We start from the raw sequence: 57,671 nt of genomic DNA, 5'->3' as shown, positions 1-57,671 counted from the left end.
AGCGTATCGCCCGATAGTTGTTCAATGCGCGCCGCATTGCGCTCGCCGATCTTCGCGATGTCCTGGCGCGCAGCCCAGCCTTGCGAGCCCGGCGGCGGCGACGCCTCGCCGCCCAGCAGAGCGCCCAGCCACGCCTCCAGCGTGCCCGTGCGTTGCGCCGCGATCGCAGCGCGCTCGTGCAGCGCGATGTCCTCGGGTGTGGCCTGCGGGCCGTGGCGAATCTCGGTCACCGCGCCCGTCCTGCCGTCGGCCACGATCCGCACGGCATCGCCGGGCAGGGACGCATCGGCGACCACCGGCGGGCGATAGGCGTCCAGCAGGCCGTTGCGGATAGCCACGGGGTTGAACATGTCGCCGGGATGGGTGCCGCTGCTGCGGAGCCCGGCGCCGGTGGTCGCTCCCCAGAAAGCCATTTGCAGCAGGCCCTGAGCGCGCTGCTCGCCGCTCATCACCTCCCAGTTCTGGAACATTTCGACGCCCTGGTTGGCCATGGCCGTCACGTCGGTCACGCCCGCCGCCGCCTGGGTCCAGCCGAGCATTGAGGCCTCCATCGGCGCGATGGCTGCGCCGCTGCGGGCGACCTGCGACAGCCGCGCCGCGCTGCCGAAGGCACCGACGCCGGCCGCGTTGGCGCCGAGCGAGAGCCACAACCCGCGCGCTTCGGGGTCGGTGAGGCTGAGCGACTGCTGGTGATCGGCCCGGTCCAACAGATCGGCCCCCGCGCGCCCGGCGCCATAGGCGGCGGCCGCTCCGCCGATCATTAGCGCGCCTGTGCCGCCGGTGCCGATGATGAAGGCGCCTGCCGCAATGACCCCACCCACCAGCGCGGCCTTGTCGAGTACCGACAGTGCGACCTCCCCGAAGCTGTCCACCGTCTCCGGCGTCGCGCCCTGACCGAGTTGGGCCCTGCCGTCAACGCCCGCGACGAGATGCCCGCCTTTGGGATAGGTCATCTGCCCGGGCGGCAGGTCGTTCGTCTCACGCCAGTGGGCGAAGTCGCGATACACAGCGCCCTGGTTGTCGACGAAGCTTTCGCGCCCGTCCTGGCCGGTCACGCGGAACAGCGGCACGGTGACCGGCCCGGTCTCGCCCGAGGAGTAGGTGACGGGCAACACCGCGACATCCGCCGCATCGCCCCTGGCCGCGGCACGGATGCCGTCCGCGACCTTGGTGACCGCCTCGGCGTTCGGCCCAGCCGCGAAGGCGTTCACCCCGCCCGCCAGCGCCTGCTCAGCGTCCTCGGGCGAGAGGCCGGGCAGGCTGGGCGCGAAGCCCATGGCGGTGCCGACGGTGTTCTCGATATCCGTGCCGGCCAGGTGCTGCGCCGCGTCGCCGCGGGCGAGGAAGGGGGCGGCATTGGCCTGGGCAATCGGGCCGGTGATGGCGGGGTTGGTCCAGGCGTCGCCTGTGGCCGAGAGCGTCTCGCCGGTGATGCCGCGGTCCGCGCGGAACACGGCCAGCGCGTTCACCCGCGCCTCCAGCGGCACCTGCTCATCGGCGCCGAGCAGGGCGGCGCCCTGATGCGTCTCCAGGATGCCTGCCAGCCGCTCGCGATCGGCGGTTGGGGCCTCGGGGTTCCACTCGCGGGAGAGGGCGAAGGCCAACTCCCGCCGCAGGTCGGGCACGCCCTCCTCACCACGCGGCGTCATGCCGCCCTCGCGCGGAGTGAGGCTGACCGTGAGGGCGCCCTCGGTCGTGACCGCGAAAGCGTTTTGCACGAAGGCGCCGGTTGCCTCCGAGCCCGGGCCGGCATTCAGGGCGGCGAGGCTGCGGGATAGCAACTCGGCCTGCCGGTCACGGGTGGTGAAGTCGGGGCTGCTCTCCAGGGCGGGGGTGGCCAGGTCGGCGCGTTCGGGGGCGAGCGCGCGAGCCAGATTGGCCGCGCCATCGGGGCCGAGGGAGCGAATCATTTCGCCCAGCGCTTCCGAATCTTTCACTGGGCCGTCCAGCAGACCGCCGACGCCGGTGATGGCGGTCTCGGCCAGACTTTGAATGGTGGTGCGGCGCTGCAGCTTCTCGGGGTCGGAAAGTCCGTTCGTCGGCTCGCTGGCCAGCTCTCCGGCCTGCAAGGCGGTACGCTGTGCAAGGATGGCGCGTCGGTCCGGATCGCCCTCCAGCCGCTCCATCAGGTTGGCGGCGCCGCGTGCGCCCTCGCCATCCTGAGCCGCCCAGCGGTCCAGCAGGCGGTCCATGAGCAGCTCCTGCTCGGGGGCGGTCATCGCCCCGAGATCGGAGCTGCCTTCCAGAGCGGCCTGCGCCTTTTCAGCGGTGCCGTGATGATCTAGCCAGAGGAGACGATTGTTATAAGGATCCGACTTCGCGTCAACCCAGTGCTCAATCTCTTGCCGGCGCGGCTCGGCGATGGGCTCGCGTGCCGGGGTGGCGGGAAGCTGGGCCAAGGGTTCGGAGGGTTTGCCGTTCCGTGGCTCCGGCGGTTGGGCGGGGTGGGGTAGCGACTTCTCCACCTGCGCGGAAAAGGCTTTGTCAAAGCGCTGCCCGTCGGCCGGAGCTGCCCTGGTGGGGATGGAGCTGCTGCGCTCCTGGTGAGTTCTGGCCGTTGCGGATGAGAACGACATGTGCGGCTCCTCCGTCACCTCCGCCCGGGGCGGTGGCGCTTCTGTTAGGAGCCAAGGACAATGTTTGCCGAAACGCGACGACAGGAGGGTGACAGTTCGGCTACGGTCCGCGGGCGGAACGTCCGACTTGGGATCTGTTCTACGAGCAAGAAGTCCAGTGATGATCGGGCGACGATCCGCTCACGCGGCAAGCATTCCCGACAGTCTCTCTTGCTCCAATGACGCATGAGGATCCCTTGGTCGGGGAGGCCTGCTTCAGTTTGTCCTATGCGTTTCAGAGTTCGGAAAGTCGACCAAATGCCTCATCGGCCTGCCCGTGCTCGGTGCTTCCTCCTGACCTCGCCACCCAAGGTCCCGGCCCGCGTCGGACAGACCGACATCAGGGAGACGCACTCGGCATGGTTGCTGTATCCAGACAGAGCTTCCTAGGAGAGCTCAGTTGATCCCTGGACTTGTTGCCCTCGTCTTTGCGACCCTCTTCGCTGGGGCCGCACTCTACATCAGCCTAGTTGAGCATCCCGCCAGGATGGTCCTCGAAGATCCGCCGCTGCTCGCCCAGTGGCAGCTGAGCTACAAGCGCGCCCTGCCCATCCAGGCGGGCCTGGCCATGTTGGGCGGGGCGGTAGGGCTGCTGGCCTGGCATCACCTTCGCGGGCTGCAGTGGATGGCAGGCAGTCTGGTCCTGCTCGCGAACTGGCCTTTCACGGTGCTGGTCATCATGCCAGTTAACAAGCGCCTGATGGCGATGACACGACAGGCAGCAGGCCTGGAAAGTCGCGAACTTCTGCAGCGCTGGGGCAGACTGCACAACGTGCGGAGTATGCTTGGTTCCGCGGCCTCTCTCCTGTTTGCCTGGGGCTTCCTGGCGAGCCATTAAGTCTTGCTGCCACCACCGCCACGCTTCCTTCGCAAACGCAGACTTGGAGAAAAGCGATGGGCCAGCTAGCCCGACGCGATCCGTCACTTTCGTCCAAGACTTCGGAACGTCCAGTGCGCAAGCTCTCGAGGCCTGCGGAGAAGTTCTCGATCTCATTACAGTAGCATCGCCGCAGCAAACTTCCTAAGCAATCAGCTTGACGGCTTTGGCTCAGTACATGGCAGCCTGCCTTTGCTCGCTATGACCGAGGGAAGACTTACCCATTCCTGACGGACCGAGACACCATGCATCCCGAACAGGTTTTTGAGCTGATCGTCGGCATGTTCCTGGTCGTGCTGGCACTCCAGTACGCCGCGCTGCGCTTGCGTCTTCCGCCATCAGTAGCGCTTCTGGTTGGCGGAGGTTTGCTGGCCTTCGTTCCGGGCCTGCCCGCCGTCGATCTTGATCCAGAACTGGTGCTGGTCATCTTTCTGCCGCCGCTCTTGATGGACGGGGCCTGGTTCACGGCCGTGGCTCCCTTTCGTCGTCATCTCGGCGGCATCACTTCGCTTGCTGTCGGAGCGGTGCTGTTCACGGCGGCCGTGGTGGCAGTCGTGGCGAAGCTCATCCTGCCCGAACTGCCCTGGGCGGCATGCATCGCGCTGGGCGCCATTGTTTCCCCGCCCGATGCAGTGTCGGCGAGGGCCGTCCTGCAACGCGTGAAGCTGCCACGCCGACTGAGCACTTTGCTGGAAGGCGAAAGCCTTCTCAACGATGCAACAGGGCTCGTGCTCTTCCGCTTCGCCGTAGCGGCAGCGGCGACCGGAACCTTCAGCCTCGGCGAGGCCGTGGGCAGCTTTGCCCTGCTCGTCGGTGGCGGGATCGCCGTTGGCGGGTGCATCGGCGCGCTCTGGGTTTTGCTCCTGCGGCGCCTCGGGGACGACCACCTGATGATCGCGGCCTCGGTACTCGTGTGCTGGGCGAGCTATATTGCGGGTGAGTTGCTGCACGTCTCGGGGGTGATCGCGACTGTCACGGCCGGGCTCGTGTGCGGCTGGTACCAGCACGTCATCCTGACGGCGAGCGTTCGTATTCGCGCCCTCTCGTTCTGGCAGGTGATGATCTCGCTCCTCGAGGCGACTGTCTTCGTGTTGATCGGCCTGTCTCTGCGCAGCGTCATCGACCGCGTCGGCGGTATCGGTGTTGTGCTGCAGGATATGGCTTGGTCGGTTGCGGCCATTATCCTGGCCATCACCGTGGCGCGCTTCGCATGGGTCTTCGGCACCGACGCCCTTCTCGGGGCCATGCATCGGGCTGGATTGCGAGGAGTGGAGCCCCTCGGCGTACGGGCGGCGAGCGTGATGAGTTGGGCGGGCATGCGCGGCGTCGTCACCCTTGCAGTGGCGCTAACCCTGCCCGAGGCCATGCCCGGCCGTGACCTGATGCTGGTCACAGCATTCGCTGTCATCCTGGTGACAGTGCTCGTGCAGGGCACGACGCTCGGTCTCGTCATCCGCCTCGCAGGGCTGCAGGAGGACGACCGTAGCAGGCCGCCGCTGGACCTGCATTCCGCCGAGAACGCTATGTTCAAAGCACAGCTCGCTGAAGTCGAACGGCTGGCTTTCACTCCCGATGGCAGACTTCTCCATCCCCGCCTGCTCGACAGCTATCGGCGGCGGGCCACAATCGCGACCGAGTTCTCTGGCAGTGAGGAGGAACGCGACCTCGATATCGCCGCGCATTACGGTGTTGTCCTTGCGGCGGTAACGGCAGGGCGGGCCGAGCTGGTTCGCCTACACCGGGCGAGACAGATCGACGACGAAACGCTTCATGACCTTGAGCATGACCTGGATCTTGAGGAACTCGTGGCGATAGCCGCAAAGGGATGAACTGCTGCCGCCGATAGCCAGCGGCAACACTGGCGGCCAGTTCTCCGGCGCGCGGACCGCTTCTGCGGCGGGCACCAGAGGATCTAGCAAGAGTCGAGAGCTCGGCTAGTCGGGGCGTCTCTAGCAGCAGCTTATTCTCGAGCTGCCGGAAGCTTCGAGAGAAGTGAGTAGCCAGGGTGCCGCAGGAAGTGGCAATCCTGACGGCCTCCTGGAACGCGGGCGTTTCCTTCAAGAAGGCGCATATCGAGGGAGCCCGTCGATGCGGGCAGGGTTCCCCCGGGAGCCACAGGTGGGATCGGCCCTATGGGGGAGGTCTGGGTTACGCAGATGTCTTCCGCTTCAGAGGCCGAGATGCCGTGCAGCGGCGAGGGATGCCTCGCGGGCTTGCCCGTCCATCCAGACACGGCCGGCGCGTACACGCGCCATCGCCTCTGGGCCGACGAGCTCTGGCGTGCCCTTATGGAACGGCAGCACGGGCTCGTACTCTAAGACGAGCTGAACCCGCTCAGCTGCCTCCTGCCCGCGCAGCAGAACCGCGAGGTTCAGCCCGAAATCAAGGCCCGCCGTCGCACCCGCGCCGGTCAGCCGGTTTCGATCCTGGACGACGCGCGCATCGACCTTCCTGGCGCCGAGGAGCGGCAGGAGGTCGACCACGCCCCAGTGGGCTGTCGCCTGATAGCCGCGCAGAAGACCGGCGGCGCCGAGCACCAAGCCACCCGTGCAGACACTCGTGACGTAACGGGCAGTGCTCCCCCGGTCCGCAAGGAAGTCCAAAACCGCACGGCTCCTCATGCAGGCGATGGATCCCATCAGGCCGCCCGGAACGAAAAGGACATCGAGGTCGCGCGGGCATTCGTCCAGCGTGCAGGTCGGTGTGATCGGAACACTGATGTCGGTAAGGACCGGCTCCCTCGTCTCACCGACCAGGTGGATGTCGGAGCCGAGGATGTTCAGGATTGTCTGGGGGCCGACCAGGTCGAGCATGATCATCTGCGGGTGGACCAGCATGGCCACCTTAATCGGTGTCGGAGCGTTCGGGCCTTGCAGCATGCGGGGCCGCGGGAGTGGCTGGGGCGACGGCTGGGCCAGGCCACCGGGCGCGCTTGCTGCCAGCAGACCTCCGGCAATCGCCGTTGCCGCGAAATGCCGGCGCGCTACGCCAGCCGCCGCCGGAGTAATGGTGTTCTCGGACATCGCGTCCTCCTCAGAATTGAGCTGTCATCGAGGCGAGCACGGTAAAGGGCACGTTCACTCGAAGGGTGTTTGCGCCGTCCGTGTCGTAGATGCGTTGCCGGTTGATATTCTGGATGTTGACCTGGGCGCGCAGGGGCGTGCGGGCCACCTCGAAGCGGTACCAGGCCGCGGCATCGAGCCGGGCATAGGCCGGCAGCGCGAAGGTGTTGGGCAGGGTCGCTTCGCGCCGGCTTTCGGCCCGTACGCCGCCGCCGATTCCGACGCCACGAAGCGGCGATCCGTCCTCGAACTCGTAAGTGGTCCAGATCTGGCCCGCATGCCGGGCTGCACCTGCGAGGGTGTTCCCGACCGGAAGTCGGTTGTCGCGGGTCACCTCGGCCTGGGTGAAGGCGTAGTTCGCCACCGCGATCCATCCGGGGAGGATCTCACCCGCGAGATCGACCTCCACACCTCGGCTGCGCTGCTCACCGGATGCGATGGAGAAGGCTGGGTTCGCAGGGTCGGTTGTCGGCACGTTCGTGCGGGTGATCTGGAAGAGAGCGACCGTCGCCTGCGCCCGGCCACCGAGGACCGCTTGTTTGACCCCAAGCTCGAACTGCTCGGAGGTACTGGGCGAGAGGGCGGCACCGCTCGCCGTGGTCGCGGTGGTTGGGACGAAGGAGTTGGCCCAGTTCGCGAAAAGGTTCGTGTCCGTGATCGGCTCGTAGGAGATGCCGATACGTGGCGAGAAACGCCCGGCCGTGTTCTCGGCCTCGACATTTGTGATGCGGTTCCGGCTGGAGGTCTCGGTCGCGTCGTAGCGCCCTCCCAGCAGGACCCGCATTCCGGGGGAGACGGTGAGGAAATCCTGCACGTAGCCCGCATTGTTGACGAAGCTGCTGTGCGTGCTGGAGGCCAGGCGGGCGGGACCGGGCGTCACGCCATAAGCGGGGTTCCGCAGGTCCAGATTGGGCCATGCGATCTGCGAGCTGATCGCGCTGCTGGAGGTCCAGTAAGTCTCGACCCCAACAAGCCAGTCGTGCCGGACGGGGCCGGTCTTGAAGGTGCCGGCGAGCTCGTTCTGCAGGTCGTAGTCTCGGAGGTGCTGGGGACCGAAGATCGCTGTCCGCTGGACGGTTCGGTTGTCGGCCAGGATACGAAGGCTTGAGAAGCGGTCTGTCCCGAGGTCGTAATCTACCCCGGACGCGTTGAAGCCTGACCGGAAGCGGAGGCCCTCGCCAAAGCTATGGACCCAGTCATAGCTCGCCCGGGCGGTCTCTCGGCGGGAGGATCCCTGGCGAGGGTCGTCGAAGTTTAAGGACAGCGGCAGTGAGAGCGTGTGCCGAGAGAGGGGCGACTGGCTTGGTCCGTAGCTGAAGGTGCTCCTGAGGTACTGCGCCCTGATCACCACCTCGTCCTGGGCCGTGGGGCGCCATCGGAGCGAGGGGTTGATGAACTGGGTGTCGGACCCGCCGAAATTCCGGAACGAGCCGCTCCGGTCCAGCGCGGCATTCAGCCGGATGCCGAGGGTGCCGTCCCCTGTGGCATCGCCCTCATTGATGTCGAAGGTGGAGCGGAAGAGGCCGTAATTGCCAACTGTTCCGCCCACGCTCCCGAAGCGGCTGGCCATTGGTGCGCGCGTGACGATGTTGGCGACCCCGCCCGAGGAGAGATTGCCGCCATAGAGGACGGAGGCGGGACCCTTCAGGACATCGATCCGCTCGATCCCCTGCACGTCCTGTTGATTGCTCGTCTCGCGGAACCCGTCCCGGAGGTTCGCGCTGCCGTCGTTGAAGCCACGGATGCGGAGCGCGACCGAGCCTGGAATGGCGTTGCTGCTCGTCACCCCGCTGACGGTCTCGACCGCCTGCCGCACCGAGAGAGCTCCGCGGTCCTGGATGAGGGTGTCCGGCACGACTTGCAGCGAGACGGGAACGTCCTGGATCGGTGCTGCAAGGCGGAGCGCCGTGGTCGAATCCGGGGCCAGATAGCCGCGGATTGTGGATGCCGCGGCGGTTACCGAGACTTCCGGCACCGCGATCGGATCGCCGCCTATTGAGACCGGCGTGGGAGCCTGCTGGGCCAGGGCCGGACCAATCAGGCTGGTCGAGGCGAGGAGCGCAAGGCCCAGGTGGAGGAGGGGACGGGAATGACAGAGCGCGCGCGTCTGGCGCGAGGTAGAGGTCGTTGGGCGCATCATGCGCTTTCCTGAACAGCGGCAAGACGCCTGGGCGATGCCCAGGCGACAAGGACCGGGCGCGACGCGAAGCGTCCGCCCGGTGATCAACCGGTGTCAGAAAGCGGGTGGTGCTCTGGGCTGCTGGGGCGGGGCGCGTGGCGGGGTGGTCGGCAGCCCCTCCGCGCCGAAGAGTTCGACGACCAGCACGTAGCCGGCAGGTTGCGGCAGGATGGGCGGCTCCGATGGCGATGCCGCCATCGGGCCCTGGCACAGGGTGCAGCAGTCATTCGCCTGCACAGGCTTCAGGGGCTTGCCATCCTCCCCGAGGAGGATCTGACGCGTGCCCTGATGTGTGCAGAGTTCGACCAGCTGTGCCGAGGCCAGCTGGGCCATGGCCCTGGCATGCGGCAGCACGGACCCCGCCCACTGCAAGAGCAGCAGGAGGGCGATAAGGCGGGCAAGGCCTGTCCGCGGGCGGCGCATGCCGGAGGACTTACCCGACCCGTGGCCCCTTCGTCACGCCCTCAACTCGGTGCCGCAGCAGAACGGGCCAGCCCAGTTCGGTACGGTCGTGGCGCTCCAACATGCTGGAAACGCTGTCCGAGACAGGGGTGCTTACAGGCGAGGAGCGCTGACGCCCCTCCTGTCTAGGATTCGTCAAGGAAGCTTCGCAGCTGCCTGGCCCGGGTCGGGTGCTTCATCTTGCGGAGAGCTTTAGCTTCGATCTGGCGGATGCGCTCGCGGGTGACGTTGAACTGCTGCCCGACCTCCTCGAGCGTGTGGTCGGAATTCATGCCGATGCCGAACCGCATCCGCAGCACCCGCTCCTCGCGCGGCGTCAGACCCGAAAGCGCCTTGCTGGTCGCATCGCGCAAACCTGCATGCAGGGCGACGTCGAGCGGCATGACCGCGTTCTCATCCCGGATGAAGTCGCCGAGATGGCTGTCCTCCTCATCGCCCACCGGCGTCTCGAGGCTGATCGGCTCGCGGGCGATCTTCTGCGCCTTGATCACCTTCTCCAGCGGCATGCCCATCTTGGCCGCGAGCTCGGCCGGGGTCGGCTCGCGCCCGAGCTCATGCATCATCTGCCGCGAGGTGCGGTTCAGCTTGTTGACCGTCTCCGTCATATGGACCGGGACGCGGATGGTACGGGCCTGGTCGGCGATGGCGCGGGTGACGGACTGGCGGATCCACCAGGTGGCATAGGTCGAGAACTTGAAGCCGCGGCGGTACTCGAACTTATCGACCGCCTTCATCAGCCCGATGTTGCCCTCCTGGATCAGGTCCAGGAACTGCAGGCCACGGTTGGTGTACTTCTTGGCGATGGAGATCACGAGGCGGAGGTTGGCCTCGATCATCTCCTTCTTCGCCCGGTTCATGTCGCGCTCGCCCTTGGCCACGACGGCCTGCACGCGGCGGAGCTCCGTGATCGGCAGTCCCGCTTCCTCGGCCACGGCGAAGACGGCGGAGCGCGCCGCCTCGGCCTCGGCCGCATAGGTGGTCGCCAGCGCCGTCCACCCCTTGCCCTTGCGGGAAGCGAGGCTGGCCACCCATCCCGGCTTCGAGGCGGAACTGCGATAAACGGAGAGGAAGTCGTCCCGCTTCACGCCTGCCGTCTCGGCAATGCGGAGGAGCCGCCCCTCGGCGCCCGTAAGGCGCCTGTTCACCTCACGCATCCGCTCGACCAGCTCCGAGACGCGGTTGGCGTGCAGATGGACCCGCCCGATGAGCGCGACGAGTTCGCCGCGCAGCCGGGCGAACTCGGCTTCGTCCGCGGTGGTGAGGGCGCCGCCTTCCGCATAGGCGGCCATTCGGCGGGCCTGAAGGCCCCGCATGGAGGCCTGGGCAGCACCGATGGCCTCGAAGGCCGCCAGGGCCTCCGGCTTGAGCTGCTGCTCCAGGGCCGAGGGCGAGATCATCACGCCCGCTTCGCTCTCCTCGCCCGCCTCCTCATCGTCCTGCTGGGACCCGCCCTCGGGCGGGCCTTCCCCGGCGCCTGCGGTCGCCTCAAGGTCGAGGACGTCACGCAGGAGCATGCTCCCGTCCTGGACGGCGCGATGCCAGCCCATGATCGCGTCCAGCACCAGAGGGGCCTCGCAGAGCCCCTCGATCATCATGTTGCGGCCAGCCTCGATGCGCTTGGCGATGGCGATCTCGCCCTCGCGGCTCAGCAGCATCACCGTGCCCATGTCCCGCAGGTACATGCGGACGGGGTCTACGTTGCGCCCGGCATCGTCCTTGACGTTGCCGACCGCTTCTTCGTCGCCCTCGGCCGCCGCACGCGGCTCGGCGGCAGGATCGCCCTCCTCCGCTTCGGCGTCGTCCTCAGCTACTTCGACGCCCAAGGCAGAGAGCACGCCCAGCGCATCCTCGATCCGGTCCGAGGATAGTTGCTCAGAGGGCAGGGCTGCCGCGACCTCGGCATGGGTGACATGGCCGCGGCTGCGCGCGAGCTCCGTCAGGCGCCGGAGCGCCTGGCCTTCCATTTGCGGCAGTGAAGAGAGAAGGGCCTCCTCCCGCTCGTCCAGCACCAGCTCGCTCTCCTCGTCGATCGCCGCCACGCCTAATCCTACTCCTACTCAAATTTTCGATTGAGCGGCCGTTCTATGGTCGCTTTCACAGTTCGGGCTAGCCCGTCGGTAGAGCCTTATGTGGGTGCCGTGGACCTCTGGGCAAAGTGATGATCGCGGCCAGCGTGGCACCGACGCTGAACAAAATGGTAAATAGGTGACATGACCGAGGGCGGCTGAGGCCTAAGGACGTGGTGCGAACGACGGTCTCCGGCCGGCAGGAAGACGCCTCACGGTCCTAAGGCGCCTGCGCCTCGAGGCGCCGCCGAGTCACCGGCGGCGCGCTTCTGGCATCAGTCGGCTTGCAGGCCCAGCTCGCGGGAGACAGCCTGCCACCGCACGGCGCTCTCTTCCGTCCAGCGGACCAGATCAGCCTCGGGCACCGCCAGCGGATCGACGAAGGCGCCCTTCAACTTTTCCTCGAACTCGGGCGTGCGCCCTCTCGCCATGGCCTGACGGAGCGTTGCGATCACCGGGGCCGGCGTGCCCTTTCGTACAAAGAAGCCGGTCCACAGCCCCACGTCGTAACCGGGCAGCCCGGCTTCCGCGAAGGTGGGGACTTCCGGCAAAGCTGAGGCGCGGCGGGTAGTTGAAGCGGCAAGGGCACGGAAAGCGCCGGAGCGGATATGCGGCGTAGAGGTGGCCGTGGTGTCGAAGCCAAAGTCGATTTCGCCGGACAGCATCGCAGTCACCAGGGGAGCGGACCCGCGATACGGCACATGGGTCGCCTCAATGCCCGCCATTTTCAGGAAGGTAGCGGCTGCCAGGTGGGAGGAACTGCCATTACCCACCGAGCCGTACATCAGCGGCTTATGTTTCGCGTCGGCAATGAAATCCCGCAAATTGGTCGCCCTGACCTTTCCGGGGAGAACGGAGAGGATGTTCGCGACTTCCCCGATCGTGCCCACCGGCACGAAGTCCCGGGAAGCATCGACCCCGCCTCGTGGGTAGAGCACGGGGTTTACCCCCAGGATCGCCATGCTACCCAGCAGGAGGGTGTAGCCATCGGCTTCGGCATTGAGTGCGGCCAGGGTGCCAACATTGCCACCCGCGCCCGCCCGGTTTTCAACGACGACAGGCTGGCCCAGCATGTGGCCTAGCAGTTCAGCTCCCAGGCGGCCGGAGATGTCCATCACCCCGCCGGGGGGGAAGGTCACAACAACACGCAATGGCCGGTCAGGTCGCCAGCCCGTTTCCTGCGCTGCTGCCCGTCGAACTGCGGCGATCGCAAGTGCACCTCCGAGGGCCGAGATGGCTCCTCGTCTGCTTCTCATTTCCAAATTCTGCTTCCTCGTACCCGGGCCTGCCTGTCACATGGGAGGGCTAGCAGGCTCATGTACAGTACGGCACTCTCGCAGCCAGGAGATCAGGCCCGAATAGAGTGTCGGTCCTGAGTAGGTTTAACACTGTAGAACGGGGCTGGCGTGGGCCGCTGGTTTCAGCGTTGTGCTATACCAGTGCGTATCACTGTTCCGGGTGGGCGGGAGCAGCAGCTTCGGCTTTGAGAAGAAGAAGCATTTGCCGGAGTGGCTCGGGAACCTGAACTCCCAACCTGGTCAACGACATGCTTTCTCAATTCAGCACCTTCGGCGCTGTGCCTCGAGCCTTCGTCTAGCATTTCTGTGTGACAGGTCTAGAGGGTCGGAACAGCCGTCTGCGGCAGGGTTGAACGGGCCCCTTACCGCGTTCCCGTCATCATCCCGGGTGGGTGGTGCTGAGATCGCGGGCTCTCCGCACGAGCGTTGCGCCGACTGGTCGGGGGGTTAGACGTGAAGGCCCGGTGGGGGTCGCGCCGCCGGAAGCTGCCGCCGTGTCGAAGGTTCACCTTGCCGGGAACGTCGCAGAGGGGATGATGCCCCCGTAGGGCGCAGGTCTTACGCCATCCGGTCCTTCATGAGCGCGGCGTGCGCTGTCATCTTAGTTCCTGTTCCGACTGCCTGGGTGGGAACGCAGGCGCCATGACGGATCTGAGGGCCGCGGGGAATGTCGACCTATCGTGGGACGGACTATCCCCTGTGGGACCGCACTGCGGCGGAGGATGCTTCGGCCGCGCTCGGCTACAGTCCTGTGTGGACCCTCCCCAAAGGAAGCAGCGTCAATCCTTTGATCCAAGATCAGTAGATTACAGGACTGCGCTGCAGTAGCAGGGTTCTAAAGAGTGAAACGCCTCGCGGGTCCCTCGCTGCTTAAATAGTCAGCGCCAAACCAGCTGCATCTTTGCTGACTTGGCGCTCGACAATCCTCTCAGCGCTTCTCGATGTTCCAGAACACGGGAACGGGCGAGGGCAGCACCCCCGAGAGGCTGGTGCGGTGGGCAACCATCGTGAAGGACTGGCCCAGGAGGCGGTAGGGATGAACTTCCGCAAGGCGCCGGTGCAGACGGTCCAGGAGAGCTGGCCGGTCGGCGTCGGAGGCGTTGATGTACTCGCGACGCAGCGCCTCCGCCGCTTCGTCGCAGGGCCAGCCCGCGAAGTTGCTGCGATCACAGGCGGTGTTCACGCCAATGTTCGTCATCGGGCTCCACATCAGCGGGCCGGGAGCCCCGGTTACATAGATGTTCCACCCGCCCTGATCTGGCGCAGCCTGGCTGGACGTGCGGGTGATGACACTGGGCCAGTCCATCCATTGTAGATCGACGTTCATCCCGGCCTGACGCATTGCCGCGGCCGTCACCTCCGCCATGCGGCCGAAGAATGGGATCTCGGTCGTTGTTGGGAAGACGATCCGCTCGCCCCTGTAGCCGGCCTCGATCAGGAGCTGGCGGGCACGGGCGAGGTCACGACCGAAGTCTTCGGCCCCTGCCTCGGTTCCGTTGGGAGAGCCGCAGACGAAGTAGGCGTTGCAGCGGCTCCAATACGCCTCGTCGCCGTAACCGGCTGCCAGGGTCTCCGCCTGATCGACGATGTAGGCGAGGGCCGCACGGGCGCGAACATCGTTGAACGGCGGGTGCAGGGTGTTGGGGCGGAGCATTGCCTGGCCTGCGAGGTCGGTCAGGCGCGTCACCCGGATGGCGCGGCTGCGCGACAGAACGGGGAGAAGGTCGAGTGAAGGGCGTTCAATGAAATCGACCTCCCCGGCCTGGAGGGCGGCGGCAGCGGTGGCGGGATCGGGGAGGATACGGAACTCCACGCGGTCCACCTTCACCACCCGGCCACCGGCGAGACCGTCCGGCGGCTCGGCGCGGGGCACGTAGTCCGGGTTGCGGTCGTACACGACCCGGTCGCCGCTGACCCGCGCGGCGGCGTTGAAACGAAATGGGCCGGAGCCGATGAGTGTGGTCGCGGGGCGGCCACGTTCCGGGATGTCGGCCGCACGCATGATAGCGGCGAAGCGCGACGGCGCTGCGGCGAGGGCAGAGACCATCGCAGGGAAGGGCTCACGCAGGGTCCAGGCGAAGGTGCGGGCATCCACTGCTTCCATGCCCGCGGTGACGGCGGCGATGCGGGTCGCCGTCGCGTCGATCGTCATCCAGCGGCGGAGGGATGCGATGACATCGGCGGTGGTGACGGGAGAGCCGTCATGGAAGCGCAGTCCCTCGCGCAGGGTGAAATGCCAGCGCAGCCCGTCCTCCGACACGCCCCAATCCGAAACCATTTGGGGCCGCGGCTGCATCCTCGAATCCCAAGCGAAGAGGGATTCCCAGACCATCGTGCCGTGGATGGTTGAGATCCAGGCCGTGCCGAAGACGGGGTCGGTCACGGCCACGTCGGCCTGCGGGACGACGCGCAGTACGCTTCTCGGTTCCTGCGCCAAGGCCGGTGCCGTGAGCAGGGCCGTCGCCAGGGCGGCGGCATGGATGACGCGGGCGGTCATGCGGAGGTCTCCTCGTTGTTTTTTTCTGCTTCATCGTGGCCGAAGGCGCGTTCCAGAACCTGGCCGGCCCGGAGCACCGTCTCCTCGTCGAAGGGTCGGCCGACGATCTGCACGGCAAGCGGCATCCCACCCCCGCCGAAGCCGGCCGGCACGCTCATCGCGGGGTGGCCTGTGACGTTGAAGGGGCTCGCCTGGAGCGGCCAGGCGCTGGGTTCCGCGCCTACGGCCGCAAGTGGCGCCACGTCGAGCGAAATGGCGGTGAGGAGGAGGTCGAAGCCCTGCAGAACGCCGTCGAGGGCCGCGGTCAGGCCGCGGCGGTGGCGTAGCGCGTCGAGGTAGTCGGTAGCGCCGATCGCTACGCCGGCCGCGAAGCGCCGCGCGGTGATCGGGGCAAACCCGCGCGGATCGCGCCGCAGGGCGGACGCGTGGATCGCCAGAGCTTCCGCCGTCATGATCACGCGGTTGACGGCGAGGAAGAGGTCGTAGTCCGGAAGGGTTACGTCCGTCACCGTCGCGCCGGCCGCGTGCAGGTGGCCAATCGCGGCGTCGATGGCGTCGCGCGCCTCGGGGGCGAGGAGGGGGGAGGTGGCGAAGAAATGGCGGGGTACTCCGACCCGCAACCCCGCAACGCCGTCCTTCAGGCAGATACGGTAGTCAGGGACGGGGCGGTCGACGCTCGCGGGGTCTCGGGGATCGTGGCCGGCCATAACGCCGAGGGCGATCGCGGCGTCCTCCACGCTGCGGGCCAGGGGGCCGAGGTGGTCGAGGGTGGGCGCGAGGGGAAAGGCGCCACGGCAGGAGATGCGGCCGAAGGTCGGCTTCAGCCCGACGACGCCGCACCAAGCGGCCGGACCGCGGATTGACCCGGCCGTGCAGGATCCCGGGGCCATCCGGATCATCCCCGCGGCCACAGCTGCGGCCGAGCCGGATGAGGAGCCGCCCGGGATACGGGCTGGATCCCATGGATTGCGGGCCGGTGGGAAGCGTGCCTCCTCCGTCGGGCCGCCGAGGGCGAATTCGTAGGTCTCCAGCTTGCCGAGGATGACGGCACCGCCAGCGCGAAGGCGCTCCACGACCGCGGCATCCTCCTCCGCCGGCGTGTCTGGGCGGGTGCGTGAATTGCAGGTGGTAGGCCATCCCGCGACGTCGAGGATGTCCTTGATCGCAGTCGGAATACCGTGAAGGGGGCCGCGGTCGAGGCCGCGCGATAGCTCAGCATCGGCGCGCGCAGCGTCGGCCAGGGCTGCCGCCGGCTCCAGGCGCACAAAGGCGCGGACGACCGGATCGGTCGTGGCGATCCGGGCCAGGGCGTCCCGCGCGAGGGAGACGGCGGTGAGGGTGCCGCCGCGCAGCCCGCGTGCCGCGGCCGAGAGGGACGGCGTGCCCTCGACCATGGCGGCAGGGCGGGGATAGGCTTCGGACCTCATCGCGCCTCGCCCCCAGGCACGGGGCGGCCGGATGGAACAGGCAATGGAGGCGACATGCCGGAGCGACAGGACCGGGAGCCAGCGATTGCGGTAACACCTGAGAGCGATGAGGCAGGCTTGGTCGCGGGGCTGGCGCGAACGGGAATCGCCCTGCCAAGAGAGTGGATTGTCGCGACGGCCGTGGAGTACCGCGACCTCCGGGCGAAGATCGCGAGGCTGCGCGGGTAGGGGAGCCGCTCCGCTTTTACCCAGACAATGCGCTGCTGCCCCAGGTGGCGGGCAGCAGAGGTCATTGCCGGGAGCGGAGGAGGGTGCATGTCTGACCGCGCCTTCCAGGGCGGATCAGGCCGGGGTGTCCAGAACTGCGGTCTGCACGGAGCCGCTGCGGTTGTGGCCGGTGCGGAAGGCCGCGGCGCGGCGGTGTCCTTCCAGGCCTTCGCGCCCGCTCTGCCGGATGGCGGGAGGCGCCACGGCGGCCACGCCGCGCGGGTCCAACCACTGGTGGGTGCAGACCTTGACGTAGGAGCCGACCCATAGGCCGCCCGTGTAGCGGCCGGCGCCGAGTGTCGGCAGCGTGTGGTTCGTGCCGCAGCACTTGTCGGAATAGACCACGCTGGCGAGTGGGCCGATGAAGAGGGAGCCGTAGTTGCGAAGGCGCGCTGCGGTTGCGTGCGGGTCGGCGGTGTGGACCTGCAGGTGCTCGGCGGCGATGCGGTCGGAGTAGGTGATCATAGCAGCCTCGTCGGCGCAAAGGACGACCTCGCCGTAGTCGCGCCAGGCGGGGCCGGCGACATCGGCCGTGGGAAGGTCCGCGAGCTGGCGCTCGACCTCCGCGACCGTCGCCTCCGCGAGGGCGCGGCTGGTGGTAATGAGGCCGACGCGGGTCATCACGTCGTGCTCGGCCTGGGCCAGGAGGTCGGTGGCGATCATCTCCGGGTCGCCGGTCTCGTCCGCTACGACGTAGATCTCGCTCGGGCCCGCGAGCTGATCGATGCCGACCTTGCCGAAGACCTGACGCTTGGCCTCGTTCACATAGGCATTGCCAGGCCCGAAAATCTTGTCCACGGCGGGAACACTCTCCGTTCCGAAGGCCATGGCGGCGATCGCCTGGGCACCGCCGATCCGGAAGATCCGGTCGGCGCCGGAGAGATGGCAGACGGCGATCATATCCGGGTGGGCGCCGGGAGGAAGGCAGGCGATCACCTCCTCGCATCCGGCGACACGGGCGGGAACGATCGTCATCACAGGTGCGGAGAGAAGAGGGTAGCGTCCGCCTGGAACGTAGGCGCCGACGCGCTGGATGGGGATGATCCGATGGCCGAGATGCAGGCCGGGCAGGGGCTCCACATCCAGCGGGAGCATCGTGCGGAGCTGTGCCTGCGCAAAATCCCGCACGCGGGCGATGGCGAACTCGGCATCCTCTCGGGCCGCAGGATCCAACCGCGCCACTGCGCTGGCTCGCTCAGCCGGGCTGACCTCGAAAGAGTCGAGGTCCGACTTGTCGAAAGCGGCCGCGTACTTCCGAACGGCGGCGTCACCACGGGTCCGGACATCGTCGACCACATCCTTCACGGTGGCAGCCAATGCGTCGTTGTCGCGGAAAGAGTCGCGGCTGACCGGCTTGATGAAGGCGAGACCGGCATCGGGATGTTCTTGGACGGACATGTCGAGCTTCCCGGGAGAGGCGAGGCGGCGAAGGGATACGCCGCTGGTGCGGCGAGAGTGACCCCGGCGCGCCGGCACCTGGAAGTAGGCAAGTGCATGGCTGTTTATTATCCTCAACACTCTTGCCAGGAAGGAGGTTCGGTATGGCGATGGTCGGCTCGGAGCTGAAGGCTCTTCGGACGCGGCGCGGACTAGGATTGCGGGAACTGGCCGCCCGGTCCGGCGTGTCTCACTCGGCCATTTCGCTCATCGAGCGGGAGCGGATGAGCCCGTCCGTGGACACGCTCGGTGCCATTCTCGGCGCCCTCGGCACGACCCTCTCATCGTTTTTCGCGGAGCTGGAAAGCGGTCAACCCGACCATCCGTTCTACCGCGCGGACGAACTGGTGGAGATCGGGCGGCCTGACAAGGTCTCCTACCGCCTCGTCGGAATGGACTATCCAAACCGGAGAATGCTCATGCTCACCGAGCGCTACGCCCCAGGTGCCGCAACGGAGGCGCGGGTGGCGCACCGGGCGGAGGAGGCGGGGATCGTCACCCGTGGAGCCGTTGAGGTGACGGTGGGCGACCGAACGACGGTCCTGCAAGCCGGGGACGCCTACTACTTCGATAGTCGACAGCCACACCGCTTCCGGAACGTCGATCCGGGAGTGAGCGAGATCGTAAGCGCCATCACTCCGCCGACGTACTGAAGCGGCCACTATTCTTTCCGCCGCTGCCGCGATGCTTGCGCGGGCCGGCCCGGGCGGGCTGTGCTTCCGGCCGTAGCGGGAGACCTTTCATGGCGAAGAGGCGGATCCTTGCCGGCGGCATCGCGCAGGAATCCCATAGCTTCAACCCCGTGCCGATGGGGCGGTCCTGGTTCAACATCCGGTCCGGGACGGAAGCGGTAGAAGCGGCGCGGGGGAGCAACTCCGTGCTCGGCGGCATTGTGGACGCCGCGCAGGCGGCGGGGGCCGAGGTCATCGTGCCGACGATCTTCCGCGCCCAGTCCGGCGGGCCGGTGGAAGAGGCCGTTTTCGCAGAGATGCGCGACAGGATGTGCGATGCGGCGCGGCGCGGCGATTTCGATGCGATCGTGCTGCCGCTGCACGGGGGCATGCTGACGCCAAGCCTGGAGGACCCCGAGGGCACGCTGATGGCGGCGCTGCGCGGGATCGTCGGGGCGGACGTGCCGCTGACGGCGGGCTTCGACTTGCACGCCCACGTCACGCCGGAGATCCTCGACTGCTGCGACCTGCTGGCGGGTTACCTGACCAACCCGCACGGAGACCAGGGCCGGACGGGCCGGCGCGCCTTCCGGGCCGCGTCGGACATGCTGGAGGGACGGCTGCGGCCGGCCCTTGCGGCGGTGCACCTGCCTATGCTCACCCTCGGCAATGACCGCACGGATGAGGAGCCGCTGCTGTCCCTTCACGCGCGCGCCCAGGCGGCGGTGGAGAGCGGGCAGGCCTACGATGTCTCGATCTTCAACGCGCAGCAGTTCCTCGACGTGCGCGGCCTCGGGCAGTGGGTGCTGGCCTATGGGAACGGCGAGACGCCTGACGACCTGGCCCTCGGGCTCGCGCGCGAGCTGTGGGATCGGCGGCGGGAGCTGATCGGGACCTATCCTTCGCTGGACGAGTACCTGGACAAGGCGGCCCGAGGGACAGATCGGCCGCTGATCCTGGGCGACCAGGGGGATCGGGTGGCCGGCGGGAGCCCGGGCGACGGGACCTACGTGTTGCGCGCCCTGCTGGCGAGGGACGACCTCCCGGCCTCGGCCGTGCCGATCGCCGATGCCGACGCTGTGGCGGCCTGCCGAGCCGCCGGGGTGGGCGCGACCGTCACGGTGACGGTGGGCGGGCGGTACTCGACTGTCGCGCCGCCGCTGGAGGTCACGGGGGAGGTGGTGTCCGCCGGGGCCTCCGCGCAGGTGGTGTATGACGGTCCCGCGGATGCCGGTTACCGGGCCACGCTCGGGGCCTACTCCGTGCTGCGAGTCGGCACCGTGAACCTCGTGCTGACGGATCAGCCCTATTCCTATCTCGATCCCGACTACTATCGCGCCATGGGCGTCGATCCAGCGCGGATGGGGATCGTGGTCACCCGGTCCGGCTACCACTTCACCCTCAACTACGCGGCGATCGGCGAGTGCGTCACGGTGGATACGCCGGGCATGACCTCGTACCGCGTGGCGGAACTGCCCTTTGTGAAGGCGCGCCCCTTCTTCCCGCTGGACGAGATTGACCTGACGCCGCGGCTACATGTGCGGGGCGAGGCGGTGGGCTGAGAAGCATTCCTTGCATCGAGGGCACGACCCTTGCTGCACTGGCGCAGGCGACCCAGCCGGCGGGCGGATCCGGCGTGACCCGAGGAGGTACCGATGCACCGTCGCTCATTACTCAAGGGGGCTGCGGCCGGGAGCCTCGCCCTGACCACCCCGGCGTTCGCACAGGCGCAGGGACGGACGCTGCGCTTCATCCCGCAGATTGACCTCGCCTTCCTCGACCCGCACTGGACCACGGCGAACGTCACCCGCAACCACGGCTACATGGTCTTCGACACCCTGTACGGGTTGGACGAGAACGACGTGGCGCATCCGCAGATGGCCGAAGGCCACGCGGTGGAGGAGGACGGGCGTCGCTGGACCATCCGCCTGCGCGAGGGGCTGCTGTTCCATGACGGCACGCCGGTGCTGGCGCGGGACTGCGTGGCGAGCCTTCGCCGCTGGGGTGCGCGGGACGCCTTCGGCGGTGCCCTGATGCGGGCAACCGACGAGATCCTCGCCTCCGACGACCGCACGATTATCTTTCGCCTGAAGAAGCCTTTTCCTCTCCTGCCGGACGCCTTGGCGAAGAGCACGGCAATGATGCCCGCGATCATGCCCGCGCGGGTCGCAGCCACCGATCCTGGCACGCAGATCACCGAGATCATCGGCAGCGGCCCGTTCCGCTACGTCGCTGATGAGCGGCTGCAAGGGGCGCGCAATGTCTATGCGAAGTTCGACCGCTACCGGCCGCGGGGTAGTGGGCCGGCGATCGGCAGTGCGGGCCCGAAGGTCGCCTACTACGACCGCGTCGTCTGGAACACCATCCCCGACGCCTCCACCGCCGCCGGCGCCATGGTCTCCGGCGAACAGGACTGGTGGGAGCAGGTGGCGCATGACCTGAGGCCGATAATGGCCCGCAGCCGTGGCCTCCAGATGCGCGTGCAGGAGGAGACGGGCACGGTCGGAATGCTGCGGCCGAACACGACCCAGGCCCCCTTCAACAATCCGGCCATCCGCCGAGCGGTGATGGGGGCGATCGACCAAGCGTCCTACATGCAGGCGATCGTCGGCGACGATCGCGCCTCCTACCACGTGCCGACCGGGTTCTTCACGCCGGGCTCGCCGATGGCGAACGAGGCGGGGATCGATCCCCTGCGGAAGCCGAAGGACGACGCGGCGGTGCGGCGCGACCTGGAGGCCGCGGGCTACAAGGGCGAGAAGGTCGTACTGTTGGTCCCGACGGACTACGTGACGATCAAGGCGCTTGGCGACGTGGCAGCGGACATGCTGCGGCGGATCGGGATAAACGTGGACTACGTGGCGACGGATTGGGGCACCATGCTCCAGCGCCGCAACAATCGCGGCCCCGTGGAGAGCGGCGGCTGGAGCCTCTTCGCGACGAGCTGGACGGGGACCGACCTGCTGAACCCCGCCACCCATGTCGGTGTGCGCGGTAACGGGGCCGCCGGCTATGCCGGCTGGTACGAGAGCGCGCGGCTGGAGGGGCTGTACAACGCCTGGTTCGACGCGCCGGAGTTGGCGGGGCGGCAGGCCGTGTGCCGCGACATCCAGCTGGCCTGCATGGAGGAGGTTCCCTATTACCCGCTCGGCCAGTTCAAGCAGCAGACCGCGACGCGGGGCATTCAGGGGCTGCAGACAGGCTTCACGAAGTTCTGGGGCATCCGGCCGGGCTGAGGCAGCTAGGGCGGCGGGCTCAGTCCGCCGTCCACCCTCCATCCACGAGAAGGGAGGTCCCGGTGATCAGCGCGGCGGCGTCGGAGGCGAGGAAGACCACAGCGCCCATGATGTCCTCCACCTGCCCGACCCGGCCCAGCTTAATTTTCGACAGCACGGTTCGACGGAACTCCGGTTGCGCTAGGAAGGGGCGTGTCATCGGTGTTTCGACGAAGGTCGGGCCGATGGTGTTCACGCGGATGCCATGGGGGGCGAGATCGATTGCCATCGCCTTCGTCATGCCCTCAAGCCCGTGCTTCGTGGCGCAGTAGACGGTGCGGGATGCGCCGCCGACATGACCCATCTGGGAGGACATCTGGATGATGGTTCCCCCGCGCCCCGCCTCGATCAGGCCTCGGGCGACGGCCTGAGCCACGAAGAAGGCCGCGCGGAGGTTGAGGGAGGCCACGGCGTCGAAATCCTCGACCGTTACCTCGGTGAAGGGCGCAGGGCGGTTGGTGCCGGCGTTGTTGACGAGGATGTCGTAGGGCGCGGCGCTCGCCAGTGCGGCCGTGACACCGTGCGGGTCGGAGACGTCGAGGCACAGCGCCTCCGCCTGGCCGCCCTCGGCGCGTATGGCCGCCGCCGCCGCCTCGATCTCGCCGCCGCTTCGCGCCGCCAGCGTAACTGCCGCGCCGGACTGGGCGAGGGCGGCCGCGGCGGCGAGGCCGATGCCCCGCCCGGCCCCGGTCACGAGCGCGCGCCGGCCGTCGAGCCGCGACGAGGGAAGGCGGGGCAGGGGGGCGATGGGCACTCCGGTCATTCCCGCTCGTCCACCGCCGCCCCGTAGGGAACGTTGCGGCCGCCGTAGCGGCGTACCCGCAGGTTCGCCTGCTCACCGTGGCCGGTGAAGCCTTCGAGCGCGCAGAGGCGGGAGGTGTAGGCGCCGACCAGGGCGGAAGCCTCATCCGTCAGCACGCGCTGGTAAGTGCAGGTCTTGAGGAACTTGCCGACCCAGAGGCCGCCTGTGTAGCGCGCGGCCTTCTTCGTCGGCAGGGTGTGGTTGGTGCCGATCGCCTTGTCGCCGTAGGCGACGTTGGTGCGCGGGCCGAGGAACAACGCGCCGTAGTTCGTCATGCCCCGCAGGAAGACGTCGGGATCACGTGTCATGACCTGGACGTGCTCAGAGGCGATCTCGTCGGCGACGCGGATCATTTCCTCCTCGTCTTCGGCGACGATCACCTCGCCGTGGCTCTCCCAAGCGCGGCCGGCAATGGGGGAGGTGGGCAGGATAGTGAGCAGCCGCTCGACCTCGCGCATCGTGTCGCGTGCCAGGGCCTCGCTATTGGTCAGAAGGATCGCCGGGGAGTCAGGACCGTGCTCTGCCTGGCCGAGAAGGTCCGTCGCGCACATCTCGCCGTCCACGGTCTCGTCGGCGATGACGAGGGTCTCGGTCGGACCGGCGAAAAGGTCGATGCCCACGCGCCCGAAGAGTTGCCGCTTGGCCTCCGCGACAAAGGCGTTGCCCGGGCCGACGAGCATGTCCACGGCCCGGATGGAGCCTGTGCCGAGCGCCATGGCCGCGACGGCCTGAATGCCGCCGAGGCAGAAGATCTCGTCAGCTCCCGCCATGTGCTGCGCGGCGACGATGGCGGGTGCCGGGCGGCCGTGAAAGGGCGGCGCGCAGGTGACCACGCGCGGAACGCCAGCGACCTTGGCGGTGATGACGGACATATGGGCAGAGGCGAGCAGGGGGTACTTGCCGCCCGGAACGTAACAGCCCGCGGCGTTGACTGGGATGTTGCGGTGGCCCAGCACCACGCCGGGGAGGGTTTCCACCTCAATGTCCTGCAGCGCATCCCGCTGGTGCCGCGCGAAGTTGCGAACTTGCGTTTGTGCAAATTCGATGTCGCGGATGTCGCGCTCGGTTAGTTGGTCCAGGCACTCCTGGATCTCAGCTGGAGTCAGGCGGTAGTCCTCGCGGTCCCAGCCGTCGAAGCGGATGGAAAGCTCCCGAACGGCCGCATCGCCCCGCGCCTCAATGTCGGCGAGGATGGTCTCCACCGTGTCGCGGACCTGGCGGTCGGCGCCCTTTGCGGCTGTGCTGTCAAGACAGCACTTCAGCCATTTTGCCACTGTTTCAGTTCCTCCCGTGGTGGTCCTGCATGCGTATGCAAGCGCGGCTCTGTCAAGCTTGCTGGTCAGCTTCCGGGGGGTGGCGACCATGTCTCGATGCTGTCGCGGGCTACTACCCCCTGTGTCGGGCGTCGCGCCGATCCGCGGACAGCGAGCCAGCCCGGAGCCACTCGACTCTCGGCGGGGATGCCTGGATCAGCAAGGCGATGGCGCAGGATCGTGATGACACCCTCAACCATCGCGTCCACCGGCTGCACATAGGTGGTGAGGCTGAAGAGGGGCCAGGCGGCGGGGCCTGCATCGTCAAAGCCGACGATCGAGAGTTCTCGTCCGACATCCAGCTGGAACTCCACGCGGGCCACGTTGATGGCCGCGAGTGCCATGTGATCGTTTGCGCAGAATAGGGCGTCGGGCCGGTGCCCAGTGCGCAACAGGTCACGGGCTGCTTCCGAGGCGGCCTCGAAGTCGTAATGGCCAACAGTGCGCAACGGCGGCGAGAAGCCTTGGGCAGCGAGGTGGCGTGTGAACCCCGCCTCCCGCTCCCGGCTTGTAGAGGCGTCCTCCAGCCCCGCCATGAAAGCGAAGCGACGATGCCCTCCGGCGGCGAGAAAGGCGGCGATCGTGCTTGCGCCGCCGTGGTTGTCGCCTGTCACGCTCCAGACGTTCGGGCTGTTGGTGCGTCGGTTCACCAGGATCACGGGGATGCCGGCCTTCTGGCACTCGGCATCGAAACGGGAGGAGAGACTTGCCGACAGCAGCAGAATGGCATCGACGCGGTAGCGCATGACCTCTTCCAGGATCGGGTCGGACGGCTCGTGGCGCTTGGCGGTGAAGAGCAGCATGCGGTAGCCGGCCTGCGCCAGGGCCTGCGACAGGGTTTCGAGCACCTGCGGGTAGAACTGGTTCTCCAGATACGAGACGGCGACCCCGACGATACCGGACCGCCGCGTGATGAGGGCGCGCGCGGCGAGGTTGGGGCGGTAGCCGAGTGCCGCCGCCGCCGACATCACCTTGCTCCGCGTCGCGTCGGAGACGCTGGCGCCTTCCGTGAAGCTTCGTGAGACCGCCGATTGCGATACGCCGGCGAGGCGCGCGACGTCGTAAGCCGTGGCGGGGCGCGATGCTCGATCGTCAACCGGATCCGCCGGCGGGAGATTGGACCGCTTCGCCATCCCGGGGCTATTAGTCCTTCTGCCGGTGGCTTGCCATCGGTCCGAAGCTGCGCGCAAAGACTGCGCCCGGTACAGGTCCAGGAAAATGCCAATGCCCGAGCCCCGCCATCCCATTGACGAGCGGCTGCCCGCGTTGCTTCGGGGAAGCGGCCGGCTCCGGGGTGTCTTCAACGGCCTCCCCAGCCCGGCGATTGTCGAGATGTGCGGCTATGCCGGATTCGATTTCGTCATTCTCGACAATGAGCACGGCAGCGCAGATCTCGGCGTCACGGAGAACATGCTGCGCGCGGCGAGGGCCTCCGGCATCATTCCCATCGTGCGCTGCTTTGAGGCGGACCTTCCACGCATCCTCGATATGGGCGCGAGCGCGGTGCAGGTGCCCATGGTGCAGGACGCCGTCCAGGCACGCCGCTTGGTGACAAAGATGCGCTACCCGCCTGAGGGCCAGCGCGGCGCTGCCTTCAGCGGGCGCGCCGCCGGATATGGCGCCTTCGGCGGGGATGCGCACACGCGCCGAAGCAATGCTGGGATTGCCTTCGTCGCCATGATCGAGACGCCGGAGGCAATCGGTGCTGCGGGGGAGATCGCCGCGGTGGAGGGGGTGGACGCCGTCTTCATCGGCCCGAACGACCTGGCGCACGCCATGGGACACGGCAGCGACTGGAAGGCGAAGCCCGTGCAGGAGGCGATCGCGACGGGGCTGCGGGCCATCACGGCGGCGGGCAAATGTGCCGGCGTCCTCGCCCTGACGGGGGAGGACGAGGAGCGTTTCGCTGCTTTCGGTGCTCGTTTCTTCGCGAATGTTACGACCGCCCTCATCACCCGATCATTCGTGCAGGCTGCCCGCCCGGAGGGACAGGCAGCGCTGCGGTACTAGGGCCGGTCAGTCCGGGCGGATGTTGCCGTCCCTGATTACCTTGCCCCAGAGCTGCGCGTCGCTCAGGAGGATGTCGCGAAGCATCTGGGCATCGCCTGTGTCGACCGAGACGCCCCGCTCCGCCAGCGTCGACCGCACTTCGGCATCCTCCGTGGCAACTCTCAGAGCTGCCCCTAACCGAGCGACCACGGCTTCCGGCGTGCCTCGCGGAGCGAAGAGGCCTTGCCAGAACAACCCCTCGAAGCCGGGCAGGGTGTCCGCCACCGGCGGGACATCCGGCAGGACCGGCGAACGGTTGCGCGATGAGATAGCGAGAGCGCGGGTCTTTTCCTCCGACACAAGGGGCTGCGCCTCCAGCACGGCGGAGAACATGGCCTGGATGCGCCCGGTGGTGATGTCGATCACGGCCTGGGCTCCGCCCCGGTAGGGAACGTGGACCACCTCCAAGCCTGACTGCCGGCATAGCATCTCCATGCAGAGATGGTTGACCGCGCCGGTGCCGGAACTTCCGAAGTTGATCTTGCCAGGGTGCGCCTTCGCATAGGCGATGAAGTCCGCGAGGTTTCTCGCCGGCAAGGAGGGGTGGATCTGAAGGACGAAAGCGCTGCGGTAGCCAAGGCCAATGGGCATGAACGCTTCGAGTGGGTTCTGCGGGAACAGGTTTGGATGCAGCGTCTGATTGATGGCTAGGGAAGAGGCGCCCATCAGCACGGTGTAGCCGTCGGCGCGGGCATTGCCGACGGCCTGCGATGCAATGGAGGTGGCGCCGCCCGAACGGTTCTCCACCACGATCGGCTGACCCAGTTCCTGGCCCATCCGTCGGACAATCACGCGCGTGCTGAGGTCGGTCAGGCCGCCTGGCGCGAAGCCCGTGATCACAGCGATGGGACGATCCGGGAAGGTTTGGCCCCATCCGGGTCGGCTCGAGGTTCCCACACCGAGCATCACCGCTCCTGCCCCAAGCAAAAGACGTCTGTCGAACAAGCCGGCCTCCCCTGATCCGTTTTCCTGATCCCTAAGCATGGGATTGCATGCGAATGCAATAACGGTTTGCGGTAACGCAAACTCGTGAAAGCGCTCCGGGGAAGTGCGACCGGCAGAACTGTCGAGGGTGTCTAGGAGGACGCTGTGACGGTGCGGCTGTTGCTGCGGCACGGAGCCGACTTGAAGGCCCGTTCCAGTTCCGGCGGCGCTGCGTTGCACGGCGTCGCATCGCCGGAGTTTGCGCGGCTGCTGGTGGAGCCTCGCGCGGCACGCATTCACGGCCGGCGCCGGAATGGTCATGGATTCACCTCTCCTTATGGCCCGATATCGGCCGAGAGTGTCCGATCTCTCTAAGAGTATGTGGCCGGGCGGAGCGAACTCGGGCTCGTGCTGTACAGCGGGAGACTGACGGAGCTCGGCTAAAACCTAGCTCCGCCGGAGGTGAAAGCGCTCCTACCACTGTCCGCTGTCCGTGCCGTGCAGAAGACGACGCTGAACTCTGCGCAATACATCTGCATGCTGGAGCCATTCGGGCCTGATCACCTACGTTCAATCGCCCGCGTCCACCTCATTGAACTGTCCTGGATTCCGGCCGGTCTCGGCCAGCCCCAAGGATCGCCGTCACGTTTCTCGCCGATTTATGTTGGAAGCAGCTGTTTCGCTCGTGCGCTGGCCAGGGCAATCGCATACCGCGAAGACCGGAGTGTCAGTGAGCCAGGAAGACCTCTGTCCGCTCCGGTCCGGCTATCAACCCAGGCTGATTCCTGCATCGCGGACGAGTTGCTGGATGAGCGTCTGCTCACACACGAGTCGCTGGCTGAGTTGGGCTGGTTCTGCGGCGATCTCCTGCGCGCCGATCCGGCCGCGAGCGTGCCTCCGGAGCCACCGAGGTTGTCAACGACGATATTCTGGCCAAGAACCGTAGCCAATTTTATTGGTGTGATCAGCGCGCGAGGATGTAGGAGTTTTGAACTGGCACGAAGGCTACAACCAGACGGATCGGACGATTGGAGAAGGTGCGCTAGGCCTGGACCGAAGGCGCGCGCAGGACCTTGGCATCTCCCAAGGCCAGTATGGTTTGGCGAGACGGAGCGGAGTGCGGCATAGGAGGTCTCCTCGAAACAGAGTCCGACGTCTGCGATACGGGGATCATTACCGGGTCGACGGTTCCAGCCCTGTCCTGGGTATCGCCGGCGCGGCGTCTGTGGAAGCAAGGAATTGGATCCGCGCTGCCGAGCCCTCCGGCTGTCGCGCGTTCGCGGCGATGACGGCGTAAAAGATGGTGGGACGCTGCACCCCCTCCGGGATCATGTCGAGATAGGTGCTGCAGGGGACGGCGACGATCTCGCTCACCAGCTGGAAGCCAATCTCGGCCCCGCCGCGAATGGTTTGTGAACTTCGTGGGGCCAGTCGTGCCCATCCTTCAGAAGCGCCAGCTTTTAGGCGGGATTATGCGGGCATGACGCTAAGCGGGAACCTCGGATTGGCATTCGTTCGACGTCTTTGATTAGAAGGGATGTAGTCGAACGCCTATCACCGTTCACGGAACGTTGGTTACTGAGAAGACCGGATAGGATAGCGGGGACGAGCTCCGCCGTAGAAGTGGTACGATGTGTCTCGAGAGCGGTCGCTGGCTGCGGGCGCGGCGTGCCGCTCTACTGACCTGCGACGAGATCCGCGAAGACACGCCCACCCGACTGGATATGCTCCCGCATCGTCGCACGCGCTTCCGCCTCGTCCCCAGCCAGGATGGACTTGAGCAGCGCCCCATGCTCCTGCCATGACGCCTTCACCCGGGCGGGCTGGCCAAGGCTGCTTCGATGATAGGAGAGCATGCGCCGGCGCGTGAGGCGTAGTTGCTCCGACAACACGGCGTTCCGCGCCCCCGCGTAGATGGCACCGTGGAAGGCCGCATTGCCTGCCATGTAGGCCACGCTGTCCAGTCGCAGCATCGCGGGCCGTGCGTCCGCATGCAGCGCGCGGAGAACCCGGCGTTCCTCCCCGGACATGCGCCGGGCGGCCAGGCCCGCCGCCTCGGACTCGAGCGCCGTCAGCAGCTCCACCATCCCCAACGCGAGACCGGGCGACAGCCCTTGCACCACGGCGCCTCGTCTCGGGACCATACGGACCAGCCCCATGGCCGCCAACTGCAGCAGCGCCTCCCGCGCCGGCGTGCGGGACACCTCGAAGCGGCTGGCCAGGCCTTGCTCGTCCAGGGTGTCGCCGGGCAGGAGCCGCCCCGCATCAAGATCCTCCTCGATCACCTGGAGAAGCGTGCTGCTCGTCCGCCCTGTCATCAGCTTATCAATCGCATTCTTTAGGACATCTTGCGTATACATAACGTGGATGCTGTAGTCCCGTCCAGACAGCGCCGGAGAGCGCCGGGAACGGAGAGACGTCCATGGTGCCCGTGTCCCGGCCGCATTTCCGCGGCCCCGTCCGATGATTGTCCTGCACCATGCCTGGCGGTCCAGTGCATCGCGTCGTGTTCGGCTCATGCTTGAGGAGAAGGGCCTGCCCTACGAGGGTCGGGTCGTGGACATGGCTGCGATGGAGCACCACGCGCCCGATTACCTCCGCATCAATCCCAATGGGGTGGTGCCTACCCTGCTGCATGACGGCCGGCCGCTGCACGAGAGCGGCACGATTTGCGAATACCTGGACGAAGTCTTCCCGGACCCGCCCCTGCGGCCCGGGGATCCCTATGGCCGCGCATTGATGCGCAACTGGATCCGGCACATTGACGAGCGGATCGGCCATCTCATTGTCTTCAATTGGCGTCACCGTCTGCAGGCGACGGCCGCCACGTGGTCCGACGCGGAACTGGCCGAGAAGCTCGGCCGCATTCCGAGCGCAGAGCGGCAGGAGGCCTGGCGCCGCGTCGCCCGCCGTCCCTTCACGGAAGAGGAGAGGGCGGAGGCGCGCGCGAAGCTGGTGATCTTGCTCGACCGAATGGAAGAGGCGCTGGCCCCGTACGGCTGGCTTGTGGGGGCCCGCTACTCCATCGCGGACATCGCGGCGGTGCCCTTCGTGAAGCGGATCGAGGAGGAGATCGCGCCGGATCAGGTCTCGGCCGCGGCGCATCCTCGGGTGGCGGCATGGTGGGCGCGGATCCAAGCGCGCCCGGCCTATGCTCGCGCCGGGATCGGCCCTTTCGAGGACGCGCCCGAGAACAAGCCGGCCGCGCCCGCCAAGGCGCCGGCGAGATAGGGAAGGGGGGACCATGTCACGACAGGAAGGTTTCAGCCGGCGCGCGACGCTCAGCCTGCCCGTGCTGCTCGCCGCGACCTGGCGGATGCCCACGGCGGGGGCGCAGGAGGGCGCCCTGGTCGAGACCGCAAAGGGCCGACTTCGCGGGCTGGTGCAGGGCGGGTCCCACGCCTTCCGCGGCATCCGCTACGCCGCCGCAACCGGCGGGACGGCGCGCTTCCTTCCACCGGGTGACGTAGCCCCCTGGACCGGTACGCAGGACGCCACCGCCTTCGGCGCCTCCGCCCCACAGCTCCGCGGCGCACCCGAACCGCTGGGCCACTGGTACAACGCCATCGAGCGCATGGACGAGGATTGCCTCTTCCTCAACGTCACCACGCCGCGGCCGGACGGCGCGCGGCGCCCGGTCATGGTCTGGCTGCATGGCGGCAGCTGGAATACCTGCGCCGGCACCGCCCCGGGCTTCGACGGCACGGCGCTCGCGCTGGAAGGCGATGTGGTGGTGGTGACCCTGAACCACCGATTGAACCTCTTTGGCGCCATCAACCTGGGTGGGGACGATCCGCGATTCGCGGATTCCGGCAATGCCGGCGTGCTGGACATGGTCGCCGCGCTACGCTGGGTGCGGGAGAACATTCCGCGCCTCGGCGGCGATCCCGGCAACGTCACGATCTTCGGGCAGTCCGGCGGCGCGGCGAAGGTGGCGGCGCTGATGAACCTGCCCGCGGCGAAGGGCCTGTTCCAGCGCGCGATCGTGCAGAGCTGCTCCGGCGGGCTGCGCCTGAGCACGCCGGAGGAATCCGCCCGTCAGGCACGGGAGCTCGCCAGCCGCCTGGACATGCCCCGCGCGGACGGCGCCGCCCTGCAGGCTGTGCCATTCGAGCGGCTCCTGGAGGCAATGCGCAGCGTCCCCGGCATGTTCCGGCCCGTGCTGGACGGCCGCAACGTCGGCCGCCACCCCTTCGATCCGGATTCCACGCCGGTCGCGGCCGGCGTGCCCCTAATGATCGGAAATGCCGCGACGGAGACCACCTACTTCCTCGCTGCCGTGCCCGGGAACTTCGATCTAGACCGCGCTGAGGTGCTGCGCCGCCTCCGCCGATGGCTGGGCCGGGACGAGGCGGAAGTTGGTCGGATCTACGAAGCCTACCAAGAGGCCGACCCCACTGCCTCGCCCAGCGACGTGCTGGTCTCGGTGAGCACGGACTACAACTACCGCCGAAACACGATGCGGCTCGCAGCCCTGCACGCAGGGAGCGGAGCGCCGGTCTACGCCTATGTCTACGACTGGAAGACCCCGGTGCGGGATGGCAGGCTGCGCTCGCCCCATACGGTCGAGGTGCCGTTCGTCTTCGGCACCACGAAGGCCGCCAGCGCTCTGCTGGGGATGGCCCCAACCTGCCTTTGCTGCAGAAGCAAACCCTGCCGCGCTGGGCGGCCTTCGCGCGCAGCGGGGACCCGAACCATCCCGGGCTGGCATCATGGCCTCGCTACGAGGCCAAGGCCGGCGAGACGCTGATGCTGGACGTGGAGAGCCGGGTGGAGCGCCACCCCGGTGCGGGCCCGCGCGCCGCGCTGAACGGCCTGCCCCTCTTCGAGTACGGTCCGGCATCCAGCTACCTGCGGCCGTGACGCGGCCCATGATCAACGGAGACATCCTCTTGAACGATGGATATGAGCCGCGCGGGCCGAGCCTGAACATCGAGGGGGCGGTCGCCACGATCCGCCTGAACAGGCCGGCGGTGCACAACCGCATCGAGCCCGTGGACCTGGCAACACTGGGGGAGATCCTCGACACGATCGAGGCGAACGGCGAGGTGCGCGCGGTGATCTTCACCGCCGGGGGGCGCTCCTTCAGCTCCGGCTTCCATATCGGGGAACTCCGGCCAGGCGAGGGCTCGGACGAATCGGCGTTCGGGCGGCTGGCGGATCGGCTGGAGGCGCTGCGACAGCCCACGATCTGCGCGCTGAACGGCGGCGTCTACGGTGGTTCCACCGATCTTGCCCTGGCCTGCGACTTCCGCCTCGGCGTGACGGGCATGGCGATGTTCATGCCCGCGGCGCGCCTGGGCCTGCACTACTATCCGAGCGGCATGGGGCGCTACGTAAGCCGGCTCGGCCTGAACACGGCCAAGCGCCTCTTTCTTACCGCCGAAAAGCTGGAAGCGGAGGAGCTGCTGCGGATCGGCTTCCTGACGGAGCTTGTCGCGCCCGACATGCTTGAAGCGCGCGCTTCCGCGCTCGCCGCCACCCTTGCCGCGAACGCACCGCTCGCTGTCCAGGGGATGAAGGCCGCGCTGAACGGCATTGCCCGCGGGGACATGGACGCCGAGGCCGTTGGGGCGACGATCCGCCAAGTCCGCGGATCGGACGACCTGCGGGAGGGCAAGGCCGCCTGGGCGGAGAAGCGCGCGCCGGTCTTCGCCGGACGCTGAAATAAAGAAAAGGGCAGGACACGATGATCACGCGCCGGATCGCTCTCGCCGCGCCCGCCCTGCTCGCGGCGCGTACTGCCCGGAGCCAGGGACCCGAGGGCCAGGGCTTCCCGAACCGGCCTCTACGGGTTGTCGTCGGCTTCACAGCCGGCGGGGCGACGGACCTTGCCATGCGGACCGTCGCGCCCCGCATGTCGGACGCGCTTGGGCAGCCCGTGGTGGTGGACAATCGGCCCGGCGCGGGTGGCAACATCGCGACCGAGATCGTGGTGCGCTCTCCGCCGGACGGCTACACGCTTCTCCTCGGCACCATCGGGCCGATGATCATCAATCCCGTCATCTACCCCAGCCTGCCCTTCGACCCGCTGGTGGACCTCGCGCCCATCACCACCCTTGTCCAGTCCTCCACCATCCTTGTCGTGCCGGCATCGCGCCCCTGGCGCAGCGTGGCGGACCTTATCGCTGCGGCAAAAGCCGCGCCGGGAACGCTGAACTGGGGCTACAGCGGCGTCGGCACCACGGGCCAGCTCGCGGCATCCCTGCTGAACCAGCTCGCGGGCATCGAGACGGTGGGCGTGCCTTACCGCGGCGGCGCGCCGCTGATGACCGATCTCATCTCCGGGCGCCTGGACTTCACCTTTTCCACTACGCCGCCGGCGCTGCCGCAGGTGGAGGCAGGCAAGATTCGCGCCCTGGCCGTGCCGACTCTGCGGCGCGCCCCTAGCCTGCCGGACGTGCCCACCATCGCTGAGAGCGGCGTGGCCGACTTCAACGCGGAGAACTACTTCATGCTGCTGGCCCCCCGCGCCACCCCGCCAGAAGCCATCGCCACCTGCAACGCCGCCGTGCGGAAGGCGCTGGCCGATCCGGAGGTCCTCGCCGGACTCCGACGGCAGGGGCTGGAAGGTCAGGCCAGCACACCGGAGGGCGTGGCCGAGTACTTGAACGCCGAGGTGCGGCGCTGGCGCCCGGTCATCGCTTCCAGCAGGCTGCGGCCGGAGTAGCCCCTTCCGCCAGCCGAGGATCCGGACCCACTCCTCCCGTCTGGCTGCTCGACCATGCCGTCCGCTTTCGGGGAAGCGGTGGCGCAATGTGGATGCCGCAGGTGGTACGAAGCCGCCGGTTCGCGGTGGTTCCCCCTTTTCCCGCCGGCGAAGGCGAGCACGGGCGGCATCTGATCAGGAGGCGCGCCTAACCAGAAACCCTGGCAAGGCAGACCCTCGTAAGCGTTCAGCGGAAGAGCACAAATCCATCCGGCCGCATTTGCTCGATCACACCCGCCTCCTCCCCAAACAGCGCAAGGCCGTAGGTGAGGTGCGCGAGCCTCTCCGCCAGCTGCCCTTCTGGTCCCCCCTCCCGCACGTGCTCGCGGTCGGATGCATTCTCGTGGTCGAAGATCAGGTTGAGGTGATCCCGGCCGGCTTGCAGGCCAGCGAGCATGGTGCTGGCTGAGTGCCGGAGAGAGTGGATATTTAGTTTCGGCCGAGTAATTCCCAGCTCCCGGCGGAGTTCTAGGAGATATCGAAAGAGGTTGTGCGCGCCCTTCTTGGTCGAGGTGATGTCGTGAAAGGAAAACACCTTCGGCCCCGCCGCGGAGCTGACGTTACTGGAGAGAGTCCTGGCCGAGAACGACCGAGTGAACCGGGACTGCGCGGACTGCGGAAGTGGTCTTTAGCCCGTCGTTGAGCGGGCACCATGAGGCCAATCTGGTCGAGACGAAGATCTGCCGGAGCTTCAACACTCGGTATGCCTCGGGTGCAGTCTTGGCAGCGTGGCAATTCTCCGCAGCGCGAGACACGAAGCACCTCGTTGGCGTTGACCCGGCGGTTTCCTCTGAGATCGCTGGACCCGGTGTAGGCGGCGGCTGACCCAATCGGAGCAGATCTCGGACAGCTTGCTTCGGTCCTGCCGAACGAGATTGCACATGACGTCGCGGAGGGGAGATCGCCGAAGAACTCTTCGGACATCCGGATCTTAGTCTCGGCGTCCCGCTCGGCCCTGTCCTGCCAGACCCGATTCACTTTCTTGGTTTTCCGGAACGCCTCGCAGATTACTAAGAATTGCCGTGTCGGGGAAAGCGACGTTGCTGTCGCCACCGCTGGCCGCAGTGAGGTCTCGACGGCCGGAACTGCAGGCGCGGGTGCCGGCTGCCGGCTGGAGGCGGGTGAACCCGGCGCGGTTTGACCGCCCGTTGCGTAACCCGGCCTGTAACCCAGCATGCCGCTGGTTTCTGCGCGGTAGCCCTCCATCGCTGCCCGCATCGCAGCCTCCAGCAGCGCCGGATCCAATGCGTCGCTGGAGGCGAGGCCGGCGCTGTCGAGCGCAGCGCGGAGCAGCGGCTCGATGGTGTCGAGGTTGTTGGACGCCAACTCGCCACGAAGAGAAGCCGCACACCCCAGCGTCACAAGGGCGCGTTCGCGGGCCGCAGCCGTCCGAGACGGGAGAGTGGTTGGCGCGGGACGGGTGAGAGGGCCGCCAGCATGGCAGCGGCCAGCTCGGCCAGGACCAACACGCGTTCGTCGGCACCTCCAATTTCCGCCAGGAAGGTGGCGAGAGGCCCGGCAATGACGTCCGGCAGGTCTGCCTACGGCGTCGGGGCCCGGACCGGCTGAACAGGGTGAGGCCCGCGCCGGCGCTGGACTGCGGCCGACCGGTACAGGACCTCGTCCCGCACAGCCCGCGTCATTGCCGCTTCGCTGACCGACGATGTCGTGGATCCGGTCTCCCGGTCCGTCAGCTTCTCGAACGCGGCGTCGAAGAGTGCTCCCGGGCAACTCGCGGCCCTCCACGTCAAGGGAGAGGTCGATGCAGCGCCCGCTGCCTGCCCCGGCAGGCGCCTCCGCCAGTACCACAGGTTGCCCTCCGGACGTGGGCGTGGTGCCTCATCGGTTCCTTAATCAGGGCCGTTTGGCTGGGCGCACCGTGGCATGACACCCATGTGCGACACCCGGCCAAAAGGCCCGGTTAGCGCCGATAATGCTGGATGTCGGGAGCTACGCCGTTGATTTGCCGAACCCGTTCGAGGGGTTGGCTGGGGAACCTGGATCCGCGCAGCTCGTCCGACAACAAACTTGATTCGCAGCAAACACTGGGATCGCCGATGCGCGACTGTGTCCCAGGCGGGTGCGCCAATAAACCACCGGCGTGGCTCGGCTATTATCGCCTACCCAAAGATAAACGTCCGATCTTGGCCGAATGCGGAACAGTCGCTCTCGGAAGGAGACCTGAAGAAGCGGACGTGTTTGGTGAGATGCGGCTCGGTTGCTGTCGACCCTTTCACGACATTACTCCTCCTTGGCGCAAGGTCGGACGTGGGAGTGGAAGCGGACACTGCGTCACCGCAGATACAAGTGGCTGTTTCGCGCCGGAGGCCGTCATCAGAGTTGCCTAACCCGGTGCTCCAAACCGAACATGGAGCCCAACGATGAAAAGCATGGTCGGCCTTCTGCTGGGTCAAACCACTCCGAAGCGCCTGTCATCTCTGCTGGGCCGCTCCTATCTAAAAAGAGAGGGGCGCAACCCGCTCCTCCGGGCGATATCCCCGTGAGGAAGCGCGCTATCTGCTCGGAGTACTGAAAGGGGAAACCCACTTCGAAACTTGCTGGACGGCCTGCGCGCCCAGAAGCTTTGCACATCGCAGCGAATAGCACCGACAGCCAGAGCAACCTCCGCTTTGTAGCCGGTAGTGGGTACGAACGGCACGTTTCGGGTAGCGAAGGTCGCTTGAAATCAGACCGTGCATGTTCACGATACTGGATGCGGTTAGGCCGGGAAGGCTGTGGCGTGCTGCTCGCTCCAGGACAACCGCAAAGAATCGCCCGGACGCAGCGAAAGCGCTTCAGCGGTATCTGCCTGTACAAGGGCGGACCACTCCGTGCCATCGGCCAGCCGAAGCACGAACCGGCGCGCATTGCCCAAGTAAATGAGATCGACCAACTCCGCCGGCAGGCCATCTCCTCCGGCGGATAGTCGCAAACGCTCCGGTCGAATGGCGACCGTCACGTCCGTGCCAGGCGCGGCCAAGAAGCGGGCCGAAACCGGCATGGTCGTCCCTGTGACGGAGACACGGCAAACGTCGCCGTCTTGACCCAGCATCTGTGCCCGAGCGAAGTTGGTTTCACCTACAAATCCCGCAACGAAGCGCGTGGCCGGGCGCTCGTAGAGGTCGGAGGGCGTGCCGATCTGCTGGATCCGGCCGCCGTCGAAGACGGCGATGCGGTCGCTCATCGTCAGCGCCTCGGACTGGTCATGCGTGACGTAGAGCACGGACATCCGCTGTTCCCGGTGTAGGCGCTTGATCTCCAGCTGCAGGCCCTCCCGCAGGGCCTTGTCCAACGCGCCCAGCGGCTCGTCCATCAGCAGAAGGGCTGGGCGGTAAACCATGGCGCGGGCCAGGGCCACGCGCTGCTGCTGGCCGCCGGAGAGCTGGCGGGGCAGCCGGTCGCCATGGTCGGGCAGGCCGACCATGGCGAGGGCGGCGGTGACCATCCGCTCCGCCTCCGCCCTCGGCGTGCCGCGCATCTCCAGCGGGAAGGCGACGTTCCGGCGCACCGTCATGTGCGGGAACAGGGCGTAGTGCTGGAATACCATACCGATGTCGCGCCGGTAGGGCGGCAGCTTGTCCACCGGCTTGCCGGCGAGGATGATCCTCCCGCTGTCCGGCTGCTGCAGACCGGCTACCATCATCAGCGTCGTGGTCTTCCCCGATCCGGACGGGCCGAGAAAGGTGAGGAACTCGCCGTGCCGCAACTCCAGGCTGACGTCGTCCACCGCGGCATGGTGCCCGTAGTGCTTGCGGATGCTGTGCAGCTCGAGGATGGGGCCCAACTCGGGCGAAATCATTCGCGGTCTCCGTTGCGGCGGCGCAGCAGCGCCTCCAGGCCGAGGGCGATCAGGGCGACGAGGAAGCAGAGTGAGGCGATGGCGGCGACTGTGGGATCGAAGTCGCCGCGGATGTTGGACCACATCTGCACGGGTACGGTGCGGAGCCGGGCGGAGCCGACGAAGAGCGAGACGATCAGTTCGTCGAAGGACAGCACCGCGGCGAAGAGCATGGAGGACAGCACCGCGGGCGCCAGCAGCGGCAGGGTGATACGGCGGAAGGCGGCGGCGGGTGGCGCGCCGAGGGTGGCCGCCGCCGCCTCCAGCCGCGGATCGAGCGAGCGCAGGGCGGAGCCGACAGTGGCGATCACGTAGGGCAGGGTGACGACGACGTGGCCGATCACCATCCCCGCCAGCGTGCCGTTCAGCCCCAGGCCCCGGTAGATGATGTAGAGCCCGGCGGAGGTGATGATGCTCGGCACCACTAGCGGCGCCATGAGCGCGGCGCCGAACAGGGCGGAGCCGGGAAGGCGGCCCCGGACGAGGGCGAGGGCGGCCGCAGTGCCGAGCAGCGTGGAGAGGATCGCCGTGGGCACGAGAACCTGCAGGCTGACCCAGACGGCATCCATCCAGGCCGGGTCGTTCGCCAGGTTGGTGTACCAACGCAGTGAATAGCCCGGCGGCGGGAAGCGCAGGAAGGCTGCGGAGCTGAAGGAGATGATGAGCACCACCACCAGCGGAGCGATAAGGTAAATTCCCACCAGGGTGCAGGCCAGGGCGCGCAACAGGCGCCAGCGGCCCATGCCGTCCCCCTTCACCGCGCCACCGCCTTCAGCCCGACGAGCCTGTGCAGTAGGCCGAGCAGGGCGGCCGTGATCGCCAGCAGCACGAAGGAGAGCGCGCCGGCAACCCCCCAGCTTCCGAGCTGCCCGATCTGGTCCTGGATGAGCTGCCCGACCATGGTTTCGCGCGGGCCGCCGAGCAGCGCGGGGATGACGAAGTAGCCGAGCATGCTGATGAAGACGAGCGTTGCGCCCGTCATCAGCCCGGGCAGCGAGAGCGGCAGGTACACGCGCAGGAAGGCGCGGGCCGGGGAGGCGCCCATTGTCAGCGCCGCCGGCATCAGCGTAGGGTCGATCCGCCGCATGGAATTGTAAAGGGGAAAGATGACGAAGGGCAGCAGCGTCTGCACGGCCCCGAGCAGCACGCCGGTGAGATTGTAGATCATTGGCAGCGGCGCATCGATGAGCCCGATGTTCATCAGCAGCGTGTTCAGCGGCCCGCGCCGCTGCAGCAGGATGACGGTGGCGAAGCTGCGAACAAGAAGGCTGGTCCAGAAGGGGATGAGCACGAGGAAGGTGAGCAGGCGTCGGGTACGGGGGTTGCCGTGCGCCATGGCGTGCGCCACCGGATAGGCCAGGATGAGCGTGACCGGCGTGGCCACCGCCGCGATCATCACCGTGTTGCCGAGGACGTGCAGGTAGACCGGCCTCTCCAGCAGGAGAAGGAAGTTCTGCAGCCCGAACTCCGGCTGGGTGAAGGCGCGGGCGAGCAGCATGCCGACCGGCAGCGCGAAAGCGACGAGCATCACCAGCACCGCCGGCAGCAGCAGGAGCCAGGGCCAGGACTCCCGGCGCGGGCTCACCGGGCCAGCTTCCAGGCCGCCCAGCGCTCGATCATCCGCCGCTCGTTCTGCCGCCACCACTCGGCGTTGATGACGAATCCCTTCCGCGTGTTCTCCGGCGATGTGGAGAGCCAGGGAGCCAGGGCAGGGTCGATGCTCGCGAAGGCGGCCGGGTTGGTCGGCGCGTAGGCGATCATGCCGGCAAGCTTCGCCTGGTTCTCCGCCCGCGTCATCACGTCGATCAGCTTCATCGCTGCCGCGCGGTTCTTGCTGCCCTTCGGCACGACGAGATAGTCGACCGACTGGATGTTCCCCTCCCAGGCGATGCCGATATCGGCGCCCTTCTTGGAGGCGTCGTAGGCGCGGCCGTTAAGGATGATGCCGATGCTCACCTCCTCGTCCACGAAGAGCTGCTGGGATTGGGAGTTGGTGGTCCAGAAGACCGTCTGCGCCTTGATCGTGTCGATCTTCCGCAGCGCGCGCTCGACATCCAGCGGATAGAGGTCGGCGGGCGCGACGCCGTCGGCCATCAGCGCGGCCTCCAGATTGGCGGTCGGCTGGTCGAGCATGGTGCGCTTGCCCGGGAACTTGCGCGTGTCGAACAGGTCCGCCCAGGTGGTCGGGCGCCGGCCGGCAGGGAAGGTCTTCGTGTTGTAGGCCAGGTTGTAGGACCAGGCGATGCAGCCGATCCCGTACTCGTGCACAAATTGGGGCGCGATGCGGCTGGTGTCCACGACGGAGGTGTCGATCCTCTCCAGCAGCCCGTCATGCGTGCCGGTGAAAAGGGTGTTGATGGTCACGTCCACCACGTCCCAGTCCGGTGCGCCGCTCTCGGCCATGGTGCGGAAGCGCGCGGCGTTCATCGGACCGTCCTGCACCACGCGCGCGCCCGTCTCCGCGGCGAAGGGCTCGCAGTAGCAGACCTTCTGCGCCTCCTGGTAGGCGCCGCCCCAGCTTGCGAAGACCAGGGTGGTGCCGCGCAGGCTCTGCGCCAGGGCGGGTCGCGCCAGCGCGCCGGCGCCGAGGGCTGCCGCCGTGCCGAGAAGCCCGCGGCGCGTCGGTCGGATGGGGAAACCCGTCATGTGTCGCTACTCCTTGCTGTGCTGGGCTGGCGGTGGAGGGATCAGCCGGTGCGCAGGTTCTCGCGCAGCGTGCTTCCGTCGTATCGTGTGCGGAACAGGCCACGGCGCTGCAATTCCGGGACCACGGCGCGGCAGAACCCTTCGAACATGCCGGGGAACATCGTGGGGGCCAGCACGAAGCCGTCGCAGGCGCCGCTGGTGAACATCGCCTCCAGCCGGTCCGCGACCATGTCAGGCGTGCCGACGATCTCGCGCCCCCTGCCGCGCTTCACCGCGGCTTCCTTCAGCGACAGCCCCTCGGCCTTCATCGTCTGGTTCAGCATGTCCGCCGTGCCCTGCATGCCCTGGTTGCCCTGGGCCAGGTCGGCGAGCGTCTTGCCCTCGGCCAGCTTCGTCAGGTCGGCGCCGAGGCCAGAGGAGGAGGCGGCGAGGCTGAGCTCGGGATCGATGAGGCTGTCGAGATACTCCGCCCGCTCCCGCGCGATGCTCTCCGTCTCGCCGAGCACGACGGAGATGCCCGGCAGGATGGCGCAATCCCCCGGCGCCCGGCCATGGGTGGCCATGCGGGCGTGGATGTCGTCGCGGAAAGCACGCATGTCCTCCACCCCGCGCTGGGTGGTGAAGATCGCTTCCGCCCAGCGCGCCGCGAAGGCCCGCCCGCGGTCGGAGCTGCCGGCTTGCATGATCACGGGCCGCCCCTGCGGGCTGCGGGGGATGGAGAGCGGGCCGCGGGTCTTCACCCACTGTCCCTCGTAGTTGGCGTAGCGGACCTTCGAAGGGTCGGCGAGGATGCCGGCCTTCTTGTCCAGCACCATCGCGTCAGGGTCCCAGCCCTCCCACAGGGCGAAGCAGGCCTCCAGCACCTCGTCGGCGCGATCGTAGCGCAGGTCCTTCGGCGGCAGCTCCTCCATTCCCGCGTTCTGCGCCTCCAGGTCGGTGGCGGAGGTGACGACGTTCCAGGCCACTCGCCCTCCGCTCATCACGTCCAGCGAGCCGAGCCAGCGCGCCAGGTGGTAGGCGGTGTGAAAGGTGGTTGAGAGGGTGGCGCCCAGACCCAGGTGCCGGGTGGCGGCCGCCATCACCGGCAACACCACGGTGGGGTCGAGGAAGCTGATCTGCCCGCCGCGCCGGAGATAGGGATCGTAGCTGCCGCCATGCACGTCGTAGAGGCCGAATAGGTCCGCGAAGAAGCAGGCGTCGAAGCAGGCGTCCTCCAGCACCCGCGCGATGTGCTCGTAGCGCGAGGGGCGGAGGATGTCGTCCAGGGTGGATTCTGGGTGCCGCCAGCCGCCGACGTGCATGGCGGTGGGGCCGGTCTTCAGATAGGCGACGAGGTGCATGCGGCGTGGCGGCATTGGGGGCGCTCCCTCAGATCCGCGCGGCCCACGGGGGTGGCGGAACCTGTTGCAGGGAGAAGCGTGGCATGCCGCGACCCGGCCCCGCATCCACCGATTCGTAGAAAGACTGGACGGGGCTTTCCTAGATTTCCTGGGAAGTGGGGCCGATGGCCGTCAGGCGCACGGCGAGAGAGAGCCGGAACCGCGCCTCGGCGTCCTCCAAATCGAGGCCGAACAACTCCTGCAGGCGGCGCAGCCGATAGCGCAGGGTAGAGACGTGGATGCCCAATCGCTCGGCCGTGGCCTGGTACCGACAGGCTTCGTCGATGAAGGCTGTGGCGGTGCCCAACAGGTCGCCGCCGTGCTCGGCCTCGTGACGCCGGACTGGGCCGAGCGTGCTCTCGATGAAGGCGTGCACCAGCGCGCCATCGAAGGCCGAGAGCAGAAGGGCCGAGGGGCCGAATCCCTCCTGTCGAACTGGCCCGTCGCGCCCGAAGATCCGGGCTAGGTCAAGCACCCGGCCGCACTCGGCCCAGGCTAAGCCGTAGTCGCCGGGCGCGGTGCAGAGGGGGCCACATGCAACCACCGGGCGCAGGCCCCAGCGGGCCCGCACCGGGGCGACCAACAGGCGCTCCAGCGCGGCGTCGGTGATCGGTCCAGGGGCCGTAGTGCCGGGGCTGTCCGGCAGAAGCACCGCCACACAGTCGCCCTGTTCGATCGCGACCGCGCCAGGCACGGCTCGCGCGAGGCTGGCGGCCAGCAGGCGCCGCAGCTCCGCCATGCCCGCTGCCGGCTGGGGCAGGGCCACAGCGAGCAGGCGGGTGCGCTGGCCGAGGTCCAATCCCAACCGCGCGGCGCGCGCCCGCAGCCGGGCCGGCTCCGCCGCGCCGCTGCGGAAGAGATGCTCAAGGAGGTCGGCTAGATCCCGCGCTTCCCTCTTCGCCTCGGCGTGATGGCGCATGACCTGAGCGGCCAAGGCAAAGCGGACCTCCTGCACCGCCACCCGGTCCAGGCTGTCCATGCCCTCTTCCCCTGGAAAGACAAGCAGAAGGCCAGCCGTCTCCCTCTCGACCCGCAGCGGCTCCACTGCCACGGGCAGGGTTCCGACCAGCCCAAAAGCCGAGAGGTCCAGTAGCACCACCTCACCCGGCGCCGAGCGGTTCGCCAAGCTTGCCAGCACCGGCCCCGCCGGCCCCTGTGCCAGATCCCGCCAACCGCGCTCGTCCAGTCGCTCGCCCAAGGGCGAGCCGCTGGCGAGGATGCTGCCGGTGACGAAGTCCAAGATCAGCATGGGGTGCGGGAGGATTGCACCGGCCATGCCCGCCACCACGGAGAGCGCCGCCCCCTCTAGCACCAGCTCCATCAGCCCCGCCCCGGCTTCTAGCACCCGCCGGAGGCGCCCCCGCTCGCGCTGTTCGCGCTGTAGGTGCTTCACCTTTTCTACCGCAAGGGCAACGAGGTGGGCGACGGTGGTGAGGAATTCTAGTTCCTCCTCCGTCACCTCCGTGCGTTCGCGGGTGTGAAGAGAAAGAACCATCTCGTGCTCCTCGGCATTAGTGCAGCCGAGGGGAAGAAGGGCAACGGTACGATAGCCTCGTGCCCGCGCGTCTTCTTGGTAGCCCGGATACTGCTCAGAGCGCTGGGCGTCCACGATGACGAGGGGGCGGCGTGTCTCGGCCACGATCGGGACGGGGCTGGTTACCAAGGCCCAGCGGCGTGGCCGGCCGGGCAGCGGGCCGTCGGGGTCGTACCCCGTGACCATCTCGGAGTAGCCACTTTGCCGGTTGACGGCCATGATCCCACCTCGCGGCCATGGCTCGCTGCGGCAAACGGCCAAGAGCACGCGATCAAGGATGGTCTCAATGTCGCCGCCGGCATTCACCGCGCTGGCGATGGCCCGCAGTCGCTCAAGCCGTATCTTCGCCGCCGCCTGCTCCGCCTCGGCCTGATCCGAGATGCCGGAGTGCGAGGCGGGTGTCACACCGATTGTCATGGCATCAGCTTAGCTCCCCCAACATCCGATGCGAATTGTCCGAAAATCCGAGGTGCAGTCAGAGTCACATCGAGCCTCCAGAGCCCTCGGCGAACCTTTTCCGCCTGATCTTCGCCTTGTGCTTGATGGCCGTCCGCCCGGCGCGAGACTATGGTGCAAGCCTACAAGGCCGACGTAAATCGGATCTAAGGATATGGTGACATCTGATTGTTCCGATTACACTGATGTCCGCTTCCCGGATCTGTAGGCTAGAAGCGGAATAGCAGCTCCCGACCCAACTCGGACCATCGTACCCAGCCTGCCAAGGTCCGCTTTGGACGGCGAAGCGGTCACCCACTCGCGGAGCATGAGGCGGCTGCTTCGCACCCATTCTAGCCGTTCAGCGGCTCTCCATCGCTCCCTGCAAGCGGACATCGCGGCTGGATTGAGCACGGCCGCAAATGACGCTGATGGCTGACGAAAATTCCGTGTTGATGCGCTATTCGAGGAAAGGCGTCAGCACCTCTTCAATCCAAACCATGAAGGCGCGAACCCGGCGGGACAGGTTGCTCCGATGCGCTACCACGAGAGATACGTCGAGCGGTTCGGGGCGGAGACCTGGTAGGATCTCGACCAGCATCCCGCTCTCGAGGTGGCGGCCGACGCCTGCAAGCGCAGCCTGCACCAGCCCGATGCCAGCGAGCCCGGCGGCCTCGTAGGCTTGCACGCTGTTGACGTGCAGCGCGCCGGGTAGGGGAAGCGTCGCGTACTCGCCGCCGTCCGGGTACTCCCAACCGTAGGGCTTCGCACCGAGGGTCCTGCTGTAGTGGACTATCCGGTGCCCTTGGATCCGTAGATCCTCCAACGACTGGGGGACGCCGTGGCGCGCCAGGTACGCAGGGCTGGCCGCGTTCACCATGCGCAGCCTGCCCAACGGTCGGGCGACCAGCGTCTCATCCCCGATCGGCCCCACACGCAGGACGCAGTCGAACCCTTCCTGCACCAGGTCGACCTGTCGATCCGTGCTCGACACCTCCAGCTCCAGCTCGGGATGGGCTGCCATGAAGTCTGGCAGGGCCGGGACGATCGTCGTGCGGGCCAGCTCGGTCGGCAGGTCGACCCGGAGACGGCCGCGCAACGCGGCGCGGTCACCCGCGAACATCGAAAAAAGGTCGTCGGCCTCGGCCAGCATGTCGCGGGCGCGGGCGTGGAACGCCCGTCCGTCCTCCGTCAGCTGCACCTTCCGCGTCGTCCGGTGGAACAGCCTGGCTCCGACTTCCTGCTCAAGCCCCCGAATCGCCTTGGAAGCCCGCCCTTTCTGGATGCCGAGGCTTTCGGCCGCCTGGGTGAAGCTGCCCGTCTCGGCAACCCTGACGAAGATCAGAAGCGGTTCAAGGTTCCGCATCGTGGCGCGCCTCATTGGTGCATTTTAGAAGAACAATGTGTTCTTGTACGCGCCATTTATCACTAATTACCGGAACAATAAATTGAGCCTCACCACCGCCGCCCCACGCAGACGCGATGGGATGCCGACCGCCGAGGCAGCAACATGACCACAACCAGCATCAAGACCGTCGTCGTCTACCATTCCGGCTACGGACACACGACGCGCATGGCGGAAGCCGTCGCGGAAGGCGCCGGTGCCTCGCTGATCGCGATCGATGCCGAAGGCAACATACCGGAGGATGGGTGGATAGCCCTGGACGCCGCCGACGCCATCATCTTCGGCTCGCCGACCTACATGGGCGGCCCGACTTGGCAGTTCAAAAGGTTTGCCGACACCTCCGCGAAGCCGTGGTTCAAGGACAAGTGGAAGGACAAGGTCTTCGGCGGCTTCACCAACAGCGCCAGCATCAACGGCGATGAGCTCAACACCCTTCAGTACTTCGTCCTGCTGGCTGGGCAGCATGGGGGCCTCTGGGTCAGCCTCGCCATTAAGCCAGCCAACACCAAGGCATCCCGGCGAGACGACCCGAACAGGATGGGATCGTACATCGTGCCCATGGCGCAGTCGGACGCGGATGCGGCGCCGAGCGAGATGTCGCCGGGCGACCTCGAGACGGCCCGGCTCTACGGCGTCCGCATGGCGGGCATCGCCAGCCGCTTCGCCCAGACACCGGCCGCCTGAACGGCACCTCTCTTCAGATCGGAGGATCGATCAATGGGCATCCACGAGCAGAACCTCTTCGTCGGCGGGCAATGGGTGCCTTCCGAGAGCGGCAGGACCTACGAATCCCCGAACCCCTTCACGAGGGAGGCAGCAACGCGCGCGGCCGCCGCGACGGTGGCCGACGTCGATCGTGCCGTGCAGGCGGCGCAGGACGCCTTCGAGCCCTGGGCGGCGCTCCCGCCGAGCAAGCGTCGGCACCTCCTGCTCGCCGCGGCGGATTCCGTGGAGGCGCGGGCGCCGGAGTTGTCCGACGCCATCACGGCCGAGATGGGCGGTCCCGCCGCCTGGGGCAGGTACAACATTATGGTCCTGGTGGAGAAGCTCCACTTCGCCGCCGCCGCCGCATTCCAGGGACTGACCGGCGAGGTCATCCCGTCCGACAACTCGTCGCGCACGATGATCGCGATCCGCAAGCCCGCCGGGGTGGTCGCCAGTCTGGTGCCCTGGAACGCCCCGGCACTGCTCGTCGGCGCGTCGGTGCCCGCGGCGCTCGCCCTCGGCAACACCGTCGTGATCAAGGCGTCGGAGCAGACGCCCCGGACGCATGGCCTGGTGGTGACGTGCTTTGCCGATGCAGGCTTTCCGGCGGGCGTCGTCAACCTCGTCACCAACGCACCGGAGGATGCCAGCGCCGTCGTCGAGGCCCTAATCGCGCACCGGAGCGTGCGCCGGGTCCATTTCACCGGCTCGACCCGTGTCGGCCGCATCATCGCGGAGAAGGCCGGAAAGCACCTCAAGCGTGTGGTGCTGGAACTCGGCGGCAAGGCGCCCTGCATCGTCCTGGCGAATGCGGACCTAGACCGAGCCGTGAGTGCGGCGGCATTCGGCTCCTTCGCCAACTCCGGCCAGGGATGCCTCTCGACCGAGCGCATCATCGTGGACAAAGCCATCGCCGGGGAGTTCTGCCGCCGACTGGCCGCCGTCGCGAAGACCATCTCCTACGGCGATCCGCGGGACAGTGCGACCGTGCTTGGCCCCGTGATCAACGATGGGGCCATCCGGCGGCTGACGGAACTGGTCGAGGACGCGGTAGCGTCCGGAGCCACGTTGCTCGCAGGGGGCAAGGCCGAGGGGCCGTGCTTCGCACCCACTGTCCTGAGCGGGGTGAAGCCCACCATGCGCGCCTACCAGGAGGAGTCCTTCGGCCCGCTGGCCTCCGTCGTCATCGTCGATGGACCGGAAGAGGCGCTCCGTGTCGCCAACGACAACGACTATGGCCTGTCCTCGGCCATCTTCAGCCGTGACGTGACGCTGGCGCTCGAACTGGCAAAACGCCTCAACGCTGGCATGTCCCACATCAACGGTACCACCCTCGACGACGAGGCGCACATCCCCTTCGGCGGGGTGAAGGACAGCGGCTACGGCCGTTCCGGCGGCTTGGCCGGGATGGAGGAGTTCACCGAACTCCAATGGATCACTATCGAGGGCACGCAGACACCTCGCTACCCGATCTCCGAATGACCCAGCCTTGCAGAAGCGCTGACCTGGCAGACCATCCTTCAGCAGATCTGGTTCCACCGACATGCTACACACCCTTTCCATCTCGCTTGTCGTCCTAGCTTTCATCGGCGCTGGGTTGTTCAACGCGATCGGCACGCGCGCCACGCAGGATGACTTCGCCCGCTGGGGCCACCCACGCTGGTGGTGCCGCGTGACTGAAGGACTGGAAATCGTAAGCGCAGGGTTGATCGCCTTCCCCGCTAACCGGGAAACGGGTCTCGCGCTTGGTGCCGTCATCATCGTCACTGCCGCCGTCACGGTCCTATGTCGCAGGGAGTTCGCACACGCGGCACCGCTAGGGGTCTTCACCGCCCTGCTCGCACTGGCGGCGGTATCGTGATGTGGCGGTTATCGATCCCGGTACGATCGGGGGCGATAGGCACCTTGCCCCCGATCTCCGAACGACATGCCCCGATGGGACCAATTCCGTCCTGATCGGTGGTTCGGCGGCCTGCCCGGCCTAGACCGCGCATCCTGTCCAGGGCGTCATCCGCAAGCGCGGCGGAACAATCGTCACTGCTCTCGGCGGCTTCCGGCCGTGACAACACGCATCACAGGACTTCGAACATGAAGGCAGTGGTCATCCACGAGTACGGCGACAACGGCGTGCTGCGCCCCGTCGACATCGATCGTCCGGAACCCGGACTTGGCGAGGTGCTGGTGAAGGTGCACGCCGCGGGCGTCAACCCGGTGGACTGGAAGATCCGGGGCGGTGCGGGTCAGCGGCTCGGCTTGACCCTGCCCATACACCTCGGGGGCGAGATCGCCGGGACGGTGGAGAAGCTGGGGGAAGGCGTCAGCGGCCTGGAGGAAGGCGAGGGCATCTTCGGCATGGTCAGGACCGGCGGCTTCGCCGAGTATGCCATCGCAAAGGCGGCAGACGTCGTCCGCAAGCCCGCGAACCTCGATTTCGTGCGAGCGGCGGCGGTGCCGCTGGGCGCCCTGACCGCGTGGCAGGCGATGTTCGAAGTGGCCAAGCTGGCTCCCGGCCAGCGCCTGCTCGTGACCGGCAGCTCGGGCGGTGTCGGCACCATGGCCGTGCAGCTGGCCAAGGCCAAGGGCGCGCACGTCGTCGCCATGGCCTCGGGGCCTAACGAGGATTATGTTCTTGGCCTCGGTGCCGACGAGTTCATCGACTATACGAAGCAGCCGTTCGAGCAGGTCGCGCATGACATGGACGTCGTGTTCGACACCGTGGGTGGAGACACTTTCGAGCGGGCGTTCCATGTTCTCAGGAAGCGGGGCTTCTTGGTGACCGCGGTGAACTTCCCCAAGGACGAGGCGACGCAATACGGCGTCAGTGCGGGACGGGTATTCAGCAGGCCCGATGGCGGGCAACTCGCGTCCATCCGCGACTTGGTGGAGGGGGGCAAGATGAGGCCGCACGTCGGCACGGTGCTGCCCCTTTCCGACATCGGGCAGGCATTCGATCTTTCCGAGGCTGGCCGTACCCGCGGGAAGATCGTGCTGCAGGTCGCCGCGTGATCATTCCATAGTAAGGCTCCGGCTCGAAGGTGATGATCTCGCGGGGATCGGTTCCCCCGATGGTGGCCTCGCGCACGATGTGGGTCGCGCTCTCCTCCACGACGTCGCAGCGGGTGCAGAGGCCGGGCGGGAAGAACAGGCGGGCGTCACGAGCCTTAAGGACCGGTGCGGAGGCCCCACCGGAGCCGCTGAACCTATCCTGCCGCACAACGGCTGCTTGCTCGGACGCCGTACCTGGGAACGGACGTTCCATTATCGACCAGACCACGCCACACCGGGCGAGCTTCGGCGGGCTGCGTCCATGTCCGCTCACGAGGGTGAGGCAGACATCCGCGCGGCGGCCGCCTACAGCCGCTCCCCACCCAAGTCGGCCATATGCTTCCAGGCTTTAAACGTCTGCTTTTGGGGAGCCGAGCGCCTTGTAATTGGCTGAAATGGGCGCACAGCATCGATTCGCTTTGCTGAACCCCTTTTCCCCTGCGAAGCCACAATGGGGCGTTCTGTGATCAGGAAGCGCCCGCAAAGGTGCGCCGGTCCGTCAACGCATCATGCCCAAACGAGCCCGACAAGGCCCCCGAGCTATGTTCGACCGCCGTCAGCAGCGCCATTCGGTGATGGTCTCGAACTCGGGAGAGCATAACCGACGCTGAGGGCACCTGAAGTGCCCGCGGCGAGCGAGAGGGCGCTCGGTCGCCAGCGGCATACTGAAGGCAGGACAACTCGGGCTTTGCTGACCGCGAGAGGATCGTGCCTGGACCGTCACACAGTGATGTCCCACATTTCTGCACAGTCGGCGTAAGCGCTTGACGATATCGGGCCTTTTGCGAATCTGGTGGGGGATCCTGGCGCCCCAATCACGCGCCTGCTCCAGTTCTCACCAGTTCTGTGGAATTGCCACATCGCCCTTCTCGCGAACGTAGAGGTGAGACAGTTTGATTTCCGGATAATCAAGCCGAGTCAGCAGCGCGGCGACTGCAGTTGCCTCGCGGCCCTTATCATACCTGACGTCGCCCTCGCCTGATCCACTGGCGTGGCCCAAGAGATAGTTAAGGCGGAGCTGGTCAGAATAGTCGAGCAGGTGCTCGCGCAATCGAGTGTTCACGTTATGGCGGAAGGCGTGCGAGCCGACACCCTTGCGGAAGACGCCGATATCCCGGCGGTACTCGACAAACCAGCGGGTGATATGCGGGCCTCTTTTCTCGTCGGCGCCCTGCGGCTCAATCTCGGGGAAGAGCGGATCCGATGCTTCCGGGGCAATCTGCGCGACGTATTCCAAGAATCCAGTTCGGATAAGCTCCGGGTGGATTGGGATGGTGCGTTCGGCGTTGGGGTTCTTTAGGCGCCGGTGCTCCGCTGTGATTTTCATCTGCCAAACACCTGCTTCGCTGATGATATCTTTTCGGCGTAGGTCCGCCACCTCCTCTAGCCGGGTTCCTTCGAGGACGCAGAGCAGTGGAATCCAGAACCGGGCGTCCCGGATGATCTGCGTGCCGCGAGCGGATCTTTGTGAAGGGTCTCGGCCGGTCCAGACCGCGGAAGAGAACAACTGGCGCAGTTCCTGGTCAGCCCACTTATCGCGGGCCTGGCGAGCGTCATCGAGTGAGAAGTCGTGCTCTCCCAGAGCGTCATTTCGCTCCGTCAGGGAGAGATGGCCGCGATCCACGGCGAGCTTGAGAAACACCGACAGGGCGGAGAGGTGGCGCTTAACCGTCTTGTCGCTCAGCCTCGGCGCGTCGCTCGCATCGGCGCGGGCGATGAGGTCCTCCACCGACAGATCCCTGTCCCTCGGTGACTTCCCATAGGTGGATGGGAGACGCCGTAGGGTGTCGAGATAGGCCGTGATGTCGCGGCGCCTGTAATCCCGCGCGGGCCGGTCGCCGAGGATGGCGAAGAAAAGACGAAGGGTCGTCCGCTCCTGCGCCATGCCCTGCTGCCGTATCTTGTCGCGGCCGCGTTTCTCGAAGAAGGGTTCGACGAGCGATGAGAGTGGTCCAAGGAGAGTTGCGGCTGCGGGCGGAAGGGCCGGCGGGTTGATTTCGAACGCCCCATCCAGGTCGGTCTGCGGCCCCGTTGCTGGCAGGGCAGGGGGGCGACCAGTCCACCTGCCGTCGGGACTGTCCTGGCTTCGACCGAGACGTTGGTATGGAGACGCATTCCAGCCAGAGACCGGTCGTCTTCGGGACGACTCCCGTAGTTTCCGGCTTCGCGGGCGGCCTCCTCGCGGAACACGCCTTCCATCACTCGCAGCCCCACACGCTCCAGAACTGGGCGGAGTTCGGGTGTGATCTCCACCCCTGCCACTGCAGCGGCGTCGATCACCAACTCGCGGGCCACGGCGTGGTCATTCAACTGGAGCGCGCGCCTGACGGTCATCGCGCGACCAAGCGCTGCCTGTGACCGGTGCTGGGCGGCGGCGAGGGCGTCGATCCGGGCCGGACGCTGGGGCGGCGATGCAGACCGAATTGCGGCTAAGAGCGGCCCAGCAAGGTGGTCAGGAAGAAAGATTGGTCCGCCATCGCGACCAACAGGATCCACGTTGCTGGTGGCGTCGCAGTCGGCAGGCGGTAGATGCTCCGCGGCTTCTATGAATTCGGCGATCTGGTCAGCGAGGGCAGTGTCGAGCGGAACCGTGACTTCCCCGCCCGTTGTCAGCGCCTTGTCGGGAGCGCGACGTGAGCGCGCCACCTCCAGCACGGAATGCATGTGATCGCGCGCAAGGCCGGCGAATTCGGCGGCGGTGATCGTACCGGGAGCATCCATTGCGACCGTCCTCTCGAGCAGCGCGTCCAGTTGCCGGGCCCGGTAGATGGCGGTCCGGCGGTCGCGTGTTCGCAGAGATAAACGAACTGACGGTTGTTTGCCCGCGGGAGCGGTGCCTCGCGCCAGCAAGGCGGGGATCCGACGTCGCCAGTACCAGACGCCGGTGCGGAGGGTGATGTGGGCGGGGACGAGTTGCGGGCGGTTAAGGGGGCGGACAACAGGACCGCCCTGCGCAGTTGTGTCCCAGTTTTGTGTCACAGTTGAAGGGTCTCGCGGCCTGGGGTGGGCGCGATCACCAACTTCGCTTTGAAATCAGAAGCCTGTGCCGGAGTGGCTGGGGAACCTGGATTCGAACCAAGACTGCCCGAGTCAGAGTCGGGAGTTCTACCGTTAAACTATTCCCCAACGGCAGGCGTGGCGCCCTATAGCCCGGTGCGGAGGGGGCCGCAAGCCACCTCCTGTTCGCCCCGGTGGAATAAGGGCTTGCCGGTCCCTATCTCCAGGCGGATCATCGTCAGTTCAATACCATGCAGACCCGGAACGCCTCGCAGTCGCCGGGTGGCAGGCGGGGGGGAGCCCCCCCGGCGCCGCCGCCCATTGCTCCCCCCGTTGGCACCCCTGCCGGGGCGCCGCTCTATGCTGCGCTGGATCTGGGCACCAATAACTGCCGATTGCTGGTCGCCAGCCCCTCTGGCGCTGCCGGCTTTCGCGTGCTGGACAGCTTCAGCCGCATCATCCGGCTGGGTGAAGGGCTGAGCTCCACGGGCGCGCTGTCCGACGCCGCCATGGATCGCGCGGAGGCCGCGCTGGAGGCGTGCGGCCAAAAGCTGGCACGTCGCCCCGTGCAGGCCGTCCATGCGGTCGCTACAGAGGCCTGCCGGCGCGCCACGAATGGACCCCGATTCATGCAGCGGGCGGAAAAGGCCCTGGGGGCCCCCATTCGCGTCATCCCTGCGCGGGAGGAGGCGGAGCTGGCCATGGAGTCCTGCGCCCCTCTCTTCCGGCCCCATGACCGGCGTGCCCTGCTCTTCGACATCGGGGGCGGATCGACCGAGATTGCCTGGATTCGCACAGACGAGCCCGAGCGGCCCCGACTGATCGGCACCATTTCCGTCCCGCTCGGCGTGGTCACGCTGGTTGAGCGGGATGGCGCGGCCTGCTTCGGGGGAGAGGGCTTCGACCGGGTTGTGCAGGAGGTGGCGGCCAAGTTCGAGGGCTTCGACGCTGTCCACTGCATTCGCCAGGAGATGCGTGCGGGCGGGGTTCGGCTGATGGGCACTTCGGGCACCGTGACCACCCTGGCCGGCATCGCGCTGGATCTGCCCCGCTACAATCGCGCCGTGGTGGACGGGCATGACCTGGAAATGGCCTGCGCCGACCGTGCGCTCGAGGTGCTACGGGCCATGGGGCGGGAAGGCCTGGCCGCGCACCCCTGCATCGGGCCGGAGCGGGTTGATTTCGTTCTGCCGGGCTGCGCCATCTATGCCGCCATCCGCCAGGTCTGGCCCGCCGCTGGCATCACCGTCTGCGACCGCGGGCTGCGCGAGGGGCTTCTGCTCCGCGCCATGCGGGAGCGCCGTCGCCCCCGCCGCGGCGCCTGAACCGCACGCGCCCACTGGGCGCCTGAACCATTTGGAACCGAGCTCCGTGACTGAATCCCGTAAGACGGGCGAGCGCAACCTCTCCACGCGGCTGCGCACCGCCAAGGGCCGCACCACAGCCAGCCAGAAATGGCTCGAGCGGCAGCTGAACGACCCCTATGTGAAGGCAGCCAAGGCCGCGGGCTGGCGGTCCCGCGCCGCCTTCAAGATCATCGAGCTGGATGACCGCTTCAAGCTGTTCCACCCGCATCAGCGCGTGGTGGACCTTGGCGCCGCGCCGGGTGGCTGGACCCAGTACGCCGTGAAGCGGGTTGGGGAGCGCGGGAAGGTCGTCGCCCTCGACATCCTGCCGATGGATCCCGTCAGCGGCGCCATCGTGCTGCAGGGTGATTTCAACGACGAATCGGCCGAACAGGCCGTACTGGATGCCCTGGCAGGGCAGGCGGACCTCGTGATGTCCGACATCGCGCCCAACACGACTGGCCACAACGCGACCGACCACCTGCGTATCCTGGCACTGGTCGAGTTGGCGGCCGACTTCGCGGCCAAGGTCCTCGCCCCTGGCGGCGCCTTCGTGGCCAAGGTGTTCCAGGGCGGAACCGAGCGCGACATCCTGAACGCCCTAAAGCGCGACTACGCCACAGTGCGGCACGCCAAGCCGCCCGCCAGCCGCAAGGACAGTTCCGAGATGTATGTCGTCGCCCGGGGCTTCCGGGGCGGCCAGAGCGCGGGCCGGGCGGGAGGGCAGGGGACCGCGCGGGAGAACGGCCGGGACGCATGAGGCGCACAGCCGCAAGGCCTGTCCCGGGCTGATCCCCTCGCGCAGCGAGGGGCTGCGTCTCGCCACGGTCATATGCCCGGCCTTGCGGCGCGGGCCGCAAGGGGCGTAGGAGGGATCGCCAAGGCAGCGCCGCCCCGTCCCGAGAGGCCCCCGCTCATGGCACCCGATACCAACACGCCTCGCTTTCTCGCTCGCTTCGAGGAAGCCTACGCCTTCGACGATGTCCTTCTCGTCCCGGGCTTCTCCTCAGTTCTGCCCAACCAGGCCGATACCCGCACGCGAATCACGCGGGAAATCGCGCTGAACATCCCGCTCGTCGCCGCCGCGATGGACACGGTAACTGAAGGACCCATGGCGATTGCCATGGCCCAGGCCGGCGGTATCGGGGTGATCCACAAGAATCTCTCCATTACGGACCAGGCCGCCCAGGTCCGCCGGGTGAAGAAGTTCGAGAGCGGCATGGTCGTGAACCCCGTGACCATTCACCCCGATCAGACCCTCTCCGATGTCCGCGCCCTGCAGGAGCAGTACCGAATCAGCGGCATTCCCGTGGTGGAGCCGGAGACGGGGCGGCTGGTGGGCATCGTCACCTCTCGCGACGTGCGCTTCGCGACCGACCCGAACCAGCGTGTCTATGAGCTGATGACGCGGGAGCATCTGGTCACCGTGCCCGCCGATGTCACGCCGGACCAGGCTCGGGCGCTGCTGCACAAGCACCGGATCGAGAAGTTGCTGGTAGTGGATGAGCGCGGCCGCTGCGTCGGGCTGGTCACCGTCAAGGACATGGACAAGGCCAAGGACAACCCGAACGCGGTGAAGGACGGGCTCGGCCGCCTACGGGTGGCCGCAGCCACGGGCACGGGGGAGGACGGGCGGATGCGCGCGGAGGCCCTGGTGGCCGCCGATGTGGACATCATCGTGGTGGATACTGCCCATGGTCATTCGGCCGGGGTGCTGAAGTCGGTCGAGGTGATTAAGCGCCTCTCCAACTCCGTGCAGATCATCGCCGGCAATGTCGCCACGCCCGAGGCCGTGCAGGCGCTGATTGAGGCGGGCGCGGATGGCGTGAAGATCGGCATCGGCCCGGGCTCCATTTGCACCACACGCATTGTGGCCGGAGTCGGTGTGCCGCAGCTGACGGCCGTGATGGAATGTGCCGCGGCGGCGCGGGAGCGGGACGTTCCGGCTATCGCCGACGGCGGCATCCGCACCTCCGGCGACATCGCCAAGGCAATCGCGGCCGGCGCGGACTGCGTGATGATGGGCAGCCTGTTCGCGGGCACCGACGAGGCCCCGGGCGAGGTGTTCCTCTACCAGGGCCGCTCCTACAAGTCGTATCGCGGCATGGGCAGCCTCGGCGCCATGGCCCGCGGCTCGGCGGACCGCTACTTCCAGGCGGATGTGCAGGACAGCCTGAAGCTGGTGCCCGAGGGCATTGAAGGGCGGATCGGCTACAAGGGGCCGGTGGGCAACGTCATCCACCAGCTCGTCGGCGGGCTGAAGTCGGCCATGGGCTATACCGGTAACGCGACCGTTTCCGAGATGCAGTCCAACTGCCGGTTCCGCCGCATCACCGGTGCCGGGCTGCGCGAGAGCCATGTGCATGACGTGGCGATCACCCGCGAAGCCCCGAACTACCGGCAGGAAGGGTAGGGGCGAAAGCGCGCCGCAAATCCCGCGGCGCGCCCCTATCTTCACAACATGACTCCTTCCGCCCGAATCTCCGCCGCCATTGCCCTTCTCGACGCGCTGGAATCCGCTCCACGCCGCCCCGCCGACGCAGTGGCGAACGACTTCTTCCGCGCCCGCCGCTATATCGGCGGGGGTGACCGCCGCGCCATTTCCGACCTCACCTGGGGCGTGGTGCGGGAAAGGGCGCGGTTGGACTGGCATCTCGACCATGTCGGCGCCGCCCCGACCGGCCGGCTGCTCATGGCCGCCCACCTCGTCCTCGCCGGCGAGGGTGGCAGCCTCGCCGGAGTGGAGGCTGCCTTCGCGGGCGGCCAGTATGCCGAGCGGCCCTTAACCGCCGAGGAGCGCCGGTATCTCGCCAAGCTGGAGGGTCGCCCGTTCCTGCACCCGAAGATGGACGAGGCCACCCGCCTCAATCTGCCAGAATGGGCGATCCCGGGTCTGCGCACCCGCTTCGGGGATGCGCTTCCCCAGGCCGCCGCCGGGCTGGAAGGCACCGCGCCGCTCGACCTGCGGGTCAACATCCTTCGCACGACGCGTGAGGCCGCCGCCACCGCCCTGGCTGCGGAGGGAATTCCCACCACTCCCACTCCCTTCTCGCCTTGGGGCCTGCGGATCGCCGACCGTCGCCCGGTTCTGGCGACCCAGGCCTTCGCGGACGGGCTGATCGAGATCCAGGACGAGGGCAGCCAGCTCATCGCCCTGCTGGCCGATGCGCGGCCGGGGATGAAGGTTGCGGACTACTGTGCGGGAGCGGCCGGCAAGACCCTGGCGATGGCGGCCACCATGGGGAACCGGGGCCGGATCGCTGCCCTCGACGTCTCCGTGCCCCGGCTGACCGGCGCCACCAAGCGCCTGCGCCGGGCCGGCGTGGACAATGCCGAAACGCATTTGCTGGAAGCGGGCGATCGCTGGGTGAAGCGCCGAGCCGCGAGTTTCGACCGCGTGCTGGTGGACGCCCCCTGCACCGGGACGGGCACCTGGCGCCGCAACCCGGATGCGCGGCTGCGGACCACGGAGCGGGACGTGGCGGAGCTCATCACGAAGCAGCGCGCCATCCTCGATCGGGCCTCGTCGCTGGTGCGCCCCGGTGGAAAGCTCGTCTACGCTACCTGCTCGGTACTTCCCGGGGAGGATGAGGAGCAGGTGCGGGACTTCCTCGACCATCATGCGGACTTCATCGCCGTGCCCCTGTCCGAGGCCTGGGCCGAAGCCGGGATGACGGGCACACCGCCCGGGGACGGGCCGGACATGGCCCTTGCTCCTCACAGCCACGGCACGGACGGCTTCTTTGCCGCCGTGCTGCGCCGAAGGGCCTGAGCCCTTGGTGATCGGGGCGGCACCATGATCCAAGTGCGGCGCGCCCGGCCAGAGGATGCGGCCGCGATCGGCGCCATCCACCGCATCTCCTGGCAGGACAGCTATCCCGGCATCCTGCCGGAATCCTACCTTGCCGGGCTGGACGAGCGGCGAATCTCGGCTGGCTATCTGCGCGCCATGCTGGCGCGGCGGGGAGGGGAGGCGGTGTTCGTCGCCTGCGGGCCGGATGGGGCGCCGGTGGGCTTCTGCTCCGCCGCGCGCGCCCGGCGCCAGGGAATTGCGGAGGGGGAGATCGAAACCCTCTATCTTCTGCCGGACTGGCAGGACCAGGGGATCGGGCGGCGGTTGATGCGGGCCTCGGCCGCGCATCTGCAGGCCGTCGGCTGCGCCTCGGCCATGCTCTGGGTTCTATCGGCCAACGGCGCGGGCTGGTTCTACCGCCGGCTTCGCGGCAAGCCGGTGGGGCGGGAGGCGATCCGCGTCGGTGGCCGCCAAGTGGAGCAGACGGCGGTGCTCTGGAACCCGATCGGCCTGCTGCTGGACGCCACGGCGGCCACGCGGGAGGGGGATGCGCAAGGCAAGGGTTGAAGCGCGCCGCGTTCTGTGGTGATGGCCGCCATGGCCGACACGACTCCCCTC

Annotated in this window: 44 protein-coding genes, 1 tRNA gene and 1 pseudogene (2 of these 46 only partly in view); 20 read left to right on the top strand and 26 right to left on the bottom strand. The window is 67.5% G+C overall.

The window, feature by feature from the left end; all coding sequences use genetic code 11:
• Nucleotides 1–2,576 carry the 5' portion of a DUF4781 domain-containing protein gene (locus ACVBD7_RS08840; RefSeq protein ID WP_458097110.1) on the bottom strand. It extends 814 nt beyond the left edge of the window, so the window shows 2,576 of its 3,390 coding nt (coding positions 1–2,576); its start codon is at nt 2,574–2,576; its stop codon lies beyond the left edge, outside the window.
• 526 nt (nt 2,577–3,102) lie between these two features.
• On the opposite strand from ACVBD7_RS08840, the gene ACVBD7_RS08835 reads away from it, so the two are divergent.
• Nucleotides 3,103–3,453, top strand: coding sequence for a DUF1772 domain-containing protein (locus tag ACVBD7_RS08835; RefSeq protein ID WP_458097109.1), 351 nt, complete (start codon nt 3,103–3,105; stop codon nt 3,451–3,453).
• Between the two features lie 284 nt (nt 3,454–3,737).
• Nucleotides 3,738–5,321, top strand: coding sequence for a Na+/H+ antiporter (locus tag ACVBD7_RS08830; RefSeq protein ID WP_458097108.1), 1,584 nt, complete (start codon nt 3,738–3,740; stop codon nt 5,319–5,321).
• Nucleotides 5,322–5,660: 339 nt separating this feature from the next.
• Here the strand turns inward: ACVBD7_RS08830 and ACVBD7_RS08825 are convergent, their stop codons facing one another.
• The 8 genes from ACVBD7_RS08825 to hisD (ACVBD7_RS08790) all read right to left on the bottom strand — a co-directional run bounded on the left by ACVBD7_RS08825 (nt 5,661) and on the right by hisD (ACVBD7_RS08790) (nt 18,148).
• On the bottom strand, nt 5,661–6,515 hold the full coding sequence (locus tag ACVBD7_RS08825) for a DJ-1/PfpI family protein (RefSeq protein ID WP_458097107.1): 855 nt from the start codon (nt 6,513–6,515) through the stop codon (nt 5,661–5,663).
• Between the two features lie 10 nt (nt 6,516–6,525).
• A complete protein-coding gene (locus tag ACVBD7_RS08820; protein WP_458097106.1) occupies nt 6,526–8,694 on the bottom strand; it encodes a TonB-dependent siderophore receptor in 2,169 nt (722 codons plus the stop codon).
• A gap of 93 nt (nt 8,695–8,787) precedes the next feature.
• Nucleotides 8,788–9,156 (bottom strand): DUF2946 family protein, encoded by a 369-nt coding sequence (locus ACVBD7_RS08815; protein ID WP_458097105.1) that lies wholly within the window; start codon nt 9,154–9,156, stop codon nt 8,788–8,790.
• 164 nt (nt 9,157–9,320) lie between these two features.
• Nucleotides 9,321–11,234 carry an RNA polymerase sigma factor RpoD gene (rpoD, locus tag ACVBD7_RS08810; RefSeq protein WP_458097104.1) on the bottom strand — a complete coding sequence of 638 codons (1,914 nt, stop codon included), beginning with the start codon at nt 11,232–11,234 and terminating at the stop codon, nt 9,321–9,323.
• 302 nt (nt 11,235–11,536) lie between these two features.
• Nucleotides 11,537–12,376 carry a Bug family tripartite tricarboxylate transporter substrate binding protein gene (locus tag ACVBD7_RS08805; RefSeq protein ID WP_458097103.1) on the bottom strand — a complete coding sequence of 280 codons (840 nt, stop codon included), beginning with the start codon at nt 12,374–12,376 and terminating at the stop codon, nt 11,537–11,539.
• Nucleotides 12,377–13,487: 1,111 nt separating this feature from the next.
• Nucleotides 13,488–15,056, bottom strand: a complete 1,569-nt coding sequence (locus ACVBD7_RS08800; RefSeq protein WP_458097102.1) for an ABC transporter substrate-binding protein — start codon at nt 15,054–15,056, stop codon at nt 13,488–13,490.
• The gene (locus ACVBD7_RS08795) at nt 15,053–16,483 is read right to left on the bottom strand and encodes an amidase (protein ID WP_458097101.1); all 1,431 of its coding nucleotides are present in this window, start codon (nt 16,481–16,483) and stop codon (nt 15,053–15,055) included. The genes ACVBD7_RS08800 and ACVBD7_RS08795 overlap by 4 nt, the downstream gene beginning before the upstream one ends.
• 342 nt (nt 16,484–16,825) lie before the next feature.
• Nucleotides 16,826–18,148, bottom strand: coding sequence for a histidinol dehydrogenase (gene hisD, locus ACVBD7_RS08790; protein ID WP_458097100.1), 1,323 nt, complete (start codon nt 18,146–18,148; stop codon nt 16,826–16,828).
• 143 nt (nt 18,149–18,291) lie between these two features.
• Between hisD (ACVBD7_RS08790) and ACVBD7_RS08785 the strand changes: the two genes are divergently transcribed.
• The 3 genes from ACVBD7_RS08785 to ACVBD7_RS08775 all read left to right on the top strand — a co-directional run bounded on the left by ACVBD7_RS08785 (nt 18,292) and on the right by ACVBD7_RS08775 (nt 22,094).
• Nucleotides 18,292–18,840, top strand: a complete 549-nt coding sequence (locus tag ACVBD7_RS08785; RefSeq protein ID WP_458097099.1) for a cupin domain-containing protein — start codon at nt 18,292–18,294, stop codon at nt 18,838–18,840.
• Nucleotides 18,841–18,929: 89 nt separating this feature from the next.
• Entirely contained in the window at nt 18,930–20,420 is a 1,491-nt protein-coding gene (locus ACVBD7_RS08780; RefSeq protein ID WP_458097098.1) for a M81 family metallopeptidase, read from the top strand.
• Nucleotides 20,421–20,513: 93 nt separating this feature from the next.
• Nucleotides 20,514–22,094 carry an ABC transporter substrate-binding protein gene (locus ACVBD7_RS08775; RefSeq protein WP_458097097.1) on the top strand — a complete coding sequence of 527 codons (1,581 nt, stop codon included), beginning with the start codon at nt 20,514–20,516 and terminating at the stop codon, nt 22,092–22,094.
• Nucleotides 22,095–22,113: 19 nt separating this feature from the next.
• Here the strand turns inward: ACVBD7_RS08775 and ACVBD7_RS08770 are convergent, their stop codons facing one another.
• The 3 genes from ACVBD7_RS08770 to ACVBD7_RS08760 form a co-directional block, all read right to left on the bottom strand.
• Nucleotides 22,114–22,887: an SDR family NAD(P)-dependent oxidoreductase gene (locus tag ACVBD7_RS08770; RefSeq protein WP_458097096.1), complete on the bottom strand. Its 774-nt coding sequence runs from the start codon at nt 22,885–22,887 to the stop codon at nt 22,114–22,116.
• Between the two features lie 5 nt (nt 22,888–22,892).
• Nucleotides 22,893–24,209: a histidinol dehydrogenase gene (gene hisD / locus ACVBD7_RS08765; protein WP_458097095.1), complete on the bottom strand. Its 1,317-nt coding sequence runs from the start codon at nt 24,207–24,209 to the stop codon at nt 22,893–22,895.
• Between the two features lie 65 nt (nt 24,210–24,274).
• Nucleotides 24,275–25,381, bottom strand: coding sequence for a LacI family DNA-binding transcriptional regulator (locus tag ACVBD7_RS08760; protein ID WP_458097094.1), 1,107 nt, complete (start codon nt 25,379–25,381; stop codon nt 24,275–24,277).
• Between the two features lie 91 nt (nt 25,382–25,472).
• Between ACVBD7_RS08760 and ACVBD7_RS08755 the strand changes: the two genes are divergently transcribed.
• Nucleotides 25,473–26,258: an HpcH/HpaI aldolase family protein gene (locus ACVBD7_RS08755; RefSeq protein WP_458097093.1), complete on the top strand. Its 786-nt coding sequence runs from the start codon at nt 25,473–25,475 to the stop codon at nt 26,256–26,258.
• A gap of 6 nt (nt 26,259–26,264) precedes the next feature.
• On the opposite strand, the gene ACVBD7_RS08750 is transcribed toward ACVBD7_RS08755, so the two are convergent.
• The 3 genes from ACVBD7_RS08750 to ACVBD7_RS08740 form a co-directional block, all read right to left on the bottom strand.
• Entirely contained in the window at nt 26,265–27,542 is a 1,278-nt protein-coding gene (locus ACVBD7_RS08750; RefSeq protein ID WP_458097092.1) for a Bug family tripartite tricarboxylate transporter substrate binding protein, read from the bottom strand.
• An 852-nt stretch (nt 27,543–28,394) separates the two neighbouring features.
• The gene (locus tag ACVBD7_RS08745; protein WP_458097671.1) at nt 28,395–28,628 is read right to left on the bottom strand and encodes a substrate-binding domain-containing protein; all 234 of its coding nucleotides are present in this window, start codon (nt 28,626–28,628) and stop codon (nt 28,395–28,397) included.
• Between the two features lie 269 nt (nt 28,629–28,897).
• On the bottom strand, nt 28,898–29,539 hold the full coding sequence (locus ACVBD7_RS08740) for a GntR family transcriptional regulator (RefSeq protein ID WP_458097091.1): 642 nt from the start codon (nt 29,537–29,539) through the stop codon (nt 28,898–28,900).
• 199 nt (nt 29,540–29,738) lie between these two features.
• Here ACVBD7_RS08740 and ACVBD7_RS08735 point away from each other — a divergent pair, with 199 nt between their 5' ends.
• From ACVBD7_RS08735 to ACVBD7_RS08720, 4 genes are all read left to right on the top strand, one after another.
• Nucleotides 29,739–30,452 (top strand): glutathione S-transferase family protein, encoded by a 714-nt coding sequence (locus ACVBD7_RS08735; protein ID WP_458097090.1) that lies wholly within the window; start codon nt 29,739–29,741, stop codon nt 30,450–30,452.
• Between the two features lie 13 nt (nt 30,453–30,465).
• Nucleotides 30,466–31,971, top strand: a complete 1,506-nt coding sequence (locus ACVBD7_RS08730; protein ID WP_458097089.1) for a carboxylesterase/lipase family protein — start codon at nt 30,466–30,468, stop codon at nt 31,969–31,971.
• Between the two features lie 142 nt (nt 31,972–32,113).
• Nucleotides 32,114–32,887: an enoyl-CoA hydratase/isomerase family protein gene (locus ACVBD7_RS08725; protein WP_458097088.1), complete on the top strand. Its 774-nt coding sequence runs from the start codon at nt 32,114–32,116 to the stop codon at nt 32,885–32,887.
• Nucleotides 32,888–32,910: 23 nt separating this feature from the next.
• Nucleotides 32,911–33,891, top strand: coding sequence for a Bug family tripartite tricarboxylate transporter substrate binding protein (locus tag ACVBD7_RS08720; RefSeq protein WP_458097087.1), 981 nt, complete (start codon nt 32,911–32,913; stop codon nt 33,889–33,891).
• 226 nt (nt 33,892–34,117) lie between these two features.
• On the opposite strand, the gene ACVBD7_RS08715 is transcribed toward ACVBD7_RS08720, so the two are convergent.
• From ACVBD7_RS08715 to ACVBD7_RS08680, 8 genes are all read right to left on the bottom strand, one after another.
• On the bottom strand, nt 34,118–34,465 hold the full coding sequence (locus ACVBD7_RS08715; protein ID WP_458097086.1) for a hypothetical protein: 348 nt from the start codon (nt 34,463–34,465) through the stop codon (nt 34,118–34,120).
• Nucleotides 34,466–36,649: 2,184 nt separating this feature from the next.
• The gene (locus ACVBD7_RS08710; protein WP_458097085.1) at nt 36,650–37,729 is read right to left on the bottom strand and encodes an ABC transporter ATP-binding protein; all 1,080 of its coding nucleotides are present in this window, start codon (nt 37,727–37,729) and stop codon (nt 36,650–36,652) included.
• On the bottom strand, nt 37,726–38,511 hold the full coding sequence (locus ACVBD7_RS08705) for an ABC transporter permease (RefSeq protein ID WP_458097084.1): 786 nt from the start codon (nt 38,509–38,511) through the stop codon (nt 37,726–37,728). Before ACVBD7_RS08705 ends, ACVBD7_RS08710 begins: the two co-directional genes overlap by 4 nt.
• Nucleotides 38,512–38,522: 11 nt before the next feature.
• Nucleotides 38,523–39,353: an ABC transporter permease gene (locus tag ACVBD7_RS08700; protein ID WP_458097083.1), complete on the bottom strand. Its 831-nt coding sequence runs from the start codon at nt 39,351–39,353 to the stop codon at nt 38,523–38,525.
• The gene (locus ACVBD7_RS08695) at nt 39,350–40,414 is read right to left on the bottom strand and encodes an ABC transporter substrate-binding protein (protein ID WP_458097082.1); all 1,065 of its coding nucleotides are present in this window, start codon (nt 40,412–40,414) and stop codon (nt 39,350–39,352) included. The genes ACVBD7_RS08700 and ACVBD7_RS08695 overlap by 4 nt, the downstream gene beginning before the upstream one ends.
• A gap of 41 nt (nt 40,415–40,455) precedes the next feature.
• Complete coding sequence (locus tag ACVBD7_RS08690; protein WP_458097081.1) at nt 40,456–41,769, bottom strand: LLM class flavin-dependent oxidoreductase; 1,314 nt, start codon at nt 41,767–41,769, stop codon at nt 40,456–40,458.
• Between the two features lie 124 nt (nt 41,770–41,893).
• Nucleotides 41,894–43,744: a helix-turn-helix domain-containing protein gene (locus tag ACVBD7_RS08685; protein WP_458097080.1), complete on the bottom strand. Its 1,851-nt coding sequence runs from the start codon at nt 43,742–43,744 to the stop codon at nt 41,894–41,896.
• A 478-nt stretch (nt 43,745–44,222) separates the two neighbouring features.
• Nucleotides 44,223–45,128 (bottom strand): LysR substrate-binding domain-containing protein, encoded by a 906-nt coding sequence (locus tag ACVBD7_RS08680; protein ID WP_458097079.1) that lies wholly within the window; start codon nt 45,126–45,128, stop codon nt 44,223–44,225.
• A gap of 144 nt (nt 45,129–45,272) precedes the next feature.
• On the opposite strand from ACVBD7_RS08680, the gene ACVBD7_RS08675 reads away from it, so the two are divergent.
• From ACVBD7_RS08675 to ACVBD7_RS08660, 4 genes are all read left to right on the top strand, one after another.
• Entirely contained in the window at nt 45,273–45,851 is a 579-nt protein-coding gene (locus ACVBD7_RS08675) for a flavodoxin family protein (protein ID WP_458097078.1), read from the top strand.
• Nucleotides 45,852–45,884: 33 nt separating this feature from the next.
• The gene (locus ACVBD7_RS08670) at nt 45,885–47,354 is read left to right on the top strand and encodes an aldehyde dehydrogenase (protein WP_458097077.1); all 1,470 of its coding nucleotides are present in this window, start codon (nt 45,885–45,887) and stop codon (nt 47,352–47,354) included.
• Between the two features lie 61 nt (nt 47,355–47,415).
• On the top strand, nt 47,416–47,733 hold the full coding sequence (locus ACVBD7_RS08665; RefSeq protein ID WP_458097076.1) for a DoxX family protein: 318 nt from the start codon (nt 47,416–47,418) through the stop codon (nt 47,731–47,733).
• Between the two features lie 227 nt (nt 47,734–47,960).
• Nucleotides 47,961–48,878, top strand: a complete 918-nt coding sequence (locus tag ACVBD7_RS08660; RefSeq protein WP_458097075.1) for an NADP-dependent oxidoreductase — start codon at nt 47,961–47,963, stop codon at nt 48,876–48,878.
• A gap of 874 nt (nt 48,879–49,752) precedes the next feature.
• Here the strand turns inward: ACVBD7_RS08660 and ACVBD7_RS08655 are convergent.
• From ACVBD7_RS08655 to ACVBD7_RS08645, 3 genes and pseudogenes are all read right to left on the bottom strand, one after another.
• On the bottom strand, nt 49,753–50,802 hold the full coding sequence (locus ACVBD7_RS08655) for a hypothetical protein (protein WP_458097763.1): 1,050 nt from the start codon (nt 50,800–50,802) through the stop codon (nt 49,753–49,755).
• An 851-nt stretch (nt 50,803–51,653) separates the two neighbouring features.
• Nucleotides 51,654–51,896: pseudogene (locus tag ACVBD7_RS08650) on the bottom strand (DUF6538 domain-containing protein); the annotation flags it as partial.
• 73 nt (nt 51,897–51,969) lie between these two features.
• Nucleotides 51,970–52,043: transfer RNA gene (locus ACVBD7_RS08645), tRNA-Gln, on the bottom strand.
• A 266-nt stretch (nt 52,044–52,309) separates the two neighbouring features.
• On the opposite strand from ACVBD7_RS08645, the gene ACVBD7_RS08640 reads away from it, so the two are divergent.
• The 6 genes from ACVBD7_RS08640 to guaA form a co-directional block, all read left to right on the top strand.
• Entirely contained in the window at nt 52,310–53,239 is a 930-nt protein-coding gene (locus ACVBD7_RS08640) for a Ppx/GppA phosphatase family protein (protein WP_458097074.1), read from the top strand.
• A gap of 46 nt (nt 53,240–53,285) precedes the next feature.
• The gene (locus ACVBD7_RS08635) at nt 53,286–54,020 is read left to right on the top strand and encodes an RlmE family RNA methyltransferase (protein WP_458097073.1); all 735 of its coding nucleotides are present in this window, start codon (nt 53,286–53,288) and stop codon (nt 54,018–54,020) included.
• 156 nt (nt 54,021–54,176) lie between these two features.
• Complete coding sequence (gene guaB, locus ACVBD7_RS08630) at nt 54,177–55,673, top strand: IMP dehydrogenase (RefSeq protein WP_458097072.1); 1,497 nt, start codon at nt 54,177–54,179, stop codon at nt 55,671–55,673.
• 48 nt (nt 55,674–55,721) lie between these two features.
• Nucleotides 55,722–57,032, top strand: coding sequence for an RsmB/NOP family class I SAM-dependent RNA methyltransferase (locus tag ACVBD7_RS08625; RefSeq protein WP_458097071.1), 1,311 nt, complete (start codon nt 55,722–55,724; stop codon nt 57,030–57,032).
• Between the two features lie 24 nt (nt 57,033–57,056).
• Nucleotides 57,057–57,620 carry an N-acetyltransferase family protein gene (locus ACVBD7_RS08620; protein ID WP_458097070.1) on the top strand — a complete coding sequence of 188 codons (564 nt, stop codon included), beginning with the start codon at nt 57,057–57,059 and terminating at the stop codon, nt 57,618–57,620.
• 30 nt (nt 57,621–57,650) lie between these two features.
• Nucleotides 57,651–57,671 carry the 5' portion of a glutamine-hydrolyzing GMP synthase gene (gene guaA, locus ACVBD7_RS08615; protein ID WP_458097069.1) on the top strand. 1,584 nt of this gene lie beyond the right edge of the window, so the window shows 21 of its 1,605 coding nt (coding positions 1–21); its start codon is at nt 57,651–57,653; the stop codon falls past the right edge of the window.

It is taken from the genome of Roseomonas sp. WA12, assembly GCF_054165765.1.
The sequence above is the reverse complement of the archived record's forward strand: the minus strand, read 5'-3'. Positions and strand labels throughout refer to the sequence as shown.

Excerpts from the sequence above, each read along its gene's own strand:
- ACVBD7_RS08835 (WP_458097109.1), top strand. The coding sequence starts at position 3,103 with ATGGTCCTCGAAGATCCGCCGCTGCTCGCCCAGTGGCAGCTGAGCTAC.
- ACVBD7_RS08830 (WP_458097108.1), top strand. The coding sequence starts at position 3,738 with ATGCATCCCGAACAGGTTTTTGAGCTGATCGTCGGCATGTTCCTGGTC.
- ACVBD7_RS08825 (WP_458097107.1), bottom strand. The coding sequence starts at position 6,515 with ATGTCCGAGAACACCATTACTCCGGCGGCGGCTGGCGTAGCGCGCCGG.
- ACVBD7_RS08820 (WP_458097106.1), bottom strand. The coding sequence starts at position 8,694 with ATGATGCGCCCAACGACCTCTACCTCGCGCCAGACGCGCGCGCTCTGT.
- ACVBD7_RS08815 (WP_458097105.1), bottom strand. The coding sequence starts at position 9,156 with ATGCGCCGCCCGCGGACAGGCCTTGCCCGCCTTATCGCCCTCCTGCTG.
- ACVBD7_RS08805 (WP_458097103.1), bottom strand. The coding sequence starts at position 12,376 with ATGGACATCTCCGGCCGCCTGGGAGCTGAACTGCTAGGCCACATGCTG.
- ACVBD7_RS08800 (WP_458097102.1), bottom strand. The coding sequence starts at position 15,056 with ATGACCGCCCGCGTCATCCATGCCGCCGCCCTGGCGACGGCCCTGCTC.
- ACVBD7_RS08795 (WP_458097101.1), bottom strand. The coding sequence starts at position 16,483 with ATGAGGTCCGAAGCCTATCCCCGCCCTGCCGCCATGGTCGAGGGCACG.
- hisD (WP_458097100.1), bottom strand. The coding sequence starts at position 18,148 with ATGTCCGTCCAAGAACATCCCGATGCCGGTCTCGCCTTCATCAAGCCG.
- ACVBD7_RS08785 (WP_458097099.1), top strand. The coding sequence starts at position 18,292 with ATGGCGATGGTCGGCTCGGAGCTGAAGGCTCTTCGGACGCGGCGCGGA.
- ACVBD7_RS08780 (WP_458097098.1), top strand. The coding sequence starts at position 18,930 with ATGGCGAAGAGGCGGATCCTTGCCGGCGGCATCGCGCAGGAATCCCAT.
- ACVBD7_RS08775 (WP_458097097.1), top strand. The coding sequence starts at position 20,514 with ATGCACCGTCGCTCATTACTCAAGGGGGCTGCGGCCGGGAGCCTCGCC.
- ACVBD7_RS08760 (WP_458097094.1), bottom strand. The coding sequence starts at position 25,381 with ATGGCGAAGCGGTCCAATCTCCCGCCGGCGGATCCGGTTGACGATCGA.
- ACVBD7_RS08755 (WP_458097093.1), top strand. The coding sequence starts at position 25,473 with ATGCCCGAGCCCCGCCATCCCATTGACGAGCGGCTGCCCGCGTTGCTT.
- ACVBD7_RS08750 (WP_458097092.1), bottom strand. The coding sequence starts at position 27,542 with ATGACCATTCCGGCGCCGGCCGTGAATGCGTGCCGCGCGAGGCTCCAC.
- ACVBD7_RS08740 (WP_458097091.1), bottom strand. The coding sequence starts at position 29,539 with ATGACAGGGCGGACGAGCAGCACGCTTCTCCAGGTGATCGAGGAGGAT.
- ACVBD7_RS08735 (WP_458097090.1), top strand. The coding sequence starts at position 29,739 with ATGCTTGAGGAGAAGGGCCTGCCCTACGAGGGTCGGGTCGTGGACATG.
- ACVBD7_RS08730 (WP_458097089.1), top strand. The coding sequence starts at position 30,466 with ATGTCACGACAGGAAGGTTTCAGCCGGCGCGCGACGCTCAGCCTGCCC.
- ACVBD7_RS08720 (WP_458097087.1), top strand. The coding sequence starts at position 32,911 with ATGATCACGCGCCGGATCGCTCTCGCCGCGCCCGCCCTGCTCGCGGCG.
- ACVBD7_RS08710 (WP_458097085.1), bottom strand. The coding sequence starts at position 37,729 with ATGATTTCGCCCGAGTTGGGCCCCATCCTCGAGCTGCACAGCATCCGC.
- ACVBD7_RS08705 (WP_458097084.1), bottom strand. The coding sequence starts at position 38,511 with ATGGGCCGCTGGCGCCTGTTGCGCGCCCTGGCCTGCACCCTGGTGGGA.
- ACVBD7_RS08695 (WP_458097082.1), bottom strand. The coding sequence starts at position 40,414 with ATGACGGGTTTCCCCATCCGACCGACGCGCCGCGGGCTTCTCGGCACG.
- ACVBD7_RS08690 (WP_458097081.1), bottom strand. The coding sequence starts at position 41,769 with ATGCCGCCACGCCGCATGCACCTCGTCGCCTATCTGAAGACCGGCCCC.
- ACVBD7_RS08685 (WP_458097080.1), bottom strand. The coding sequence starts at position 43,744 with ATGACAATCGGTGTGACACCCGCCTCGCACTCCGGCATCTCGGATCAG.
- ACVBD7_RS08680 (WP_458097079.1), bottom strand. The coding sequence starts at position 45,128 with ATGCGGAACCTTGAACCGCTTCTGATCTTCGTCAGGGTTGCCGAGACG.
- ACVBD7_RS08675 (WP_458097078.1), top strand. The coding sequence starts at position 45,273 with ATGACCACAACCAGCATCAAGACCGTCGTCGTCTACCATTCCGGCTAC.
- ACVBD7_RS08670 (WP_458097077.1), top strand. The coding sequence starts at position 45,885 with ATGGGCATCCACGAGCAGAACCTCTTCGTCGGCGGGCAATGGGTGCCT.
- ACVBD7_RS08665 (WP_458097076.1), top strand. The coding sequence starts at position 47,416 with ATGCTACACACCCTTTCCATCTCGCTTGTCGTCCTAGCTTTCATCGGC.
- ACVBD7_RS08660 (WP_458097075.1), top strand. The coding sequence starts at position 47,961 with ATGAAGGCAGTGGTCATCCACGAGTACGGCGACAACGGCGTGCTGCGC.
- ACVBD7_RS08655 (WP_458097763.1), bottom strand. The coding sequence starts at position 50,802 with ATGGCGCAGGAGCGGACGACCCTTCGTCTTTTCTTCGCCATCCTCGGC.
- guaB (WP_458097072.1), top strand. The coding sequence starts at position 54,177 with ATGGCACCCGATACCAACACGCCTCGCTTTCTCGCTCGCTTCGAGGAA.
- ACVBD7_RS08625 (WP_458097071.1), top strand. The coding sequence starts at position 55,722 with ATGACTCCTTCCGCCCGAATCTCCGCCGCCATTGCCCTTCTCGACGCG.
- ACVBD7_RS08620 (WP_458097070.1), top strand. The coding sequence starts at position 57,057 with ATGATCCAAGTGCGGCGCGCCCGGCCAGAGGATGCGGCCGCGATCGGC.